This window comes from Micromonospora sp. NPDC047756, from assembly GCF_055587245.1.
This window is the reverse complement of sequence record NZ_JBVJGQ010000004.1, coordinates 676,763-732,881: the sequence shown is the minus strand read 5'-3', so window position 1 is coordinate 732,881 and position 56,119 is coordinate 676,763. Positions and strand designations below refer to the sequence as shown.

The window sequence follows — 56,119 nt, the reverse complement described above, 5'->3', positions numbered from 1 at the left end:
CTTGTGAATATCCGCTACTTCGTCTGTCGTCAGGTCAAATACCGTTCTGGCATGCCGCTTCGGAACGATGAGGCCGGACCCAAGGATTGGCTCGTTTGTCAGGCGTCGACTATAGATCGCGAGCTCGGTCTCTATGTGAAATGCTCCACGTCGGAGATCTTCCAACTGGAAAGAGTCCCTAAGCTCACCCATCTTCTGCAACTCCTACGTTCGGATCAGTAGAGGGAGCGTTGCGGACGCCCCCTCGCTTTGGATATTCCTGGAAATTCGTCCCGTGGGGACCGAACGACCCCAAGCGTTTCCTGCTTTCTTTTGTAACCCGTATCTCGCCATAGGTCTTCCGCTGGTGCGGGTTGTTGAAGTAAGTTCCTGTGATTTGGTTCTCCTCAGTATTGACGACTAGATCCATTACCCCATTGTGGGTGTGCAACGTACGGTATTGTGTGGTGATCGGTTGATTCAAGTAGAGGCTGTAGAGCCTCATCGGGCCACCGGTGCCGTTCCGCACGAATCCAGCCACCAGGCTGTGCGTGACGGCGTTTTGGTCATAGTACCAAACATCGATTGAAGTGAGAGTCTGCCAGATTTCAAGCACCATGTAGTGGTCGAACTGGTGGTTCGTGTAGGTCGATCTAAGGTGACCAGTCCAACGCCCGGAGACGTCTGGAGTGTCGATTCCGAATAGCTTCCTGACGAATCTTGGTCGCCAGAGCCACTTGTTGAACGCCACCACGACCAGAAAAGCGGGTCCGATTGCAAAGCTTGCGGATGCGATGACCTTCGAGGGTGCAATCGACAGGTGCACGCCGCGCGTAAGCTGATAGTGTGCTGCCGCTGCAACCGCATATACTAGGAAATAGACCGTAAACAAGCTGCGCTGCGGAATCAATTCTCCATCCTTCCGCGGCTCAATCATCACGGCGGGCCGCCGCATAGCTGAAGGCTACGGGGCGTCGGGTCCACGAGTCTGACAAGAATCCGACAGTTTATGCCTGTGACTTCTGGTATTGGGTCCGAACGATCCCGGGCGCAGATTCGGCGAACTCCTGCTCATCCCTCCGCCACCGCTCTGTAGTGCCGAAACGCCCGGTCGATCCGCGAGGATCGGCCGGGCGTTTTCGCGTCGGAGCTGCTGCTCGCCGCCGTCGACGAACAGCTCGCCGCCGGTCATGAAGCTGCTCTGGTTGAGGCGAGGAAGAGCGCGGCGTTGGCGATCTCGTCCGGGTGTGCCATGCGCTGCATGGGCACGGTCGAGGTGATGGTCTTCAGCAGCCCGGGGGCCTCGGCGGGGCTGGGTGCGAGGCCGGCGAGCCCGGGGGTCTCGGTCGAGCCGGGCACCAGGGTGTTGACCCGGATCTTCCGGCCGCGTCCAGCCCAGCGCCTCGGCCATGGGGATCAACAAGCCCAGCCTGTACGCCGCCTACGGCGGCAAGGAGGAGCTGTTCCGCAAGGCCGTGGCCCGCTACGCCGAAAGGGACATGGGGTACGCGCGGGACGCCTTCGCCCAACCGACCGCGTACGAGGTGGTCGCCACCCTGCTGCGCGAGAACGCGATCGCCGTGACCCGGACCGATCGACCGGCCGGTTGCCTGTCGATCCAGGGAGGCACCAGTTGCTCCACGGCGAACGCGCCGATCGCCGAATTCCTCGCCGCCAGCCGCCTGGGCGGTGAGGGCGCCCTCGCCGACCGGCTCGCCCGCGCCGTCGCCGACGGTGACCTACCCGCGCAGGCCGACCCGGTCGCGCTCGCCCGCTTCGTCATGATCGTCACCGAGGGGCAGGCGGTGCATGCCTCCGCCGGGGTCAGCCGGGAGGCCCTGCGGCAGGCCGCTGAGATCGCGCTCGCCGGTTTCGCCGCCGCGTCCGGGGCGCGCCCGCCGGAGCAGGCCACCGACCCGGTCTGAGCGACGACTGATCCGTCGAGACACGACGATCCGTTATGGACTGATGTGCCGCGATGGGTCGACCCGGCTCAGCACGGGCCCGTTCCCTCGTTGAAGAGGCGGCGGGCCCAGTCCGCGTACCCGGCGATGGTTTTTCGGACCGTGCGGCCGTCGTGCAGGAACAGGTACGCGCGGTCGCCGCTGCGGGCCAGTAACCCGTCGAGCCGGTGCGTCCCCTGTGGAGCACGTAGTCGGCTGACCTCCGGGTAGCGGTCCCAGACCTCGTTGACGGGCGAGCCCGCCGATATGCCCTCCGGTGTCCGCATCGGGTCGCCGACCCAGAGCAGCACGAGTTTGTCCTCCACGAAGACCGGGCTGACCGTGTCGTGGCCAGCAAGCATTGGCCCGCAGGCGTCCAGGCTGGTACGCAGGATGCCGCGTCGGGTCAGCTCGTCCTCGGTGGTGCCGAACTCGATATTGCTGAGGCCGTTCAGGTCGATGATCTCCACGTTGCCGGCGGGCCGGCCGTTCGGAATCGACCTGGTAGGCGGTACGCCGCTGCCCGCGATCGAGGCAGCCGTCAACAGCGTGGCGATAAACGCAAATTGTCGCAATTTCATGGAATCCCCCAGTCCCCAACGGAACGGGAGCGTTCAGGTTGCTGCCGAACGCCGGATTACTGGTTTTCCCACTGTTCGACCAGCTCGTCCCAGTAGTCGGCGCTGAGTCGACGCCGCCCGTGCGCCAGCCAACCCTCGGTGCTCCGCTCCAGGTGCAACCCCAGTTCGGCGAACGGGTCGATCCAGGTGCCGGGCTCCACGCCGAGCTGACCCAGCGCGCCGTTGATCGGCCACTGTTCACGCGACGTGTCCAACTCGTCGTCGAAGTGCGGCCCCCAGGACAGCGCCCCGCCCAACCACACCGCCGCCGACTGGTAGCCGACCCCGCCACCGAACTCCGCCTCCACATAGGCCACCGGCCCCGACTGTGACCAGCGGCTCAGCACCTCGACCAGCGCCGTCGACAACACCAGGCCGAACGGACGCGCGGCGCTCCGGTCGTCAGTGGCGAAATCCGGCAACGACCCGGTCAGCTCGATCACCAACTGCGGGGTGACCGGCAGCAACGCGAAGTCCTGACGCAGCCCGCCGAGGACCGCGTGATCCAGCTCGGCGGTCTGCTCGCGGAGCAGTTCGACGTCCGCGACCACCGCGCTGAGCTGGTAAGCCATGGAACCTCCGGTCGTCCACAGCCTGTGGATAGAACATGTGTACGACGGGCCTCCCGTCGTCGGTGCCTGGGACGGTACCGGCCGGAGGGTGGACGTGCCGGGCTCTGCTCTATCAGTGGGCATCGGCGAGCAGGGCGACCGTTGTACGGTCCTGGCCATGGTCAGTCAACTGAGCATTCCCGGTGCGCCGTTCCCGCTCGTGCCCTCGTCCGCCGAGCTGTGGAAGGTCGACGAGGCGGCCGGCACCGTGGCGGTCAAGGCGCAACCGCTCACGGACATCTTCATCGACCCCAGCACCGGCGCCGCTGACGCGGCCGAGACCACCACGGTCAGCGCCGAGTCGACGCTCAACGCCGCGACGCTGCTCGGGGACCTGCCGGCGGGGGACTTCCAGTTCAGCGCCCGGGTCAGCGTGGACTTCGCCGCCACCTTCGATGCCGGTGTGCTCCTGCTGTGGCTCGACGAGCGGCGCTGGGCCAAGCTGTGCTTCGAGTTCTCCCCGGCGGGCGAGCCGATGATCGTGTCGGTCATCTGCCGAGGCGTCGCCGACGACGCGAACGCCTTCGTCGTACCCGACCGGTCGGTGTGGCTGCGGGTCTCCCGGGTTGACGGGGTCTACGCGTACCACGCCTCGGTCGACGGCGAGACCTGGCAGCTGATCCGCGTCTTCCTCCTCGACCCCGACGCGTCCCGCGATCGGATCGGCTTCGCGGGCCAGTCCCCGACCGGTGAGGGGTGCAGCGTGACCTTCGACGAGATCACGTTCCGGGCGCAGCGTCTGGGGGATCTCCGCGACGGCTCCTGACCTGTTCGCCGCGGTGGGGCGTGTGACCAGGCGCAGATCAGGTGCGTCGGGTGAGCTGGCTGACGAACGCGCGCCAGGCCGTGGGCGCGAAGGCGAGCGCCGGGCCGGTCGGGTCCTTTGAATCCCGTACGCCGATGACGCCGGGCAGGTTGTCGGCGACCTCGACGCAGGCGCCGCCGTTGCCGCTGCTGCGGCTGCTCTTGCGCCACCGGGCGCCGTTCAGCTCCATGACTCCGCCACTTCCTGGATGAGTTGGACCGACTGCCAGTGGGACAACGCCTCGCCGCGCACGTTCTCCCACGCCGCCATCATGGCAGCGATGTCCTCGGGGTCGCTAGCGACTTGTCCCTGAAGTTGGTTGTCGAGGTAGCCGGCGATCCGGTGGTCGTGGCTGTGCGCGATCACGAAAGGTCCGTTGAGGCCGGCATAGGCACCGACCGTGCTGGGTACCACGTGCACCCGGATGTGCGGCTCGACGCAGGCCGCCGCCACGGCCAGCAGCTGCTCGCGCATCGTCGACCGGCCGCCCACCGGACGGCGGATGACCGCCTCGTCCACCACCGCCGTGAACTGCGGCGGGTCGTCCCGCTTGAGGATGCCCTGCCGGCCGAGCCGGACGGTGAGATGCCGCTCGATCTCGCCCCGGGGGATCAGGCCCGCGCCGCCCAGCATCGCGCGGGCGTACGCCTCGGTCTGGAGCAACCCCGGCAGAACTGTCGACTCGAACCAGCGAAGCGACACCGCCTCGCGCTCGATCTCCTGCCACGGACGAAACCAAATGGGATCACGACGTCTTGAAGTGTCCGGCCAGATGTCCGACACGTCCTTGTGCAACGCCTCCGCTGCCGCCAGCCGGTGGCGTGGATGCGGGATGCGGTCCTCGGTCAACCAGCGCCCCACTGTCTTCGGGTCGACGCCGACGGTCTCGGCGAGGGATTCGGTGGTGTGCCCGGTGTCGCTGAGCGCCACCCTTAGCGCATCGTTCACGGCCCCTCCATCGGATGTCCTAAATATCCGGGCACCATATCGCTACGCGGTGTACCTGTCTGGTAACTCACCCAAAGGTGGTCGATAGAAGACGGCGTGGCCGGTGGAGGTGCAGGAGCCCGGCGGTCTGCGTCAGTCCGGAGGCCGCTCCGACGGGGAGGCGGAGCGGCCTCCGTCCACCGCGAAGGAGATCCGCCCATGCCCCGCCGCCGCCACCGGAACCACCTGCCGACCCGACCGACCTGGCGCTGCGCCGCATGCGGCATCGCCTGGCCCTGCTCAGCGGCGAAGCTGCGGCTGCTGGGCGAGTACCGGCACGACCGGCTCGCGTTGACCGTCTACCTGGCGACGCTTCAAGCAGAGGCCGGCGAACACCTCACCGACGTCGACCCGGCCCGGCTGACCGACCGCTTCCTCTCCTGGGCCCGCGCCCGCGCCTGACCTCGCCCCCGTATCGCGAAGCGAGAAACGCCAGGTTCCGAAGGTCGGAGTAGGACGGCAAGGTGGAGTCGGCTACTGCGTCTCATTGCGCCGATTAGACCGCTGCGGGCTGCTGCCTGATTTGTTGGACGACAACCGGACCGCGCCTCATCTGTCGACCAAGTTGGTCTCTAACCTCTGCTGTCGGAGGTGCGATGTGAAGGTCCAGGAGTGTTCGACGGGCGGGTGCACGAGTCAGGCAGCGTTCACGACCAGAACACGGCCCGCCTGGTGCACGCGGTGCATCGACACCATGCTGCGGATCGGCGGGCTCGAGGCCACCGAACTCTTTACTGGGCCCAACGCCTACCGGCTCACCCGCTGCCTCACCTGCGGCGTAGAGGCCCACTACAAGCTGCATTACACCTTGGACAAGAACGAGGCTGGCGAGAAAACGTGCCGCGCCTGCTTCTGGAGGTCTTGGTCAGGTGAGGCGCGCGGCAGTGACTGGCTGGGGCTTCGAAAGCAGCACTCCCGCCAGGAAATCATTCAGCGCCTTGAAGCTGCCGGCTGGGAGTTCCTGGACACCCTTGCAGAGGTCACTGGGGACGACGATCCCGTGCGGGGCAAGTGCCGCTCGTGTCGCATCATCCGGGTTGCCCGGGTCGCCGACTTCGGATGGGGCTGCCCCTGTTCCGGCAACACGCGCTCCAACCATCCCACCGACAAGCCAGTAGAGCCGAAGACCCTGCTGGCCGGTTCGGACTCCGAGGCGCTGGCCTGGTGGGACCACGACACAAATGACGTGAAATCGCTGGCCACGGCCACGCTGCGGGCCCGACGCACCGCCCATTGGCGCTGTCCCACTTGTGATCTGCGGTTCGAGGAGAAGATCTACGAGATGGCCGCGCACCCCCGCTGCCCGGCGTGCAGGCAGCGGGAGGCCAAAGAGTGGAAGGCGGAATACGAGCGGCTCAAAGTCACGCCCGTCGCCGACGTCGTCGACCTTCTGGCGGCGTGGGCCGACGAAGCGGACCCGCGCGAGGTGATGGTGGCCGGGTCACTCCAGGCCTACCGATTCCGCTGTCCAAACGGTCACCGGCCCCGCCTCGCGCCGCACACCTACCACTCCCGCGGCTGCCCGTCCTGCAAGTCCCAGGCCACTCGCGCCGAGCCTAAGGCGCTCGCCGAAGTCCTCCCCGAGATCGCCGCCCAATGGCACCCCACCCGCAATGGCGAGTACACGCCGGGCAACGTGGTGTGGGACTCGAAGCGGAAGGCGTGGTGGCGTGCGGACTGCTGCGGCCACGAGTGGCAGGAGAGGGTGATAGACCGGGACAAGTACCAGCGACTGCGGTGCCCGGCGTGCCGTACCATCCTCGGATCCCTGGCGTGGCGTGATCCGGGCCTAGCCGCGGAGTGGGGTCCGGGCAACCCGACCACACCTTGGCAGGTGCGGCCACATGGGAGCACCGCGTTCGTCCCAGAGTGGGTCTGCTCGATCAACCCCGACCACATCTGGCAGATGCCACTGTCATCTCGCACGAACGGGGCACAATGTCCCGAATGCCGGCCGACCGGAAAGTCTCAGATCGAACTCGACTACCATTCCGCAGCCAAAGAAGTCTTTGGAGCTGCGCAGTCCGGTGGGATCCTCCGCGACCCTGCCTTCACCGCGCGCAAGACCTGGTCGGCGGACGTCCTCGTGAACACCGCCGCCGGCCGCCTGATCATTGAGTACGACGGCGCCTACTGGCACCGGCCGGAAGCGAAAGTGCTTGTCGATGCCTCCAAGAGTCGTGACTTGCTCGCCGCCGGCTACTACGTGGTCCGGCTCCGTGAGGACGACCTGCCACCACTAGGGGTTTGCCACCCTCGTTACCAGGAGTTCCACGTGTACGGGGCAGCCCCTCGCCCGCGAGAGGTGATGGAGGCAATCCGCGCTTGGCTGACCACGGCCTCCAGTAAATAACGCAACGAATCACCCAGTTTGTCGCTCCGCAGTGAGAAGATCTCACTCAACCAGAGGCCTATGCGTATGCGGAGAGTTTGCTGGCGGCCGCGGAGCAAGTCTGGCTCGTGGGTCGAAGCGGGGGTACTGATACGAGGGTGGCGCAGAGACGACTCAGGGCCGGTCCCCGTGGGGCCGGCCCTGTCGTTGGTGCTGCTCAGCGAGCGGAGGATACGAGATTCGAACTCGTGAGGGTGTAAACCCAACACGCTTTCCAAGCGTGCGCCCTAGGCCTCTAGGCGAATCCTCCGCGAGCCAGGATACAGGCCCGTCCCGGCCGGGCCACCCCACCACCCCCTGAAGATCGACAGGCGGTCGGGTAGGCTGGGCGTCACCTCCCGTGCGGCGGTATCTCGTGAACCTCCCCAGGGCCGGAAGGCAGCAAGGATAAGCGAGCTCTGCCGGGTGCACGGGAGGCCTTTTTGTCTGTGGGCCGGTTGATCCACTCGGCATCCCTGATGTCGCGGTGTCCCGGCCATGCGGACACCGCGGTTTCCAGGAAGCCGAGTCGATCAAGCCCTGGTGGCCCGGTCGATCAAGGCTGAAGGCTCAGGCGCCCCGGGGTGGTGGGTGGTCACCCGCGCCCGACCGGCGCAGAATGGCTCGGTCGAGAGGAGGCGGGACGAGTGACGCTGGCGCTCTACCGCAAGTACCGGCCGCGTACCTTCGCTGAGGTCATCGGTCAGGAGCACGTGACCGAGCCGCTGTCGCAGGCGCTGCGCAGCGGACGGCTCAACCACGCCTACCTCTTCTCCGGCCCCCGTGGCTGCGGCAAGACCACCAGCGCCCGGATCATGGCCCGCTCGCTCAACTGTGAGCAGGGCCCCACGCCCGAGCCGTGCGGCAAGTGTGACTCCTGCCGCTCGCTGGCGGCCGACGGCGCCGGGTCGATCGACGTGATCGAGATCGACGCGGCCAGCCACGGCGGTGTCGACGACGCCCGTGAGCTGCGCGAGCGCGCCTTCTTCGCGCCGGCCAACAGCCGCTTCAAGATCTACATCATCGACGAGGCGCACATGGTCTCGACCCAGGGCTTCAACGCCCTGCTCAAACTGGTCGAGGAGCCCCCGGAGTACGTCAAGTTCATCTTCGCCACCACCGAGCCGGAGAAGGTCCTCGGCACGATCCGGTCGCGGACCCACCACTACCCGTTCCGGCTGTTTCCGCCGAAGGTGGTCCGCCCGTACCTGGAACAGCTCACCCAGGCCGAGGGCGTCGCCGTCGAGCCGGCGGTCTTTCCGCTGGTGGTCCGCGCCGGTGGCGGCAGCATGCGGGACAGCCTCTCCGTGCTCGACCAGCTCATCGCCGGCGCGGGCGCGGAGGGGGTCAGCTACGCCCGAGCCGTCGCGCTGCTCGGGGTCACCGACTCGGCGCTGATCGACGAGATGTGCGACGCGCTGGCCGCCGGTGACGGCGCGGCCGCGTACGCCACCGTCGACCGGGTCGCCGAGGCCGGGCACGACATGCGCCGGTTCGCCTCCGACCTGCTGGAACGGCTGCGCGACCTGATCGTGATCCAGCAGGTGCCGGACGCCGCCGCGAAGGGTCTGATCGACGGCCCGGCCGACCAGATCGAGCGGATGGCAGCCCAGGCTTCGCAGCTCGGCTCGGCCACGCTCTCCCGCTGCGCCGACATCGTGCACAACGGCCTGGTCGAGATGCGCGGCACCACAGCGCCCCGCCTGCTGCTGGAGCTGATCTGCGCCCGGATGCTGCTGCCCGGCGCGGACGACTCCACCGGCGGCCTGCTCCAGCGCCTGGAGCGGATGGAACGCCGGCTCACCCTGGGCGGCGGCGACGCGCCGTCGGCCGCGCCAACCAACCACCCAGGGGTACGCCCACAGCCAGCCACCCCGGTCCCGGCTGCCGCCACCCCAGCACCCGCGAACGCCCCTACCTCGGCACCGCCGTGGGACGTCGACCCAACGGCGTCCCCGGCCCAGGGCGCTCCCGCCCCGGCTGCCCCGGTCACCGAGGCACCCACCCCGACCTCCGGCGCACCGGCCTCGTACGTCTCGCCGGCCGACTCGCCGATCCCGGCGTCCCCCGGCTCGTCAGCCGGTCCGGCAACCGCTGACCAGGCCGTACCCGTCTCACCCGCCGGCCCGGCCCCGCGTCGCGTGGTGCCACCGTCGGCGGTGCTCCCCGACCCGGCCACGCCCGCGCCGCCCCGACCCGGAGCGCCGGCCGCCGCGCTGGACGCGGTAGCGGTCCGTCGCGTCTGGCCCGACGTGGTCGGCAAGGTCAACCGGACCAACAAGCGGATCGCCGCCCTGATGCGCGACGCGGTGGTCCGCGAACTCGACGGCGACATGCTGGTGCTGACGGTGAAGTCCACGGTGCTGGCCAAGATGATGGCCGACCACGCGGCCGTGCTCACCGACGCGCTCTACGAGGAGTTGGGCGGGCGCTGGCAGATCCGGTGCGAGGTGGCCGGCGAGCGCGGTGGCGTGTCGCTGTCCGGCTCGTCACGCGCACCGCAGACCGCCCCGCCCCGCCCCGCCGCGCCCTCGTCCGACGCGCCCGCCGCGACGAACCCGACTGCCGCAGGCCCGACGAGCGCTCCGCCAGCCGGACCGGGCTCGACTGCCGCACCTGGCTCGAACCCCGCGCCCGGCTCGGGCGCCGCACCTGGCTCGAACCCCGCGCCCGGCTCGGGCGCCGCACCTGGCTCGAACCCCGCGCCCGGCTCGGGCGCCGCACCTGGCTCGAACCCCGTGCCTGGCTCGAACGCCGCACCTGGCTCGAATGCGGCGTCAGGGTCGAACACATCTGGCTCGACCGCTGCGCCAGGTTCGAGCGCTGCGCCGGGCTTCGGCGCTGCACCGGGCTCAAACGCCGCGTCCGGCCCGACCACCGGGTCGGGCTCGGACGTATCGCCAGGTGCGAACTCCGCCGTGCCTGGAGGTGGGCGACCCAACGCCCCGACCGCCGCCGGTCCGACGAGCGCCTCCTCGCCGACCGCCGCGAACCCGAGCGGCGCTGCCGGTTCGGCTTCGCGTGCCGATGTCGGAGCGGGTTCCACCGGTCACGGCGCTGGTGGTCACGGTGCAGCGCCGTCCGCCCCGGCGGCGGACGACGACGGCGACTGGCCGGAGGCGGCCCGTCCCGGCGGTGGCGGCCTCGCCGCCGAGGCTACAGATGACGAGGACTGGCCGGAGGCCGCCCGACCTGGCGGCGCGTCGACTGGAAACGAGTCGAGCCCGCACTCCGCGCCGGCGTCGACCGGCGCGAACGGCAGCACCGGGTACGGGAGTGCCGGAAGCGGTAACGCTGGAATAGGCAGCGGCACCAACGGCAGCGGCCCGAACGGCAGCGGCCCGAACGGCAGCGGCACCAACGGCGGTGGTCCGAACGGTGCCGGACCCGGTGGTTCGGGTGGGCCCGGGGCGGCGGCCGGGAGCGGTAACGCGGGTGGGCGGGGTAACCCGACACCGGCGGCCCGGCAGCCGGCGACAGCCGGTGGCGCACCGGTGAGCAGCGCCATCGCCGCGGCTCGCGCGGCGGCGGCGGGGCGCGGTGCGCGTACCGGAGCGGCAGCCCGGCCCGTCGCGGACGCCGAATGGGCCGGCGAGCCGCCCTACGACCCGGACTTCGACGGCCCGGCGCGGGCCGGCGGCCGGCCCGGCGGCGCGGCACCGGCGGCGACCCCGGCCTTCGAGGGGTTCGACCCGGGCGACGAGCCGTTGGACGAGATCATCGACGAGAAGACCGCCCGGGAGTCCAGCGAGGAGCAGGCGGTACGCCTCCTCAGAGAGACCTTCGGCGCCGAAAAAATCAACGAGATCGACGCCCGCTAACCCCCGTGCCGTCGATCTTGCAGTTTCGGTCGTCGTCTTGTGTGGAATGCCCCTTATGTTGGGACAGAAAGTGCAAGATCGCGTGGTTGGGGGGTGTGGGTTTCGGCTAGCAGGACGCCCAGGGCGCAGGCCCAGAGGGGGAACGGGAGTACTGCTACTCGTTCCATGCCGCCTACTCCGAGCCCCAGGCCCTGTTGGGCGGCGAACAGTGTCGTTCCGGCCAGCGCGATGAGCCCGGCGGTGAGGGTGAGTCGTCGCCATGTGCCGAGCGTCGTGCTGCCTGGTGCGAAGCCGGCGAGGAGCAGGCCCATGTTGCCCATTCCCATGATCAGGACTGCGCCGAGGACGTGCGGGTTCTCGGCCACGTCGGCCGGGTAGAGGCCCACGAGGGCGTATCCGCCGGTGGCCAGCAGTAGGAGTGTCTGGGCCGTGCGCACCACCGGGCCGCGGCCGAGAACCCGCCAGGTCAGCAGGAGCCCGCCGGCGAGCAGGACGGCGGTGGCCAGTGTCGCGGTGTTCATCAGTGGGTGCCACGGCGAGCAGACGTAGCGGGGGCGGGTGGTGTCCCAGACGCCGCAGTGGGCGTTGCCGAGGTCGCTGATGTTGTGGATGGCCCAGCTGTAGGTCGGCTCCCGCCACCGTAGACCGGTGATCAGGCTGGCGACGAGGAAGACGGGCGCGGCCGCGAGCCAGCACAGTGCGCCGATCCGGCCGGTGCGGTTGAGGTTCATGCCTTGAGCAGACCAGTGCGACGGGTCTGGGCGCACTACCAGCAGATGGCCGGTTCGGGGTAGGGGTAGCCGTACCCCGAAGCCTCGGCGTGGGCGGACGCACCGGGCGGGGCGAGGTCGGTCCCAGCGGATAGGCTGAGCGGCGGTCGAGCAGACGAGTGCGAGAAGGAGCCATCCCGTGCGCCCAGGTGGACAGCCGAACATGCAGCAGATGCTGAAGCAGGCGCAGAAGATGCAGCAGCAGATCGCCGCCGCCCAGGCCGAGTTGGCCGAGGCCGAGTTGACCGGCACTGCCGGCGGCGGGCTGGTCACCGCGACGGTCTCCGGCTCCGGTGAGCTCAAGGCCATCAAGATTGACCCGAAGGCCGTCGACCCGGACGACGTGGAGACGCTGGAGGATCTGGTCGTCGCGGCCGTGCACAACGCCGCCGAGGCGGCCCGGGAGCTGACCGAGCGCAAGATGGGCCCGGTTGCCGGCGGCATGGGCGGCCTCGGCCTGCCCGGTTTCTGAGCCGGCAGATGTACGAAGGTGCCATCCAGGATCTGATCGACGAGCTGGGTCGGCTGCCGGGCGTGGGTCCGAAGAGCGCTCAGCGGATCGCGTTCCACGTCCTCTCGGCGGATCCGGCCGACGTCAACCGGCTGGCCGGCGCGCTGCGCAAGGTCAAGGAGCTGGTGCGCTTCTGCACTACCTGCTACAACGTGGCCGAGTCCGAGCAGTGCCGGATCTGCCGCGACCAGCGTCGCACCGAAGAGGTGCTGTGCGTGGTGGAGGAGCCCAAGGACGTGGTGGCCATCGAGCGGACGGGTGAGTTCCGCGGTCGCTACCACGTGCTGGGTGGGGCGATCAATCCGCTGGAGGGGATCGGCCCGGACAACCTGCGCATCCGGGAGTTGATGATCCGGCTCGGTGGTGGCGGGGTTCGGGAGCTGATCCTGGCCACGGATCCGAACACCGAGGGCGAGGCGACAGCCACCTACCTGGCGTTGATGGTGAAGCCGATGGGCATCTCGGTGACCCGGCTGGCCAGCGGGCTGCCGGTCGGCGGCGATCTGGAGTACGCCGACGAGATCACCCTCGGCCGGGCCTTCGAGGGGCGCCGCGCGGTCTGATCGCCTGACGTACGGCCGGTGGCCGGCACCCGTGTGGGTGCCGGCCACCGCTGCGTCTCTGCCCGGAAATGATCTGACACCTGTGCCCTCATCGGGGCTGTTCGACGTAACAGTTTGGCATCGCGGGTGCTGATTGATCGGTTTTTGCCGCTGTTTACCTAAGAATCGAATGTCAAGCGGCGGTTGAGGCACGATCCGATACCAACCGTCCACTCAGCGGTTTCCGGGTGGACGCATCGGGAGCTATGGTCACCGCCATCGGTGACCCCTGTCACCACGTTGTCCGTACCCCCAAGGACGAGGTGAAGCACACATGCGTGCACCCAGGCCGAAGGCCGCGATCGCGGCCATCGCGGTCGCGGCCCTCGCGGTAGCAGGCTGCGCCGAGAGCAACCGCGACGACAAATCCGGCGGTAGCAAGAAGGACACCCTCGTCTTCGGCGTCGCCGGAGACCCGAAGGTGCTCGACCCGAGCTTCGCCAGCGACGGTGAGTCGCTGCGCGTCGCGCGTCAGGTCTTCGAGACCCTGGTCCGACCGGAGGAGGGTGGCACCAAGGTCACCCCCGGCCTGGCCGAGTCTTGGACCCCGGACGCCGCCGGCACCACCTGGACCTTCAAGCTCCGCTCGGGCGTGAAGTTCCACGACGGCACCGACTTCAACGCCGAGGCCGTCTGCGCCAACTTCGACCGCTGGTACAACGCCAAGGGCCTCATGCAGAGCCCGGACGTGACCGCGTACTGGCAGGACGTCATGGGCGGCTTCGCCAAGAACGAGAACGCGGATCTCCCGCCGAGCCTCTTCAAGTCCTGCGCCGCCAAGGACGCCACCACTGTTGACCTGGCCTTCACCCGGGTCTCCAGCAAGATCCCGGCCGCGCTGATGCTCCCGTCGTTCTCCATCCACAGCCCGAAGGCGCTGCAGGAGTTCGACGCCAGCAACGTCGCCGGCACCGCCGAGGACATCAAGTACCCGTCGTACGCGACGGAGCACCCGACCGGCACCGGCCCGTTCAAGTTCAAGGCCTGGGACGTCGCGAACAAGACGCTGACCCTGGAGCGCAACGAGGACTACTCGGGCGCCAAGGCCAAGCTGAAGACCCTCATCTTCAAGACGATCTCGGACGAGAACGCCCGCAAGCAGGCGCTGCGCTCCGGTGACATCCAGGGCTACGACCTGGTCGGCCCGGCCGACGTCGAGCCGCTGAAGTCCGAGGGCTTCAACATGCTCACCCGCCCGGCGTTCAACGTGCTCTACCTGGCGATCAACCAGAAGGGCAACCCGAAGCTCGCCGACATCCGCGTCCGGCAGGCCATCGCGTACGCCCTGAACCGTCAGCAGCTGGTCACCTCCAAGCTGCCGCCGGGTGCCAAGGTCGCCGACAACTTCATGCCGGACACCGTCGAGGGCTGGAACGGTGAGGTCACCAAGTACACCTACGACCCGGCCAAGGCGAAGGCGCTGCTGGCCGAGGCCGGCGCGTCGAACCTGACGCTGAAGTTCCACTACCCGACCGAGGTCACCCGGCCGTACATGCCGAACCCGAAGGACATCTTCGAGTTGCTCTCGGCGGACCTGAAGGCCGTTGGCATCACCGTCGAGGCGATCCCGCTGAAGTGGAGCCCGGACTACCTGAACGCCACCACCTCGGGTAGCAAGCACGACATCCACTTCCTGGGCTGGACCGGTGACTACGGCGACGCCTACAACTTCATCGGTACCTTCTTCGACCGGCCGAAGGACGAGTGGGGCTTCAACAACAAGGCCCTGTTCGACCAGTTCAAGGACGCGGACACCACCGCCGACATCGCGGCCCGGACCGAGAAGTACAAGGCCCTGAACAAGTCCATCATGGACTTCCTGCCGGGTGTGCCGATCTCGCACTCGCCGCCGGCGATCGTGTTCGGCAAGGACGTGACCGGCGTCAAGGCGAGCCCGCTCACCGACGAGCGGTTCTCCACCGCCGAGTTCAAGTAAGTCCTGATCTGACGCAGCAAGGAACGCGGGCGGGCGCTGTCGCACAGCGCCCGCCCGCAACCCTCCGCACCCCTTCGAGGCCGCCGTGTTCCGGTTCATCGTCAGGCGCCTGCTTCAGCTGATACCCACGCTGTTCGGGCTCTCCCTCCTGCTCTTCATCTGGCTCCGCCGACTTCCCGGCGGCCCCGAGACCGCCATCCTCGGCGAGCGCGGCACCCCCGAGATGCGGGCCGCGATCCGCCGCAACATGGGGCTCGACGAGCCCATCCTGGTGCAGTACGGCCGTTTCGTACGGCGGATGATCAAGCTCGACCTGGGCACCTCGACCTCCACCAAGCGGGCGGTCACCACGGAGTTCATCGAGCGCTTCCCCGGCACCGTCGAACTGACCATCACCGCGATGATCATCGCGATCGGCGTCGGCATCCCCCTGGGCTACCTGGCCGCCCGCCGTCGCGGCCGTTTCCTGGACCACGCGTCCGTGGGCGGCTCGCTGATCGGCATCTGCATCCCGGTCTTCTTCCTGGGCTACGTGCTCAAGGCGATCTTCTCGGAGAACCTGCACTGGTTCCCGTCCAGCGGCCGGCAGGACCCGACCCTCGGGGCGACCCGGGTCACCAACTTCTTCGTCCTCGACGGGTTGATGACCCGTGAGTGGGACGCCGCCGCCGACGCCCTCTGGCATCTGGTGCTACCGGCCATCGCGCTGGCGAGCATCCCGCTGGCGATCATCGTCCGGATCACCCGGGCGAGCGTGCTGGAGGTGCTCAACGAGGACTTCGTACGCACCGCCGAGGCGAAGGGCCTGACCCAGCAGACGGTCCGTCGCCGGCACGTGCTGCGCAACGCGATGCTGCCGGTGGCCACCTCGATCGGTCTGCTCGCTGGCGGCCTGCTCTCCGGCGCCGTGCTGACCGAGACCGTCTTCGCCTTCAGTGGCATCGGAGCGTTCGTCGCCGAGGCCATCGGCCAACGCGACTATCCGGTGCTGATGGGCTTCATCCTGATCATCGCGGTGGTGTACGTGCTGGTGAACCTCCTGGTCGATCTCTCCTACAGCTTCATCGACCCGAGGGTGAGGGTGCGATGACACTCAGCCCGGGCAAGAAGCGCGAAAAGATCGACCGGCTCTCCGAACTGGCCGCCCGTGACGACGAGCGGGGCGTCAGTCTCTGGCAGGAGGCGTTCCGACGACTGCGCAGCAACCCTGCCGCCATCGTCGGCGCGGTCATCCTGGCGATCTTCGTACTGGTCGCGGTGGTCGGCCCGTTCCTCGTGCCGTACGCGGCGACGGACACGATCGGCATCCGGGAGGGGCTGATCAAGCCGGGTGTCATCCCCGGCCCGAACGGCGACCACTGGTTCGGCTACGACCACCAGGGCCGGGACGAGTTCAGCCGGATGATCGTGGGCGCCCGCCAGACCCTGCTGGTCGGCGTGGTCTCCACCCTGATCGGTCTGGCGGTCGGCGCGCTGATCGGTGGCATCTCCGGTGCCGCGGCCGGCCTCGGTGGCCGGTGGGGGCGGTGGATCGACACCACCCTGATGCGCTTCATCGACATGCTGCTGGCGATGCCGAGCCTGCTGCTGGCGGTGAGCATCGCCGCCCTGCTCGGGGCCAGCCTGACCACCGTCATGATCGCGGTCGGCGTGGTCTCGGTGCCGGTGTTCGCCCGGCTGCTGCGCGGCTCGATGATCTCCCAGGCCAACAGCGACTACGTGCTGGCGGCGACCTCGCTCGGCGTCAAGAAGTCCAAGATCGCCCTGACCCACGTGGTGCCCAACTCGCTCGCCCCGGTGATCGTGCAGGCCACGTTGACCCTGGCCACCGCGATCATCGAGGCCGCTGCGCTCTCCTTCCTCGGTCTCGGCAACCCGGACACCGCCGTACCGGAGTGGGGGGTCATGCTCGCCGACGCGCAGCAGTACCTCGGCATCCGGCCGTCACTGGCGATCTACCCGGCCGTCGCGATCATCATCACCGCGCTCGGCTTCACCCTGCTGGGTGAGGCGATGCGTGAGGCCCTCGACCCGAAGCTGCGGAAGTAGGCCCAGTAATGGCACTGCTCGAAGTTGAAGACCTCTCCGTCACGTTCGCCCGCCGCGGCCAGCGGACCGTGCACGCCGTCGACGGGGTGTCCTTCTCGGTCGACGCCGGTGAGGTCGTCGGCCTGGTCGGCGAGTCCGGCTGCGGCAAGAGCGTCACCTCGCTCGCGATCATGGGCCTGTTGCCCAAGCAGCCCGGCCTGCGGGTCGGCGGCAAGGCCGTCTTCGACGGCACCGACCTGCTTCAGCTCGACGACCGGTCGCGGCGGGACATCCGCGGCCGGGACGTCGCGATGATCTTCCAGGACCCGCTCTCCTCGTTGAACCCGGTGATCCCGATCGGGTTGCAGGTGACCGAGGTGCTCACCCGGCACCGGGGGATGAAGGGCGAGGCCGCGGCGAAGGAGGCGGCGGCGTTGCTGGACCGGGTCGGCATCCCCGACCCGAAACGGCGGCTCAAGGAGTACCCGCACCAGCTCTCCGGTGGGATGCGCCAGCGGGCGCTCATCGCGATGGCGGTGGCCTGCCAGCCTCGGCTGCTGATCGCCGACGAGCCGACCACCGCGTTGGACGTCACCATCCAGGCCCAGATCCTGGAGCTGCTCAAGGAGCTGGTCCGGGACTCCGGCACCGCGCTGCTGATGATCACGCACGATCTGGGCGTGGTGGCCGGCATGTGCGACACCGTCAACGTGCTCTACGGCGGCCGGGTGGTGGAGACGGCCCGCCGTCGTCCGCTGTTCCGTCAGCCGCGTCACCCGTACACGGTGGGTCTGCTCGGCTCGGTGCCGCGCCTGGACGCCGGGCGGGGCGAGAAGCTCAACCCGATTCCCGGTTCGGTCCGCGACCTGCTGCCGTGGCCGGACGGATGCGCCTTCGCCCCGCGCTGCGCCCGCCGGCTCGACGAGTGTGTGGGTGAGCCGCCGGAGCTGGTGCACGCGCACGACGGACGGAGCTACCGGTGCGTCAACCCGGAGCCGCTGCCGGGCACGGTGCCCGCCCCGCGCGAGGAGGAAACAGCGTGAGTGACGACGAGATCCTCGTCGAGGTGCGCGACCTGAAGGTGCACTTCCCGATCAAGCGGGGGGTGCTCTTCGACCGGGTGGTCGGCCAGGTGAAGGCCGTCGACGGGGTCGACCTGAGCATCGCGCGCGGCAAGACGTACGGCCTGGTGGGTGAGTCCGGCTGCGGCAAGTCCACGTTGGGCCGGGCGCTGCTCCAGCTCACCCCGCCGACCGCCGGTGAGGTCAGCTTCGACGGCGTCGAGCTGACCACGCTGCCGTCGGGCAAGCTGCGCAGTATGCGTCGCCGGATGCAGATGATCTTCCAGGACCCGATGTCCAGCCTCGATCCTCGGCAGAACGTCGAGTCGATCCTGACCGAGGGCCTCCAGACCCACGGGATCGGCACCGACCGCACCGACCGTCGACGGATCATCGGCGAGACCCTGGACGCGGTCGGGCTGCCGCGCTGGGCGCTCTCCCGCTACCCGCACGAGTTCTCCGGCGGGCAGCGGCAGCGCATCGGCATCGCCCGCGCGCTGGTGCTCGGGCCGGAGCTGATCGTCGCCGACGAGCCGGTCTCGGCGCTCGACGTGTCGATCCAGGCCCAGGTGGTCAACCTGCTGGACGAACTCCAGGACAGCCTGGGGCTCACCTACCTGGTGATCGCGCACGACCTTGCCGTGGTCCGGCACATCTCCGACACGGTCGGCGTGATGTATCTGGGCGCGCTGGTGGAGGAGGCGCCGAGCGACCGGCTCTACACCGAGCCGCTGCACCCGTACACCCGGGCGCTGATGTCGGCGGTGCCGGTGCCGGACCCGGACGTGGAGGACCGCCGGGAGCGGATCCTGCTCGCCGGTGACCTGCCGTCGCCGGCCAACCCGCCGTCGGGCTGCCGCTTCCACACCCGCTGCCCGTGGGCGCAGCCCACCCGCTGCGCCGACGAGCGACCGGTGCTGCGGGACATCGGCGGCAGCCGGGTGGCCTGCCACTTCGCGGAGCAGATTGCCAGCGGCGAACTGCGCCCGCACGGGGTCAGCGCGCAGATCGTCCGACCCGAGGGCGAGGGGGACGCGCCGGGCGTGGTCTCCGCGCCCACCGAGCCCGGCTCGTACGTCTGAGACTGGACGCGGTGCCGGCCTCCGTCAGCCCTCGGGGCGGTTCAGCAGCCCCACCGCGACGCCGTGCACCGCGTCCAGCCCGGCCGGGTCGGCCAGCGTGACCGACGTGCCGGTCACCGCGTACCACTCGTCCGCGTCCTTGTACTGCACCCGCAGGGTGACCTTGCCGTCCGCGTACTCGGTGCGCAGCGTCAGGTCACCGGTGACGACGCCGACCTCGTCGGTCATCACGCCGCCGGGGCCGGGCACGATGTCGGTGGTGCGGTTCTGCGGGCCGGCAGCCCCGCTCGAATCCGCGACCATGCCGGCGCCCGGCATGGCGGCGGGAGTCTCGGCGGCACCGTCCGCGGTCATACCGGCGGCGGACGGGCCGCTCTCCCCGGCGGCGGTCACGAATCGCTCCCCACTCAACAGCCCTCCAACATGTCGGTCAGGGCGGACTTCTCGGCGCTGGTCACCGTCAGCTTCCAGTAGTGCTTGACCGTCACCCAGTCCTGGGCGTACTTACACCAGTAAGACCGGTTTGCCGGTTTCCACTGCGACGGGTCCTGGTCACCCTTTGCCCGGTTGGACGAGGCGGAAACCGCGAAAAGCTGCGGACGGGTGGTGTCGTTGGCGAAATCGCCGCGCTTGGCGTTGTCCCACTCGTCGGCACCCGAGCGCCACGCGTTGGCCAACGGCACCATGTGGTCGATGTCCACGTCGGAGGGATCCGAGAAGCTGCGGCCGTCGTACACGCTCTCCCAGCGCCCACCGACCACGTTGCAGCCGGAGAGCTTCACGTCCTTGCCGTCGCGCTGGAGGATGCTGTCCCGGATATCGCAGTTCTTGCCGGTGTCCCGCCAGTGCGGGAAACGCTCCCGGCTGTAGCCCTTCATCGAGCCGGCGGTAGCGACGCTGAGCTGACTCAACTGCTCAGCGGCGTTGCCGCCGTCGCTCGACGGCGGCGTGGTCGGTTCATCCGGCGGGACGCAACCACCCACGCCGAGCGCCAGCGCCGCGGTGAGCACGGCCACCGCCGCTCGCGGTCCTGATCTGGTACGCACAGACGACACCTCTCCAGCTTGGGGGCTCCCGGCGATTGCGCACAGTACCCGGGAACGGTTTCGGCGTTTCGTGGCGTCTCCCACATGATGCAAGGCAGATTGGTGGGATGACCGCACCCGTACCGGCGACCGCCCTCCGGATGGGCACGACCGCCGGCCGGGGCACGCTGCTCGCCGCCGTACTCGCCTCTGGAATGGTCTTCCTCGACAGCACCGTCGTCAACGTGGCACTGCCGAAACTCGGGCAGGACCTTGGCGCGAACGTTGCCGATCTCCAATGGACCATCAACGGCTATCTGCTGATGCTGGCGGCGTTCGTGCTGCTCGGCGGCGCGCTGGGCGACCGCTTCGGCCGGCGACGCATCTTCCTCATCGGCGTGTTCTGGTTCACCGCCGCCTCCGTGCTCTGCGGGCTGGCCCAGGACACCGGCATGCTGATCGCCGCCCGGTTCCTCCAGGGCGCCGGTGGCGCGCTGCTCACGCCCGGGTCGCTGTCGGTGCTCCAGGCGAGCTTCCATCCCGACGACCGGGGCCGGGCGATCGGTGCGTGGGCCGGGCTGTCCGGGGTCTCCACCGCGCTGGGGCCGTTCATCGGAGGCTGGCTGATCGACGCGCTCTCCTGGCGCTGGATCTTCTTCCTCAACCTGCCGATCGCCGTGCTCGTGGTGCTGGCCGCCCTGCGCTGGGTGCCGGAGAGCCGGGACGAGAGCGCCTCCCGCACCGAGGGGCCGAATCGGACCCGACGGCGGTTCGACGTTGCCGGAGCCCTGCTCGGAGCGCTCGCGCTCGCCGGCGTCACCTACGCCCTGATCGACGCGCCGGCCCGCGGGTTCGACTCCGCCGAGGTGCTGATCGCCGCCCTGGTCGGGGTGCTCTCCGCAGTGGCCTTCGTCCTGCTGGAACGCCGGCGTGGCGATGCCGCGATGCTGCCCACCGGGCTGTTCGGCAGCCGACTCTTCTCGGTGCTGAACATCTTCACCGTCGTCGTCTACGCGGCGCTCGGCGGCTTCACCTTCTTCTTCGCCGTCTACCTGCAGAACGTGGTCGGCTGGTCAGCCTTCCGCACCGGCATCGCGTTGCTGCCGATGACCCTGCTGCTGCTGGTCGGCTCCGCGCGCGCCGGCGCGCTGTCCGCCCGGATCGGCCCACGGCTGCCGCTGGCCGTGGGCCCGGTGGTCGCCGCGGTCGGCCTGCTGCTGCTGCGCGGCGTCGGGCCGGGCGCGTCGTACTGGCGGGACGTGCTGCCCGGGGTGCTGCTCTTCGGCATCGGGCTGACCCTGGTGGTGGCACCGCTCACCGCGTCGGTGCTGGCCGCCGTGCAGGACCGGTTCTCCGGGGTGGCCAGCGGGTTCAACAACGCCGCGTCGCGCGCCGGCGGCCTGCTCGCGGTGGCGGCGCTGCCGCTGCTGGTCGGGCTCTCCGGCGGCGGGTACGAGCAGAAGGCCGAGCTGACCGACGCGTTCCGAGGCGCGATGGAATGGTGCGCGGGGCTGCTCGTGGCCGGCGCGCTGCTGGCCCTCGTGCTGGTCCACCGGCCGCCCCGGAAGGCCCCGCCGTCCCAGCCCTGCCACTCACTGCCCGCCGCGACACCCCCGAAGTAGGAAGCCACCTCGGGGGTGTCGCGCCCAGGTCAGCGGCGGGCGCGGTTGACGGCGCTGGTGACCGCCTTGATCGACGCGGTGACGATGTTGGCGTCGGTGCCGACACCCCAGACCGTCCGGCCGTCCACCTCACACTCCACGTACGCGGCGGCCTGCGCGTCCCCACCGGAGGAGAGCGCGTGCTCGTGGTAGTCGAGCACCCGTACGCCCACCCCGACCGACTGGAGCGCGTTGACGTACGCGTCGATCGGGCCGTTGCCGACCGCGGCGAGCGACCGCTGCTCGCCGCCCACGCCGACCTGGGCCTCGATCTCGACCTTGCCGTCCACCGTGCCGATCGTGTAGCCGGCCAGCCGGACCGCCGGGTCGGGCTGGTGGTCGAGCAGGTAGTGCGTCGCGAAGATCTCCCACATGGCAGCCGGGTCGACCTCGCCGCCGTCGTGGTCGGTGACCTGCTGCACCACCCCGGAAAACTCGATCTGCAGCCGGCGCGGCAGGTCCAGTTGGTGCTCGCTCTTCATGATGTACGCGACGCCGCCCTTGCCGGACTGCGAGTTGACCCGGATGACCGCCTCGTAGGTGCGGCCCAGGTCCTTCGGGTCGATCGGCAGGTACGGCACCGCCCAGGTGTGCTCGTCCACCGGCACCCCGGCCGCTTTCGCGTCGGCGGCGAGGGCGTCGAAGCCCTTCTTGATCGCGTCCTGGTGGGAACCGGAGAAGGCGGTGTAGACCAGGTCGCCCGCGTACGGGTGGCGCTCGTGCACCGGCAGTTGGTTGCAGTATTCGACCGCGCGCCGGATCTCGTCGATGTTCGAGAAGTCGATCATCGGGTCGATGCCCTGCGAGAAGATGTTGAGCCCCAGGGTCACCAGGTCGACGTTGCCGGTGCGCTCACCGTTGCCGAACAGGCAGCCCTCGATGCGGTCCGCGCCGGCCAGCAGGCCCAGCTCGGCGGCGGCCACACCGGTACCCCGGTCGTTGTGCGGGTGCAGGCTCAACACCACGCTGTCCCGGCGCGGCAGGTGCCGGTGCATCCACTCGATCGAGTCGGCGTACACGTTGGGGGTGGCCATCTCGACGGTGGCCGGCAGGTTGATGATCAGCGGCCGGTCCGGGGTCGGGTCGATCACGTCGATCACCCGGGAGCAGACCTCCAGCGCGTACTCCAGCTCGGTGCCCGTGTACGACTCCGGCGAGTACTCGTAGAAGATCTCCGTGTCCGGGGTGTGGATCTCGGCGTACTTCTGGCAGAGCCGCGCCCCGGTGGTGGCGATGTCGGCGATGCCGTCCTTGTCCAGGCCGAAGACCACCCGCCGCTGCAGGGTGGAGGTCGAGTTGTAGAAGTGCACGATGGCCCGCTTCGCGCCGCGCAGCGACTCGAACGTCCGGTCGATCAGGTGCTCCCGGCACTGCGTGAGCACCTGGATGGTGACGTCGTCCGGGATCATGTCGTCTTCGATGAGCTGCCGGACGAAGTCGAAGTCGGTCTGGCTGGCCGACGGGAAACCGACCTCGATCTCCTTGTAGCCCATCTGGACCAGCAGCTGGAACATCCGGCGCTTGCGCTCGGGCGACATCGGGTCGATCAGTGCCTGGTTGCCGTCGCGGAGATCCACGGCGCACCAGCGGGGGGCGGCCTCGACCGTGCGGGTGGGCCAGGTGCGGTCCGGAAGTTCGACCCGGAACTGCTCCCCGTACGGCTGGTAGCGGTGGTACGGCATCCGGCTCGGGCGTTGCCGGGCGATCGGATCGGTTTCAGCGTCGGTGACAGGTTGAGCCATCTCAGAGTGCTCCCTGGAACATGTGGCGTCAGCAGATCGGAAGGTGTCGGCGAGATGCCGGGCGACGGTGCGCGGCGGTGCCGAGAAGAAGATCGGATGTGCTGGACGGCGCGATGCGACTCCGCGACGAGGTGCCGGCCGTCAGGCCTCGTCGCGGCGGCTAAGGAGGAGCAGCGCCTGCCACATGACCAGGTCACCCTACGTGATGGGTCGAAGGGTGCAAAGGCTGGTCCGGACTATGGGATCGATGTCATCGTCGGCTCCGGGGCCTGGGAACCCAGCCTCGGCGTTCGTTCGGTCCAGGCCACGGCGGGCACGATCGCTACTGCGACCAGCACGAAGATCGCTGCCGTCGGTAACCAACCCCACCCGCCAATGGTCACCCCGAGCGCGGTCAGCCCGGCCGGCGCGATCAGGTACTGCACCTGCACGCCGAGTTCGAGCGCTCCCACGTACGCGCCGCGCTGGTCGGGCGGCGGCAGGGTGGCGGTGAGCCCCCAGGTGCCCGCCGACTCGATCAGCTCGGCCAGGATCAGCAGCAACGCGGCGGCCACCAGCACCACGATGGTGAGCCAGCCCCGGGTGAACCCGGAGATCGGCAGGACCAGGCAGAACAGGGCGATCAGCAGTCCACCCCGACGGGAGGCCCGGGCCGCGCCCGCCGCGGTGTCCGCGCCCCGGCTGACCCGCACCTGGAGCAGCACGATCAGGACCGTGTTGAGCAGGACCAGAGCGGCGATCACCGTCTTCGGGGCGTCGGTGTGGGTGAGGATCCACAGCGGCAGCACCGTCAGGTAGAGCACCCCGTGCGCGGTGAGCAGCCCGGACAGCAGGGACACCGCCATGAACGGCCGGTCCCGGAGCACGGCGAGCCGACCCACCGGCTCCGCCGGCCTGGCCACCTGCGGCAGCCGGGGCAGTCGGCGCACGAAGAGAGCCGTCACGAAGAAGACCGTCGAGATGAACCAGACCATCGCGCGGTACGCCTCGATCGTGTCCACCGCCAGCACCAGGCCGCTGATCACCGCGCCGAGCCCGAAGCCGACGTTCAACGACGAGCGCTGGTACGCCATCGCCGTGACCCGTTCGGCCGGCGGGAGCGCGTTGATCGAGTAGACCTGCCGGGCCACGCCGACAGCGGCGTCCACGGCGGCCAGCGCCACCACCACGGCGAGGAACCCCGCGAAGCCACCCACGAAGGGGTACGTCGCGAACAGCGCCGCGTTCAGCACCGACCCCACCACCCAGACCCGCTGCGGTCCGTACCGGTCGGTGAGCCCGCCCAGCGACACGGTGCCCAGCAGCGTCACCCCCGCCGCGACGGAGAGCCCCAACCCCACCTGGGCGGCGCTCAGCCCGAGCGCCCGGGTGAAGAAGACGGCGCTGCCGGCGTGGAACAGGCCGCTGCCGACGGCGTAGACCATGGCCTGCACGGCCAGGGCGCGGGTCAGCCCGGCCGGCGGTACGACGTCTCGAACGGCGGTGCGGATGGTTTCTCTGGCCCCCATGGTCGGGGAGTGAATCGGGTCCCCACGACCTCGGTCGAATCTTTTAGGCTGGACCGAATCCTGCTCCTGGGGGGCGTGTGTCCGAGTTGCGGTTCAGCCTGGCCGACGTGGCGGGAGTGCGGCTCGCCGTGTCACCGGCCAACGAGACGGTCATGAGCATGTGGGCGCTGGCCAACCCGGTCCGCTACGCGGTGCACCTGCCCTGGATCGACCGGGCCCGGGTGACGTTGCGCCGTCCCGAGGTGGCCGACCGGGTCCGGCCCCTGGTGGGGTTGGTCGTGCCGGGTCGCTGGCTGCCCGACTTCCTCACCCCTGCGGCCCGACCGAACGTGGAGCTGGCCGAGCAGCTCGACCAGATCGCCAAGACGCCGCCGGCCGTGGTGGTCCAGGACCTGCTGGCGACCACCTGGCAGAAACCGCTGAGCCCGTTCGGGCAGGCGCTGCTGGCCGACCCCGGCGGGCTGCTGCCGCAGGTCGTCGACGCGGTGCGGGTCTGGCACGACGAGGCGATCGCCCCGGACTGGCCGCGGATGCGGGCGCTGCTCGACGCCGACGTGGCGTATCGGGCCGCCCAGCTCGCCGAGAGCGGCGCGGGCCGGTTCTTCGAGCAGCTCCACCCGAGCCTGCGCTGGCACGGCGATCGGGTGATCAGCGACGACACGTTCGAGCGGGACTTCGACCTGCGCGGTCGTGGGCTGGCGCTGAACCCGACGGTGTTCACCGAGCAGCACGTGCTGTGGAACCTGCTCGAGGATTCGCTGCCGGCCGGCGCGTACCCGGTCCGTGCCGTCGGGACGCTCTGGGAGACGAGCGCGTCGCCACCGGGCGACCCACTGGCGCGGGTGATCGGGCCGGGCCGGACCACGCTGCTGAACCTGCTCGAGACGGCGCTGACCACCACCGACCTGGCCCGGCTCACCGGGATGTCCGCCGGAAACGTCTCCCAGCACCTGGCCGCCCTGCACGGCGCCGGCCTGGTGTCCCGGTCCCGTGATGGCCGGCACGTGCGCTATCGCAACACCGATGTCGCGGCGGTTCTCCTCCGGGCCAGCCGCGGCGGGTGAGCCCGGTGCCGATCACCGCAGCAGCAGCTCGGCGACCGGGCGGCGACGCCGCAGGCCGGTCTCCCGGGCGTGCAGCTCGGCCGGGAGGTCGAACGGGTTGCCGAGTCGTCCGACGGCGGCGACCACCAACGGGCGGACGCCGCCGGGCAGGTCGAGTTCGGTGGCGAGGCCGACCCGGTCGAACCGGGTGAGTTGGTGTACGTGCAGGCCGAGCGCTGTGGCCTGCACTGTCAGGTGGGCGATCGCCTGCCCCAGGTCGTACGCGGCCTGCTCGGCGTCCAGGCCGGTGTGGGCGCCGACCACCAGGGTCGCGGCGTGCCGGATCCAGATCTGGTCGTCGACCGGGAGGCTGATCAGGATCCGTTTCCAGGTCTCGTCGTCGCGGTGGCCGAGGGCGAACCGCCAGGGCTGCCCGTTCTCCGCCGACGGGGCCCAGCGCGCGGCCTCAAGCAGCGAGGCGGACTCCTCCGGGGTCAGCTCGGCGCCCGGGTCGAAGGCTCGTGGACTCCAGCGATAGGCGAGCAGCGGGGTGAGATCGGCCATACACCGAATCGTCCTGTATGGGTGATTCGCCCCTCAGGACGGGGTGACTGAATGTGGGCAAGAGCACCCGTAACGGGACGAAGATCAGGGCGTTCCCGCGCCCGAACTCTCCGACGGGTCCGGGCTCTCCGACGGGTCCGGAGTCGCAGACGGGTCCGGGGTCGGCGGCGCGGCGGTGTCGAGCGGCTCCCGGTCGATCACCACCGGGCCGGCCAGCTGCACGGTGGCCGGTGCCGGGCCGGGTGCGGCGGCCAGCCTCAACGTCCCGGCCGAGGTCTGGGCGCCGGTGGGCGTGCCGTCCTGGTCGTAGCAGTAGATGCCCACATCCAGCGGGGCGTTCAGCGACGCCGAGGTGGAATCCACCGAGTAGCAGGTGCCGGTGAGGCCGTCGGGGATTTTGGCCGGGGCGACGGCCAGGGGCGCGCGCCGGTCGGTGAGCACGTCCAACCAGTCGGTGAGCAGGTGCTGCACCCGAGGGTCCGACCGGCGGGGAACCGCATCGTCGCGATCACCCAGGCGTACGCAACTCGCCGATTCGGTCCGACCGGCCGACGGCAGGGCGCACTGGAACAGCCCGTCGGCCGTGCTGGCCATCGAGACGTCGGCGGTGCCGCCCAGGGCGCCCCCCGGCACGTCCACCCGCCAGCTGCCGTCGTTCGCGCTGGTGAAGACGATGGTGCGATCCGATTGACCCGGCTGGCTGTAGACGTACTGGGCCACCAGGTGACGGTCCTGAGCCGCCGCGGCCAGCGCGGCCAGCTCGTCCCGTGCGGCCTCCACCTCGACCGGCTCCGGGTCGGCTGGCGGCGGGATCGGAGGCTGCTCGCTGGTGCAGGCGACCAGGAGGGCTGGCAGGGCGAGGACGAGCGGCCCGATCACGCGGCCGGCCGAGCGGATGAGGACGGGCACCGGCCCATTCTGGTGGGTGCGGACGGTCGGCGGGTGCCGGCGCGTACCTGGCCCGTCCCGGCGTGTCGGGGAGGGCGTCCCGGTGTACCCGTCCGACCTGGTGGGACCACCCCGGCCGGTCCCGGCCGGGCCGGATGGTGGGATCACCTGACCCGGCTTCGTTATCCGCCGGATACCCTCATGAGGTCTGACACGCGCCGCCGGCCCCGGTTCCGGCGGCGTCGGCACGCTCAGGGTCGCTGGGAGGGAGTGCACCGTCGTGGCACTCGTGGTGCAGAAGTACGGCGGGTCCTCCGTCGCCAACGCCGAGCGGATCAAGCGGGTGGCCGAGCGCATCGTCGCCGCCCGCAAGGCCGGCGACGACGTGGTGGTGGTGGTCTCCGCGATGGGTGACACCACCGACGAGCTGCTCGACCTGGCCAACCAGGTCAGCCCGCTGCCGCCGGGCCGCGAGCTGGACATGCTGCTCACCGCCGGGGAGCGGATCTCCATGGCCCTACTGGCCATGGCCATCCACAACCTGGGGTACGAAGCCCGCTCGTTCACCGGTTCGCAGGCCGGCGTCATCACCACCTCGGTGCACGGCCGCGCCCGGATCATCGACGTCACCCCCGGGCGGCTCAAGGGAGCGCTCGACGAGGGCTCGGTGGTCATCGTGGCCGGCTTCCAGGGCGTCTCGCAGGACACCAAGGACGTCACCACGCTGGGCCGCGGTGGTTCGGACACCACCGCCGTGGCGCTCGCCGCCGCCCTGCACGCCGATGTCTGCGAGATCTACACCGACGTGGACGGCATCTTCACCGCCGACCCGCGGATCGTGCCCAATGCCCGCCACATCCAGCAGATCACCTACGAGGAGATGCTGGAGCTGGCCGCGTGCGGCGCGAAGGTGCTGCACCTGCGTAGCGTGGAGTACGCCCGGCGGGCGGGGTTGCCGATCCACGTCCGTTCGTCATACTCGACCAACACCGGCACGATGGTCACCGGATCGATGGAGGACCTTTCCGTGGAGCAGGCACTGATCACCGGGGTCGCGCACGACCGCAGCGAGGCCAAGATCACCATCGTCGGGGTGCCCGACGAGCCGGGCGCCGCCGCGCGGATCTTCGACACCGTTGCCGGTGCCGAGATCAACCTCGACATGATCGTGCAGAACGTCTCCACCGAGGGCACCGGCCGGACGGACATCTCGTTCACCCTGCCCAAGGCCGACGGCCCCACCGCGATGGCCGCGCTCAGCAAGATCCAGGAGCCGGTCAAGTTCAAGGGCCTGCTCTACGACGACCACGTCGGCAAGGTCTCGCTGATCGGCGCGGGCATGCGCTCGCACCCCGGGGTCGCGGCCGGCTTCTTCGCCGCCCTCGGCGCGGCCGGGGTCAACATCGAGATGATCTCCACCTCCGAGATCCGGGTCTCCGTGGTCTGCCGGGACACCGACCTCGACGCCGCCGTCCGCGCCATCCACGACGCGTTCGAGCTGGGCGGCGACACCGAAGCCGTGGTCTACGCAGGGACGGGTAGGTAGCGCCGATGACGGCGCTGCCCACCCTCGCCGTGGTCGGAGCGACAGGTGCCGTCGGCACGGTGATGTGTGAGCTGCTCACCGGGCGACGCAACGTGTGGGGCGAGATCCGACTGCTCGCCTCCGAGCGCTCGGTCGGCCGCCGGGTGCGCTGCCGGGGCGAGGAACTCGTCGTCCAGGCGCTGACCCCCGAGGCGTTCGACGGGGTCCAGGTGGCCATGTTCGACGTGCCCGACGAGGTCTCCGCCGAGTGGGCGCCGATCGCCGTCTCCAGGGGCGCGATCGCTGTCGACAACTCCGGCGCGTTCCGGATGGACCGCGACGTCCCGCTGGTCGTTCCGGAGATCAACCCCGAGCAGGTCCGCAACCGGCCCCGGGGCATCATCGCCAACGCCAACTGCACCACCCTCGCGATGATCGTCGCCGTCGCGCCGCTGCACCGCGAGTACGGCCTGCGCGAGCTGGTGCTCGCCTCCTACCAGGCGGTCTCCGGGGCCGGCAAGTCCGGCGTCGACATCCTGCACGACCAGCTCAGCAAGGTCGCCGGCGATCGGGCGCTCGGCTCGCGCACCGGCGACGTACGCCAGGCGGTCGGCGACGACCTGGGCCCGTTCCCGGCACCCATGGCGCTCAACGTGGTCCCGTGGGCCGGCTCCCCGGCGGACAGCGGCTGGTCGTCGGAAGAGATGAAAATCCGCAACGAGTCACGGAAGATTCTCGGTCTCCCCGACCTCAAGGTCTCCGCCACCTGCGTACGGGTGCCGGTGGTCACCGCCCACTCGGTAGCGGTGCACGCGGTCTTCGCCACCGAAGTCGACGCCGAGGGCGCCCGCGAGGCACTGCGCAACGCACCCGGGGTGATCCTGGTCGACGACCCGGCGGCCGGCGAGTTCCCGATGCCGATCGACGCCGTCGGCACCGACCCGTCCTGGGTCGGCCGGATCCGCCGCGCCCTGGACGACCCCCGCGCCCTCGACTTCTTCGTCACCGGCGACAACCTCCGCAAGGGCGCGGCCCTCAATACGGCCCAGATCGCCGAACTCCTGGCCAAAGAACTCCGCACCCCCTAACCCGTTCTCCGCTGGCCTCCTGCGCCGCCCCTGATCTCCCTGCCGCCGCGGTCCCGCCCGGGCCCTGGCCCGCTGCCCCTGCCCTTCCGCGGTCCTGCCCCGCCCCTAGCTCGCTGCCCCTGCCCTGCCGCGGTCCTGCCCCGGCCCTGGCTCGCTGCCCCTGCCCTTGCCTGGGTCTGCCCTGGCCCCTGGCTTCCTGCCGGGCTCCCTGCCCTGCCCCGGGCTCCCTGCCCTGCCCCTGCCGTCGTCCTGCCCTGCTCCTGGCTCCCTGCCGTGCTCCTGGCTCCCTGCCGTGCCCGTGCCCCTGCCGCGGTCCTGCCCCTGATCCCGTCGATCATGGACTTGTGGTGGGGGGCGTTCACCCCTTCCGGGGCTAAAGCGCCCACCCCAAGTGCATGATCGACGCGAATCTCTGGCCTCAAGGGCTCTCCGCTGCGGCGATCTTGCAGTTTCTGTTGCGACATAAAGGATTAGAGCGGCGAAACGGCAACCGAAACTGCAAGATCGCCGGGGTGTGGGCCGCTGGCGCGTGGCGTGTGGCGCCTGATACGTGGTGCGTAAGGCCTGGCGCGTGGCGCGCGTGGTGCGAGGTCGTGGTGCGTGGGCACAAGATCGCGTGGCACAAGATCGCGTGGCACAAGATCGCTTGGCGCGCGGCGCGCGGCGCGCGGCGCGTGGGGCGTGGGGCGTGGCGCAAGATCGCGTGGGGCGTGGGGCGTGGGGCGTGGCGCGTGGCGCAAGATCGCGTGGGGCGTGGGGCGTGGCGCAAGATCGCGTGGGCGCGTGGTGCGTGGATGTTCGGGTGGGGGTTAGGCGGCGGAGAGGAGGACGCCGTCTCGGCCTTGGCGTTTCACCGCGTAGAGGGCCTGGTCGGCTCGTTTCAAGGTGCGGTCGGGGGTTTCGCCGGGACGGGGTAGTGCGACGCCCACGCTGATCGTGCGGCCGATGCGGCGGGCCGCCTCGGTGAGCCGTTCGGCGATCCGGACCGCCTCCTCCGGGCGGCTCACCTCGATCACGGCGACGAACTCGTCGCCGCCGATCCGGTACAACTCGTCGCCGTGCCGCAGCGCCCCCTCCAGCGCGCGAGCCAATCCGACCAGCACCTGGTCGCCGGCCTGGTGGCCGTACGTGTCGTTCACGGTCTTGAAGCCGTCCACGTCGATCGCCAGCAGGGCCGTACGCCCGGGGGTGGCCGCCGCGATCCGCTGCCCGAACGGGCCGGTGTGCCGCAACCCGGTCAGCGGGTCGGAGCTGGCCTGCTCCCGCAACCGGGACAGCGTGCGCAGCCGGTCCACGCTCGTCCAGGCCTGCCCGGCCAGTAACTCCATCAGGCTGACCGTGGTCGGGTCCGGGCGCAACGCGCGTTCGTCGGCGACCAGCAGCACCCCACCGGCGTCCGTGGACCCGACCGGCACGGCGACCAGTGTGCGTACCCCTGCCCGGGTCAGCGGGCGGTAGTCCTCGGTCGGGGGATGCCCGGCCTCGCCCAGCGTGTACCCGGCGCCGTACCGGTGTGCCCGCTCGACCATCCGGTCCAGCGCGGCCGGACCCGCCGCGGCCAACTCGGCGCGGATCCGGGTCTCCAGGTCGCTCGGCGTCGCCGGGGACGGGCCGAGCTGGCCGCCGATCAACAGCAGTGCGGTGGAGAGCGTGGAGACCTCCCGGGCGGCACGGGCCGCAGCCCCCATCACCTCTGCCTCGGTCGGCGCGGAGGAGAGGGCGGACGCGTGCCGGAGCAGCTTCTCGCTGCGGCTCTCCACCGGTGGGCCGCCGAGGGCGGCGATCCGCGCGCCGAGCCCGTCGGCCAGCCGTTGCGCGGTCTCCCGCCACGGCTCCAGGTCGGTCGGCTCGCTCCACTGCAGGTCGAGTACGCCGATCGCCCGGCCCGTCGGGTCCAGCACCGGTACGCACAGCTCAGCGGTCACATCCGGGCGGACCGGCAGGTAGTCCGGGTCGACTGTGACGTCCGGGACGACGGCGGGGGTGCCGGTCGCGTACACCCGGCCGACGATGCCGGTCCGCGCCGGAACGGTGGCGAAAACCTGCCAGGCCCCGGTCGCCGCGACGCAGCGCAGACGGTCGTGGGCCGCCAGGAGTACGGAGATTGTCGCCGGGGTGTGGCGGGACAGCGCGGTGACCGTCCACCGACACGCCTCCGGCGCGCTCGACGCCATCGGCAGGCGGACGGTGACGTCACGGATGACTCGCTGATGATCCACTCGCACGTCGTTCCAGGTAGGGGAGGGGTCCGGCTGACGCCGAACCGCTCGATCAAGCGTACTCACGGTGGCGGGACAGCGACCTTCGTACACATGTGCTATCCACAGGCTGTGGACACGGCCTGTGGACGCCTGCCCCCCGGGAGGCCGCGCCCGGCGATAGCCTGAAGCACCCCGGTGCCGAGGAGGCGAGCCCGTGCTCATCGCCCAGCTCAGTGACCCGCACCTGACCACCGGCCTGCTCGCCGCGGAACCCGCCGCCGGGTTGCACCGGGCGCTCGGCCGGGTGCTGGCGTTGCGGCCCCGACCGGAGTGCGTGGTGATCACCGGAGACCTGGCCGACCACGGCAAACCCGAGGAGTACGCGGCGCTGCGCGAGGTTATCGGCGCATTCCCGCTGCCGGTGCACCTGGCCACGGGTAACCATGACGACCGGGAGTCGCTGCTCGACGCGTTCGGGGGCACGCCGTGGCTCGGGGGCGGCTACTCGGCCTACTACCACGTCGACCACGAAGTGGTGTCCCTCGTGGTGCTCGACTCGCTCGTTCCCGGCAGTGACGGCGGCCAACTCGGCGAGGAGCAGCTCAGCTGGCTCGACGGGGTGCTGGCCGGGCGGCCCGAGGTGCCCGCCGTGCTCTTCCTGCACCACCCACCGGTCGCGGTCGGCATCCCGGCGGCCGACGCCATCCGGCTCGCGGACGGTGACGCCCTCGCCGAGGTCGTCGGCCGGCACCGGCACGTCGTCCGGGTCGCCGCCGGCCACCTGCACCGCCCGGTCACCACGGCGTACGCGGGCACGGTCCTCACCGTGGCCCCCAGCACCTGGAAGCAGAGCACGCTCACCATGAGCGCCGACGAGCAGATCGGTTGGGTCCACGAGCCCACCGCCTTCCTGCTGCACTCGGTCGAGGCTGGCGGCTGCGTGACCCACACGGTGCAGGTCAGCCACTCCACCGGGCAGACCTGCGGCTTCTGAAGGGCTGCGTCGTGCTGGTCTGGTACGTCTCGTACGGCTCGAACATGCACGCCGCCCGGCTGGCCTGGTACATCGGTGGCGGCTGCCCACCCGGCGGAAAGCGGACGTACCCGGGCTGCCGTGACCGGCGTCCACCCAGCCGGTCGACGCCCGTGTCGCTGCCCGGCGGCATCTACTTCGCCGGCGAGTCGGGCGCCTGGACCGGCGGCATGGCCTTCTACGACCCGCACCTGCCGGGTGAGGCCGCGGCCCGCGCCTACCTGGTGACCCTGGAGCAGTTCACCGACATCGCTGCCCAGGAGATGTATCGCCCCCCGGGCGACACGACCGAGCTGATCGCGGCGACCGGCGCGGCCGTCGACGACGCCGTCGCCAACGGACGGGCCACGCTCGGCCCGGGTCGGTACGAGACGATGATCTGCCCGGGCAGCCGCGGCGGTGTTCCGATGCTCACCTTCACCGCCCCCGAGGGAGCGTCGGCCGTGCCGTGCCGCCCTCCCGCGCCGATCTACCTCGCCATGATCAGCCGAGGGCTGCGCGAGTCGCACGGCTGGCCCGCCGAGCGGATCGCCACCTACCTGGCCGCCCGGCCGGGTGTGGCGGGCGCCTGGTCAGCGGACGCCGTCACCGCCCTGGTCGACGGGGCGCTGGCCGACGGCTGACCCGCCGGCTCGCACCTCCGGCCGCTGGCGCGGTCAGCCCAGCAGGAACTCGCGCAGCGCGGGAGCCAGCGTTGCCGGGGGCACGTCGTGGTAGCCGCCGTCGAGGCTCACGGACCGGCCGCCCGGCACCGCCTCGGCCGCCGCCCGACTGGCGTCCCGCAACCACTGTGGACTGCCGGTGCTGTCCACTGCGAGGGTCGGCGCGGTGATGCTCCCCAGCCGGTCGGCGGGGAATCGCCCGCCGGCGGTGACGATCCCGTCGTACACCAGGGTGTGCGCGAGCGCCGTCAACCCACCCCACATCGGTTGCGAGCGCATCCCGCTGATCTGCTCCGCCGGTAGCCCCACCGAGACGCTGAGGAAGGTCTCCACCGCGCGGTCCCGGTCGTCGGCGGCGATCAGCTCGATGAGCTGCGGTGTGACGTCCTTGCCGACGCCCACGTGCGGACCGACCCGGAACGGTGGCTCGAACATGACCAACCCGGTCACCGGTAGGCCCTGTGCGGTCGCGAGGGCGGCCAGGACGGCCCCGGAGGAGATGCCGTGGACGGCGGCGGAACCACCCGCCGCCGCGATCAGGGCGGCCAGGTCGTCGATCTCGCGGCCGACCTCGTACGGCGCGGTGTCACCGCTGTAGCCCCGACCGCGACGGTCATAGCTGAAGACGGTGAAATCCGGCGCCAGCGCGGCACCCAGGTCGCGGGTCGCGCCGCGATCGCTGAACGCGCCTCCGACGAGGACGACCGCCGGCCCGGCGCCGGACCGCTCGAACGCGATGGGCGTGCCGTCGACCGATCGCACCTGCTCCGCCACGGGTGTCGTTCCGCTCACGATGCCGTCCCCCATTCCTCGTAGGCTGCCCCGTCCTTTCTAGACCCTGGCTCCGACGTTGTCCGGCAGACCGCGTTAAACGATGATCGATAACGGCCTCGGCGTACGCGCTGCTCCGATGCGCTGCCCGGGTCGACCACTGGGCGTCCGGATGAGAGGCTGTCGGGGCGGGGGTCACGCTCAACCACCGCCATCCGCGACCCTTTCGACGGCGTCCGTCGGCGGCCCCGGTCGACCCAGAGGCCAGGCACCGTACGCGCCGATTCTCACGAGGAGATCCATGTTCATACCCGGGATGCGTCGGGCCGCTGTCGGCCTGATCGCGCTCGCGGTGGCCGCTTTCGGCGCGGTCGCCACCAGCCCTGAGCAAGCCGACGCGCGGCCGAAGCCGGTCGACGTCACCCTGCTGGCCCTCAACGACTTCCACGGCAACCTCGAACCGCCGAGCGGGTCCAGCGGCACCATCGCCGGACAGACCGCTGGTGGTGTCGAGTTCCTGGCCACCCACCTTGCCGAGCTGCGCGCCGCAGCCAAGAAGAAGAACACCATCACCGTCGCCGCCGGCGACCTGATCGGTGCGTCCCCGCTGCTCTCGGCCGCGTTCCACGACGAGCCGACCATCGAGGCGCTGAGCATGGCCGGGCTGGACTACGCCAGCGTCGGCAACCACGAGTTCGACGAGGGCGCCGCCGAACTCCTGCGGATCCAGAACGGCGGCTGCCACCCGGTGGACGGCTGCATCGACGGCACCCCCTACCGGGGAGCCGGATTCCAGTACCTGTCCGCGAACGCCTTCAAGACCGCCACCGGCAAGCCGCTGATGGCCCCGTACGCGATCCACAAGGTGCAGGGCGTCAAGGTCGGCTTCATCGGCATGACCCTGGAAGGCACCCCGCAGATCGTCAGCCAGCAGGGCGTCGCCGGCCTCAGCTTCGCCGACGAAGCGGACACCGCCAACCGGTACGCCCGCGAGCTGCGCCGCAAGGGCGTACAGGCGATCGTGGTCCTGCTGCACGAGGGTGGCACCCAGGCCGCGACCGGCGGGATCAACGACTGCGTCGGCATGACCGGCCCCATCGTGGACATCACCAACCGGATGGACCCGTCGATCGACGTGGTGGTCAGCGGGCACACCCACCAGGCGTACAACTGCGACATCAACGGCAAGCTGGTCACCAGCGCCAGCTCGTTCGGTCGCCTGGTCACCGACATCGACCTGAAGATCGACCGCCGGAGCGGGGACGTGATCTCCGCCGCCGCGAACAACGTCGTGGTCACCCGCGACGTCGCCAAGGACCCGAGGCAGACCGCGCTGATCAACCGCTACAAGACAGTGCTCGGCCCGGTCGCCGGACGCCAGGTCGGCGTGACCAACGCGGCGATCACCCGCAGCCAGGAAACCCTCTTCGGTACGAGTCTGGGCGAATCGCCACTGGGCAACCTGATCGCCGACGCGCAGCTCGCCGCCACCGACGACGAACAGAACGCCGTCGCCGCCTTCATGAACCCGGGCGGGGTCCGAGCCGACCTCGACGCCGGCCCGGTCACCTACGAGGAGGCGTTCACGGTGCAGCCGTTCGCCAACAACCTGGTGACACTGGACCTCACCGGCGCGCAGCTCTACTGCGTACTGGAGCAGCAGTTCGTCGTCGGTCGGACCCTGTACCCGTCGGCCACCGTCAGCTACGTGGTCGACCCGAACGGCACCACCGGTACGGTCGCCGACCCGTGCGCCGGCACCCGCGTGGTCCGGGGCAGCCTCACCCTCGGCGGCACCACCGTCGACACCGCCGCCACCTACCGGGTGACGGTGAACAACTTCCTGGCCGGCGGAGGCGACGGCTTCAGCGCCCTCACCGGCGGCACGAACCTGGTCACCGGTCAGATCGACCTGGACGCCTTCGTCGACTACCTGACCGCCCAGTCGCCGGTCTCCGCACCGACGCTGGACCGGATCCGCACCACCGCCGAGGACCCCGCCGCCTGACGGACGACTTCCGCGACATCGGGCCCCGGAGCTGATGCTCCGGGGCCCGACCCGTCCCAGCCCTCGCCGGCCGCGCTTGTGCTTGCCCTTTATCGTGCTCGCGTCGCGCTGCTCGCGTCGCGCTGCCCACCCGCGCCGCGCTGCCCGGGCACGCCCCTTTGGGCAAGATCGCCCTCGAACATGGATGTAGTGGCATCGGTCCGGCGGGATACCACTACATCCAGGATCGAGTGCGGTCTTGGTCCGCGACAAGATCATTAGCGGGCTCAATCAGGTAGATCCGCGCAACTTCTCCGATGTTGCTGTCTCCCGCGCGCCCGAGGCACCAACTTCGGGGAAGTTGTGCGGATCTTGGTGCAAGGTGCGGTGCACGGCGGGGCGGAGCGGCGTGCTTGGTGAGGGCGGGGCGGGCAGAGGGGGGTCAGGCGGAGGCGGGCGTGGGGGTGGGGATGGGGGATGTCGGGGTGGGCCTCGCGAGACCGTCCTGCTCCCTGGTGAGCAGGCGACGCAGGGAGAGCGCGACCAGCGAGGCGACCAGGCAGCCGCCGACCACCGTCGCCACCCAGACCATGCCGTTGGCGGCGCCGATGAGTGGGCCGGCGGTCACTGGGCCGATCACACCGCTGATTCCGAAGATCATTGAACTCATCGCGTTGTACCGGCCACGTAGCTCGTCGGTGGCCAGCGCGTTGGTCAGTGCGGGCATCACCGGGGACAGCATCGTCTCGCCGAAGCCGAAGATCGCCGAGCAGAGCACCACGCACACGGCGGCCAGCACGGCGTTCTCGGCACTGACCAGGCCGGCCACGCCGAGGACCAACCAGGCGGCGGCGAACACCGCACCCACCACAGCCAACGCCCGGGTGCGGCTGCGCCCCTCGATCCGACGGATGACCAGCAGTTGCGCGAGCACGATCATCACCGTGTTGGCCGCGAGCGCCCAGGCCACGACCCGGGGGTTCACCTCCGCCACTCGCACCGCGTACGCGGCGAAGCCCACCTCCACCTGCGCGTAGCCGCAGGTGGTGAGGATCAGCCCGAAGATCACCAGCCGTCGGAACGGGTGGTCGCGGAGCACCGTCAGGTAGCCGCCGGGCGACGGTTCGTCGACGCCTCGACGCTTGCCGAGTCGGTGGCCCACCCCGGGCAGGGTGAGCAGGATCAGCGCCGGCATCAGGTAGGTCACCGCGTCCAGCAGGTAGATCGACTGGAAGGTGCCGGGCCGGGCGGTGTCGACGATCGCGCCGGAGGTCATGCCACCGATGCCGATACCGAGGTTGAGCAGGGCGAAGTTCAACCCGAAGACTCGTTGCCGTTCATCGTCGTCGGTCAGCGACGCGAGGATGGTGTTCTGCCCGGACCAGATGGCCGAGCTGCCGATGGCGATCACCGTCATCACCAGCAGGGCCGAGCCGGTCGAGTGGACCAGCGCCAACGAGCCGGTGCCGATCGCCTCGATCAACAGGCAGGGCACCACCACCCAGCGGGCGCCGACCCGGTCGATCAGCGTCCCGCCCAGCGGCGACAGGGCCAGGGTCACCACGCCGTACCAGCCGATGACGAGCCCGGCGCGGGTGTCGGTGAGCCCGCGTACGTCGGTCAGGTAGATGAAAAGGAACGGCAGGGTCAGGCCCCGCCCGATCGCCGACAGCAGTGTGCCGAGGAGGATCCGGCGAGCTTCCGAACGGTGGGGCAGGGCACGACGCAACATGACCGGCATTCTCTTCGGTGGGTCCGACGCCGCGCGAACCGTTTTGGCCACGACTCGCGGTCACCGGGACTGGTCGGTGACCAACCCCACGTTGATCCACTCGCCGCGATCGCGGTCGTTCGGTGTCCGTCGGGTCTGCGATGCTGGCGCGATGACCGGCCCCTGGCGACATCTGCCCGCTACCGCCCGCGCCATCGCGTTGACCGCGACGACGGCCGTCGCCGCCGCCCAGGCACGCGACGGTGAGAGGTACGACGAGGCGGTCGGCGGTCTCGCCGCGGACGAGCGTTCCGGCCTGGTGCTCGGCGCCGTGGTCCGGTTGCTGCTGGAGGAGAGCCATCCGGACGGGTTGACCGGCGACGACATCCGCCAGGTGTTGACCCGCTGCGTGCAGGAGTCGACGCGGTGGCGAACGGAAGTCGACCCGCACGTGGTGCTCGTCCTGCTGGCCGGCGCGTTGGGCGTGTACGACCCCGACAGCGACGAGTCACCGCCGGACGCGTCGACGCTGGCCCGACACGCCCCACTGCTGGTGGCCGACCTGTTGGCGGGGACCAGCGTGCCGTTGGACGACTACCTGGCCGCCGCGTTCGCGGAGATCGAGCGCACCGAACGGCAGGACTGAGCGCACCGAGCGCCTCCACGACAAGGCCCGCGGTGGGGCAGGCACCTGCATGGCCGTCCCGGAGCCGCTGACGGCGCTCCTGGCCACCTCCAGCCCGTCGCGCAGGACGCGCTCGTGGTGGCGGCTGCCGGTGTCACCACGAGCAGGCCAGCCTCGCGCAAGGGCCGTGGACCGGATCTTCTCAGGGTCCGGCAGAACGTAGGAGGGGTGTCCTGCCCTGCCCCAAGGGCAGGACACCTCACACTCGTGTCCTACCGCAGGAGCTTGTGGAGGGTTTTCGCTACGGCCAAGCTGGCCATGGTCATAGTTACAAGACCACTGGCGATGCCGAGCAAGACGCAAGGTCCGGTGCCCAGTGCCGCCTGTGACTGCACGGCGACGCTAACCCCGGCGGCCACACCGGCCAGGAGTCCGACCACGAAGGCGATCACGAGGATCAACAAGTGGCGTTCGGTCAAGAGGTAGCGGTGCCCGTCGAGCGCTATTCGGTGTTCACCACCGATCGGATCCTGTGAAATCCGTGGCTGAGGCACCCCGGCCGAGCGGTCCTGGCTGGCGTTGAGGTCGCGGTTACTTCTGGCGGTGCTGTTGGACACGCGTGTCTCCTTGAGAGTGATTGCTAACGACTTACCTCGGGCATGGCGTCCCACGTGTGACCTCGGACATGTCGCTCCACATCGCGTGTGAGCGTCTGCCGGTTACCGCCAGCAGGACGCGCGACGTGGGGCGTTCTTCTCGGGAAACGATCGACAGTAGGGAGGCGTCACGGTGTTTGAGAGGTTGTCACGTCGATTGAGTAGGCAAGGGCGTAGAGCCGGATATCGGCCTCATGCGCGGTTCCACGGGTCCCGTCGATGGGACTCGCTACCTAATGAGTCGGAAGGCTTCTGAGCTGCGCAAATACCCTTTGCATATCGAGGGGCGCAGATCTCTACTTTACTCAATCCGTGGTTACTCACGAGTAAGTTGCTACGCGCTACTCACGAGAGTAGGTCCCGTCTCGTTGACGGGAGCGAGATGTGAGCCATGAGAGTGAGGCGCGCACCTCGGACAGGACGGCCCTCTGTTACCGCAGGGGGCCGTTCGCTGTCGGTGCAACCCCGCCAGGGGTCCTAGTCACTCAGTTGGTCACCCGGGAAGCACGAGAGGGCACATCCATGGATCGGATGTGCCCTCTTACCTGGTCGGGGTGGCCGGATTCGAACCGACGACCTCTTCGTCCCGAACGAAGCGCGCTACCAAGCTGCGCCACACCCCGAGGCGTGCCGACAAATAGTAGCCCACCCGCCCCGATGGTCAAACTCGGTACCCCTGCCGCTTCGAGCCTGCCCGCAGAGGCCAAGATCCGCACAACTTCCCCGATGTTGCTGCCTCACCACGCGCCGAGGCAGCAACATCCCTGATGGTGCGCGAATCATGAAGCGGCGAAGCGGGCAACCGGGGGAAGCGGCGAAGCGGCGAAGCGGCCGGCAGTGCAGCGGTCAGCGGGGGATGAGGGTGAGGATGCTGGCCTCCGGGGGGCAGGCGAAGCGGATCGGGGCGGTCGGGTGGGTGCCGAGACCGGCGGAGACGTGCAGCCAGGAGTCCGAGCCCGGCCACCGGTGCAGGCCGCGCGCCATGGAGCGGGGCAGGCCGCAGTTGGTCACGAGCGCCCCGTAGCCCGGTACGCAGACCTGACCACCGTGGGTGTGCCCGGCCAGCAGCAGCCCGAAGCCGTCCGCCGCCATCTGGTCGAGCACCCGCGGCTCGGGTGAGTGCGTCACCGCGATGGAGAGGTCCGCCGAGGACGACACCGCGCCGGCGACGGAGGGGTAGTCGTCCCGGTCGATGTGCGGGTCGTCGACGCCGACCAGGTCGAGCTGTCGACCGCCGGCCTTCAGCGTGGTCCGGGCGTTGTTGAGGTCCGCCCAGCCGGCGCCGGTGAAGACCTGACGCAACTCCTCGTACGGCAGCTCGACGCCCTCGGTGTACTCCCGGTCGGGCAGGAAGTAGGTGAACGGGTTCTTCAGCACCGGCCCGGTGTAGTCGTTGGAGCCGAACACGAACGCGCCCGGGTAGTCCAGCAGTGGTTGCAGGGCCCGCAGCACCCCGGGCACCGCGCCAGGGTTGGCCATGTTGTCGCCGGTGACCACCACCAGGTCGGGGTCGAGGGCGGCCAGCGATGCCACCCAGCGCTGCTTGCGCGCCTGGTCGGGCATCATGTGCAGGTCGGACAGGTGCAGCACGCGCAGCGGCTCCGCGTCGGCCGGGAGCACCGGCACGTCGTACCGCCGCAGGGTGAACATGTTGCGCTCGACGAGCGACGCGTACGCGAGGGTGGCCGCGCCGATCGTGGCGGTTCCGGCGGCGAGCCGGAATAGTGTGCGCTTTCGCATGGCGTTCAGGGTAGTTTGACCGTCCATGAGCACGCTGAAGGACCGCCTCACTGCCGACATGCGTACCGCGCTCAAGGCGCGCGACGAGCTGACCACCTCCACGCTGCGGATGGCCCTGGCCGCCGTCGGCACCGCCGAGGTCGCCGGCAAGGCCAAGCGCGAGCTCACCGATGACGAGGTGCTCGCGGTGCTGACCAAGGAAGCCAAGAAGCGTCGGGAGGCGGCCACCGCCTTCGCCGACGCCGGGCGCGCCGAGCAGGCCGCGAAGGAGAGCGCCGAGGGTGAGGTGTTGGACCGCTACCTGCCCAAGCAGCTCTCCGACGCCGAGCTGACCGAGCTGGTGTCGGGGGCGCTCGCCGCGGGCGGCTTCACCGGCAAGTCGCAGATGGGCCCGGCGATGAAGGCGGCCCAGGCCGCGGTGGCCGGCCAGGCCGAGGGTGGCCGGGTGGCCGCCGAGGTACGCCGACAGCTCGGTCTCGGGGCATAGTCGCCAATCGGCGCGGCCTGAGGAACGATTCTTGCTCTCTGATCGCCGCCTGACAGGGTTAACCCTGGCCCCTTCGCCCATGGCGGCAGTAATTGCTGGTCAACTACCGCTACCGTAATTGCTAGCTCCTTGCGAGAAGGGCAGTCGCCCTGTCGGTATCTGCGTCTCGCATCCACGGCACAACAATTATGGGAACGATCTTCAGTGAAGGTGGCAGTTGTCGTCGTTGCGACAGCGGGAGGCCACGAGTCGCCCCGGGCGGAAATGGTGTCCGTTGCAGCTTGACGCCTAAGGTCTTCTTCGTGCTTCTGGGCTGTAAATGCGTTGCTGTTGGCACTGGACTGAAGGCTGATTTGCGTTGGAGAAGATGGGTCTCCGCAGCGGGGAGCGTCACCTGAAGCGGAGATGATGCACGTGTCACGCTGCGGCCTGTTGCCGATCTGGTTGACAGCTACCTTCTTCTCGACCGGCAATAGTGTGCAGGGGATGTTGACCCCCAGCGTCGACCAGGGCCGGCACAAGCTTCGCAGGCCAGTGTGCCAGCCCTGGTCTCGCCACCCGTCAACAGTCAGGACTGTCCATGATCCTGATGCTCGTCACTTGACCGGCCCAGGTGGGAATGCTGACCGCATAATCGTTCGGACGGATGCAATCCGTGAGGCCGTTGGAGAATTTCAGGAGAGCGCCGTCGTCGTTGCGAGAGTTGTAAACAGCGAAAGCGCCAAGTCCTCCGGAACCCAACGTCTGGTAACCGCTAGTAATGTCCTTGTATGCGGCCGTCCACGTCCTTGCATTCCATTTGGCCTCGGTCTTGTAGAAGCAGACCTGCGGATAGCCGCATCCATAGCCCGTTGCAGCGCTGGCCGGTGATCCGGTCGCAGTCGTAACAAAAATCGCAGCCGCCGCACTTGCTGTCACCGTGCCAATAATGCGCCTGAATCGCATGACTCCCCGTCTGGCCGATCGATTAACTGCTTAGACCTTATCGGCCACGCTGAACTGTTGGCAAGGGTGGGAAGCGTCAGGGATCGATGCGGTTATTCCGCTGCGCTTGGCAAATCAAGGCTTCCCGTGCTCGACGGAGGTGCTCGTGGCTGGTATCGCCCAGGGTGTTGCGCAGTTTGCCGAGGTGGGAGGCGCTGTCGATCAGTGCGCGGATGGCGTGAGGTTGCCGAGCCGGCCGCGGAGGAGAGCACCGAGGGCGAGGTGTTGGACCGCGCGGTCTCTGACCGTCAGGTTCAGAGTGGCGGCACGACCTGGCGCAGCCGCCGCTGGTCCGGACAGACGAAACGGGCGGGCACCCGAGGAGGGTGCCCGCCCGTTTCGTCCTACCCGTCGGTTCAGCCGCCGGGGCGACCACCGGGTCGTCCCCCGGGCGGGCCACCGGGCTGACCGCCCGGATTGCCATCGGTGTTACTCGGCGTGCCGCCACCGCTGCTGACCTCGATGGTGACCACGCCACCCTTGATCGTGCGTCCGTCCGGGCTGGTGCCGGCCGCGTCGCCCGCCTTGCAGGAGGACGGCACCTTCGTGCTGGAGACGACCGGCTCGAAGCCGGCACCCTTGAGCCGGGACTTCGCGGTGTCCACCGAGACGCACTTCACGTCGGGGATGCTGCGCTGGTCACCAAGGGAGATCTTCTGACCCGGCGCCTCAAAGTCGATCTTCGGCTTGCCCTTCATGGCGTCCCGCAGCGTCTCCCAGACCGGCGGGTTGATGCCGTCCTGCTCCTTGTGCTTCATCTTCACGTTGGTCTGCGGCCAGTCCGGGTCGGCCATGATGCCGGCGACGGAGTACTGCTTGGTCATTGCGACCAGCGCGGCGGTCTTCTCGGAGTCGGTGGTGCCGGACTTGCCGGCCACCGGGTAACCGACGTCGCCGCGCACGTTGCCGGCGGTCGCCCCCGCGCACCGGGAAGACGACGACTTGTCACCGACCGGGCACCGGGCCGCGTCCACGGCGGCGCGGGCCACCTCGGTGCTGAACCGCTTCTCGCAGCGCGGGTTGGCGATGTCCAGCTTGTTGCCCTCCGGGTCGCGGATCTCCTGCACCGGGATCGGCTCGCAGTACTTGCCGTCCGCGGCCAGGGTGGCGTAGGCGTTGGCCAGGTCCAGCGGGGTGGTCTGCGAGACGCCCAGGGTGAACGCGCCCCACTGGTGCGCGCCCTTCTCCAGCGTCAGATCTTCCTCGGAGCGGAAGTTGATGCCCAACCGCTTGGCGGCCTTGACCACGTTCTCGGCACCGACCTGCTGTTGCAGCGGCACGAAGTAGGTGTTCACCGACCGGCCGAACGCGGTCCACATGTTGTTAGGGCCGGCCATGCTCTCGGTCGAGTTGGTGGGGCAGTAGAAACTGGTCCCCGGGCAGGCTGCCGGACCGGGGCGGATGATGTATTCCGACTTGAACTGCTTGGGTGCGTTGATCGAGTAGCTGAGCGGGATGCCCTTCTCCAGGGCCGCGACGATGGTGAATATCTTGAACGTCGACCCGGCCTGGTAGCCGGTGATGCCGTCACCACCGGTGAGCAGCGGGTTGACCGTCGCCGGGTAGTTGCCCCGAATCTTCTTCTTGCTCTTCGCCGGATCGCTGGAGATCTTGTTCTTCGGGTTCTTCGGGTCGTCGAGCTTGAACTGCCGGTTGACCGCGAGCGCCCGTACCCGGCCGGTGCCCGGCTCGACGACCGCGACCATCGCGGCTTCCTTGCTGTTGATGCTCTTGGCCTTACGGACCGCCTTGTCCGCGGCGCGCTGCGCCTTGACGTCGATCGAGGTCACGACGGTGTAGCCACCGCTCTTGAGCCGGCGCTCCCGGTCGTACCTGGTCGAGCCGAACGTCTCCTGATCCATCCACCAGCGGTAGAAGTAGTCGCAGAAGAAGCCCCACTCGTTGACGTTGGCGGCGACGCAGCCGTTGGGGGTGCGCTTGTCCTTCACCACCAGCTTGGTCGCCTTGGCGGCGTCCGCCTCCTGCTGGGTGATGGCCTTGATGTCGACCATGTTCTGGATGACGTAGTTGCGACGGTCCAGCGCGAGCGGGAAGCCGAGTTCGGTGGTCGGGTCGTTCGTCGTGGGTGCCTTGACCATGCCGGCCAGCAACGCCGATTCCTCGATCTTCAGCTTGCTCGGCGGCTTACCGAAGTAGACCTGGCTCGCGGCGTAGATGCCGTACGCGCCGTTGCCGAACGAGGCGAGGTTGAGATAGCGGGTGAGGATCTCGTCCTTGGAGAATTCCTTGTCGACCTGGAGGGCCAACCGCATCTCGCGCAGCTTGCGGGCGCTGGTGTCCTCGGTCGCCGCGACGACGTCCGCCGGGTGGGTGGCCGAGTAGGCGATGGCCAGCCGGACGTACTGCATGGTCAGCGTCGAGGCGCCCTGCCGGCCGGAGCCTTCGCTCTGGTTGTTGACGAACGCACGGGCGACACCGTTGATGTCGACGCCGTTGTGCTTGTAGAAGTCATGGTCCTCGGCCGCGATGATGGCCTTCTGCATGAACGGCGAGATGTCGGCGAGCTTGACGTCTCGCCGGTTCTCGTCGTACATCGTCGCGAGCGGTGTCTTGCCGTCCGATGCCAGCAGGTAGCTGATCTGTGGCGCGCGGGCCACCGTCAGCTCCGTGGGCAGGGCACCGAACGTCTCGGCTCCGGCCTTCGCGGCCAGGCCGGACATCGCTACCGCGGGGAAGGCCGCCGCAGCGACCACCACGCCGGCCAGCAGGCCACACACGAGTAGCGATGCGGCGTTGGTCAGCACATTGTGGTCACGTTTCCGCATCCAGGTCACCTCGACAGGGTACGCGAGTAGGGAACGAGGGGCGCTGGGGCGTTCTTTCCCCATTTCCTGCGCGCGCTGCCCTCGTTGTGCTAAACGCACGACCCCCGTTACTTGGTTGCGTGTGACCTGGCGTGAGTCTCCTCCGATCCAGTGAGGCGGCGCAGCGTTATCGCTGACCTCGGCGGGGTAACCGGCGGTCGAAGGCCCGGGAAGCCGGGACTGTCCGAAATGATGGATTTCGCCGACAACGTTGCGTAATCAGTCGACTACAGAGCATGATGGGGGCGGCGACAGCGCCAGATGTCGTCCGCGCCGCCTTGGGGAAGGCAGGCCGGGCGATCGGGGGGAATTGCCGGCTGACGTGCATCGACGAGGTCGGTAGGTACTGCAAGGGGGGACGTGTACACATGGGCATGATCACTGACTGGCCGTCACTGGCGGCATGTCAGAACGGGGACCCGGACGCGTTGTTCGTACAGGGCGCCGAACAGAACGTGGCGAAGCGGATCTGCCGGAGCTGCCCTGTTCGGTACGAGTGCCTGGCCGACGCGCTGGACAACCGGATCGAGTTCGGTGTGTGGGGCGGCATGACCGAACGCGAACGGCGGGCGCTGCTGCGTCGTCACCCCCAGGTGACGAGCTGGCGCAAGATGTTCGAGGCCGCGATGAAGAAGAACAGCAAGGACAAGACCGGCAAGGACAAGATTCTCGTCAGCGCGGCCAACTGACGCCGGTCACGACCGGCTGATCGCCGCGCCGATCGTCCGTAGCCCGTCGACGTCGTGCACGTCGGCGGGCTGCGCCGTGACCGAAACCGCCGGCACGGCCGGGAAGGCCTCCGTGAAGCGCGCGGCGACCTGCCGCTCGCGTACCGCCTGGCGAGCCAACGCCGCGTGCGCCCGCAACACGTCGGCGGTGGCCTCATGCCCACCCAGCTGGGTCAGCCGCTCGGCGGCGGCCTGGCTCTGCTCGGCGTCCAGCTCCGGGACCGCGGGGCTGTGCACCCGGTTGAGCACCAGACCAGCCAGCGGCATTCGCTCGTCGCGCAGCCGGCCCGCGAAGTAGGCGGCCTCCCGGACCGCGTCCGGCTCCGGGGTCGCGACCAGCAGAAAGGCCGTCTCCCGCGCCTGCAGGATGCGGTACGTCTGCTCGGCGCGCTGCCGGAATCCGCCGAACATCGAATCCAGTGCCGCCACGAAGCCGGACAGGTCGGTGAGCAGCTGCGCGCCGAGCACCTTCTGGACGACCTTCGAGAATATCCCGAACGAAGCCGTGACCAGGCTGAACATGCTCCGTCCACCACTGCGCGCCGGAGCCAGCAGCAGTCGCAGCATCCGGCCGTCGAGGAAACGGGAGAGTCGAGCCGGCGCGTCCAGGAAGTCCAGTGCCGAGCGGGACGGTGGGGTGTCCACCACGATCAGGTCCCACTCGCCCCGGGCGTGCAACTGACCCAGCTTCTCCATCGCCATGTATTCCTGCGTGCCGGCGAAGGTCGAACTCATCGCCTGGTAGAACGGGTTCGCGAAGATTTCCGCGGCCTTCGTCGGGTCGGTGTGCTGCAACACCACGTCGTCGAAGGTGCGCTTCATGTCCAGCATCATGGCGTGCAACTCGCCGCCGCTGCTCTCGACGTCGATGCCCTTGACCTGGCGAGGGGTGTTGTCCAGCTCGGTCAGGCCCAGCGACTGGGCCAGCCGGCGGGCCGGGTCGATGGTGAGCACCACAGTGCGCCGGCCGTGGTGCTCGGCGGCCCGCAGCGCCAGCGCCGCGGCCGTGGTCGTCTTTCCCACTCCGCCCGCACCGCAGCACACGACGATCCGCACGCCTGGGTCGGCGAGGATCTGGTCGACGTCCAGCTGCGGCGCCGCGTCTTCGGAAGGCACCAATCGAGCGTATCGGGCCGGCGGGTCCGCGCGCCCGTGCTGCGCTCAGGTGTGAGTCATTCGGCGCGGACGAGAGCCCGGGCCAGCGTGGCGAGCCCCGCCCGATCCACCCCGTCGGGCAGCAACGGCAGCTCGATCATCGGCAGCCCCAGCTCCACCAGGTCGGCGCGGAGCGAATCTTCCAGTTCGCGCCGGATGAGCTGGTCGCGCGCCTCATCGTGCAACCCGGCCACGATGTCCCGATCGGCCGGCAGCCCGGCGGCGACCAGCCCGCGCTTCAACTCGGCGGCGGTGACCGCCGCTCCGGTGGGCAGCGGCGGTCGGACTCCGTTGACGAGCACGTTCCCGACGCCGAAGCCGAGGGCGGTCAGGTCGGCGATCGCGTCGACCGTCTCCTGGATCGGCATCTCCTCCAGCAGCGTGACCACGTGCACCGCTGTCATCGGGGACCGCAGCAACGCGGCGACTCCCTCGCTCTGGGTCTTGATCGGGCCCACCTTGGCCAGCCGGGCCGTCTCCGCCGTCACGTTGAGGAACCGGCCGATCCGCCCGGTCGGCGGCGCGTCCAGCACCACCGCGTCGTACGCGCGTCGCTGCCCGGTCGTGCGGGTGGTGGCCTCCTTCACCTTGCCGGTGAGGAGGACGTCACGCAGGCCGGGCGCGATGGTGGTGGCGAAGTCGATGGCGCCGAGCTTGCGCAGTGCCCGGCCCGCCGCGCCCAGCTTGTAGAACATGTCCAGGTACTCGAGCAACGCCTCCTCGGCGTCGACGGCGAGCGCGCGCACCTCACCGCCGTCCGGCGCGTCGGCGAGGTGGCGTTCCTCGTAGGGCAGCGGCTCGATGCCGAACAGTTGGGCGATGCCCTGCCGCCCCTCGACCTCGACCAGCAGGGTGCGCCGGCCGCCGGCGGCGAGCGCCATGGCCAGCGCCGCCGCCACGCTGGTCTTGCCGGTGCCGCCCTTGCCGGTCACCACGTGGAGACGGGCGGGCCACCCGGTACCGGCCGGGTCGATCGGACGCTCAGCTGCACACACCCGTCGAGCCTATCCAGGCTGGGCGGTCAGGCGACCTCGCAGACCCACCAACCCGTCTTCTGCACCACGGTGAAGCGCAACTCCTGGTCGGCCACCTTCTCGTCGGCGGTGGTCATGGTGAGCCGGGTGGAGACGGTGGCCCGTTCCCCGGTCTGGTTGTCCACCTTCGGGGTGGTCCACCGGAAGCGCGGGTTCTGGTACGTGGAGGCGTACTTCTCCACCTCGGCCACCTTCGCGGCGATCTTGTCGTCGTCGCGGGCAGCGGCGCAGACGCGCCCGGCCGCCTTCGTCGCGTCGCGATCCTTGTAGACCGCGGTGAGGAATTCGTCGACGGCGACCGCCGGCTCCTTGGCGCCCTCGCCGGTCTCGGCATCGCGCAGGGTCAGGAAGGCCACCACGCCACCCCCCACGCAGAGCACCATGATCACGGCCAGGGCGATCGCCGCGATCAGTAGACCGCGCTTCTTCTTCGGCGCGGCCGTGCCCTGGTAGGGCGGATAGGCCGGCGGGGCCGGGGGGATCGACGAGGAGTTCGGGGCACCCGGCTGCGTCGGCGCGGCCGCCGAGGAGGGGCCACCCGGCTGCCCGCCGCCACCCGGCTGCCCGCCGCCACCCGGTTGCCCGGGGAAGGCCGGCTGGCTCGGGCCACCGGGCTGCCCGGGGAAGGCCGGCTGGCTCGGGCCGCCGAGCTGCCCGGGGAGGGTCGGCTGGCCGCTGGGCTGCCCAGGGAAGGTCGGTTGGCCGCTGGGCTGTCCGGGGAAGGCCGGTGAGGTGGGGGCGGCGGGGAGTGCCGGTTGGGCGGGGGAGGCGGGGAGGGCGAGTTGCCCGGGGGGCGGAGCGGGGGTCGGCTGGCTGGGGATGGTCGGCGCGCCGGGCTGACCGGCGGGATCCGGGTGGGCCGGCGGGTGAGCGGGTGTGCCGGCCTGGTCGCCGCTGGGCGGGTGGGTCATGTCGTTCCCCCAGGGGTACGGCGCCCGCCGCCACCCCTGGCGCCGAGCGTGATCGAGCGGGCGGCCGGGCGCTGCGCGACCGTCCGACCGGAAGGGTAGCGGTCGATGACCGGATCGGTGTCGCCCCTGCCTGTCGAGCGGGCCGGTGATCCGGTGAGCGGTACCCGCGCCGGTTTCGGTGTCGGGCCTCCGACCTGCGGTGTGTCGCATATGTGACTGTTGATGACCTCTTGTGCGCGTCCTGCTGGCGGGACCGCAGCCACAGACCTACCTTCGTCCCCGTGCGGGGGGCCGGAACGGACGAATGGGTCCGGGCCGGAAGCATGGTCCGAGAGGTACGACCGGAGGCAGTGCATGCGCGACGCGGACAACATCCCTCGCACCCAGTTCCCGACGAACGACCGGCCCCGCCGGCCCGGGTCCGTGGTCGAGGCCGGCGGGCAGGTCTCCAGCCAGCCGATCAACGAACGGTCGTACCGCCGGATGCCGGAGCAGGCGGAGACGGCCCGGGTGCCGAGCCAGCCCGCCGAGCGGACCCGCGAGGACGACGAGTCGGGCTTCGTCATCCACCTGCCGATCCGGGTGCCGAATCTGGCGGCGGCGACAGTGCTGGCCGGCCGGGTCGCGGTGTCCCTGGGCTTCCTGCCCGAGTTGGACGCCGGCGAGACAACCGTCTCCAACGCCGATGATCAGAACAACCGGCACCGGGTCTTCTGTGACCTGCTGCTGCCCGACCGGTCCCGCTGCCCCCAGGGGTACGAGCACGAAGGGTGCTGCGGGGAGCTGCCGGCCGCGCCGGAGCAGCGTCCCGTACCTCGTCCGGCCAGCGGACCGTAGGCTGTCCCTCGAACAATTCCGCACCGAGAGGGAGCCCTTCAGCGATGCAGAAGTGGGAATATTCCACGGTCCCGCTGCTGGTCCACGCGACCAAGCAGATCCTCGACAACTGGGGCGAGGACGGGTGGGAGCTCGTCGCCGTGGTCCCCGGCCCGAACCCGGACCAGCTGGTCGCCTACCTGAAGCGGCCCAAGGCGTGAGCAACGGTCCGCACGCGAAGCTCGCCGAGCTGGGCCTCGAACTGCCCGAGGTCGTGCCGCCGGTAGCCAGTTACGTCCCGGCCGTGCAGTCCGGGCAGCACGTGTACGTTTCCGGCCAGTTGCCGATGGCCGAGGGCAAGTTGCTGGCGACCGGCAAGGTCGGCGCCGGGATCTCCGCCGAGCAGGCGAAGGATCTGGCCCAGCGGTGCGGGCTGAACGCGCTGGCCGCTGTCGACTCGCTGGTCGGCCTGGAAAACGTGGTCAAGGTGGTCAAGGTGACCGGTTTCGTGGCCTCCGCGCCCGGCTTCACCGGTCAGCCCGCTGTGATCAACGGTGCGTCGGACCTCTTCGGCACCGTCTTCGGGGAGGCCGGCCGGCACGCACGCAGCGCCGTGGGCGTGGCCGAACTGCCCCTGGACGCCCCGGTGGAGATCGAGCTGATCGTCGAGGTCGCCTGACCCAACCGCGATCTTGCACTTGCTGTCGCGACGAAAGCCGTGAAAAGGCATGAATCAGCAGCAGCAAGTGCAAGATCGCGGGGTGTGGTGGGCGGGGTCGTACGATCGCAGCCATGAGCGGGCACGTGACGGGGGCGGTGGCGGCGCTTGCCGACGAGTTGCCCCGCTGGGTTTCACTGCTGCGTGCGCCGAACCCGGGGCCGATGACCCTCGACGGCACCAACACCTGGGTGCTGCGCGCCCCGGCGGCCGATTCCGGCATCGTGGTCGACCCGGGGCCGGCGGACGAGGGGCACCTGACCCGGATCGCCGAGCACGGCCCGGTCGGGCTGATCCTGATCACCCACGGCCACCCCGACCACACCGAGGGCGCGGCCCGGCTGAGTGAGCTGCTCGGCGGCGTGCACGTGCTTGCCGTCGACCCGGCGCACACCATCGGCGGTGAGCCGCTGACCGAGCCGGGCGAGCAACTCGGCGGCTTCGGCCTGGAGATCCGCCCACTGCACACGCCGGGGCACACCGCCGACTCGGTCTGCTTCCTGGTCGAGCACGGCGACGAGCGGGTGGTGCTCACCGGTGACACCATCCTCGGTCGGGGCACCACCGTGGTCGCCCATCCCGACGGTCACCTCGGGGACTATCTGAGCAGCCTGGAGCTGCTGTCCGCGTACCGGGGGATTGCGGCGCTGCCCGGACACGGCCCGGCGCTGGCCGACTGCGCCGCCGCCGCCGACTTCTACCTCGCCCACCGCCGGGCCCGGCTCGACCAGGTCCGGGCGGCGGTCGCCGCCGGCGCCCACACCCCCGCCGACGTGGTGGCGACGGTCTACGCGGACGTGGACCGCTCGCTCTGGTGGGCAGCCGTTTGGTCGGTCCGGGCCCAGTTGGAGTATCTGGGCGTCGACACCGGGGAATCCGCGCCCGGGGTCAGTGGGTTGGAGCACATGTGACCTGCCCCGTGTGTGGAACCGTTGCCGTTCCCGGCGCGCGGTTCTGCCACAACTGTGGCGCCGCGCTGCCGGCCGCCGCCACGTTGCCGGCGGCCGAGCGCCGGGTGGTGACGGTGCTCTTCGGTGACCTCTCCGAGTTCACCTCCTGGTCGGAGGATCTCGACCCGGAACGCGTCGGTGCCGTCACCGACCGGGTTCTGGCCGCCCTCGCCGGTGCCGTGAAAACCTTCGGCGGGCACGTCGACAAGCTGACCGGTGACGGCATCATGGCGGTCTTCGGTGCCCCGGTGGCGCACGAGGACGACGCCGAACGTGCCGTCCGGGCCGCCCTGTCCATGCAACGGGCCGTCCGCCGGGTGCTCGACGACGAGCGGGGCGGCGGCGCGCCGCTCGGGCTGCGGGTCGGGTTGAACACCGGCGACGTCATCGCGGGCATCCAGGCCGCGATCGAGTACACGGTCATCGGCGACACCGTGAACACCGCGGCCCGGCTCGCCGACGCCGCCGCCGTCGGAGCCGTCTACGCCGGTGGACGCACCGCTGCGGCCACGCGGCACGTCTCCTCCTGGCGGGCGCTGCGCCCACTGCGGCTCAAGGGCAAGCGTGAGCCGGTCGAGGCGTACGAGCTGCTGGGTCTGCTGGACGCGCCGGGCACCCGCTCGGGGCTGGGCGACGAGGCGCCGTACGTCGGCCGGGAGACGGAGATCGGCCGGGTCGCCGGCCGGCTCGCCGAGGTGATCGACCAGGGCGACCCGCGGGTGCTGCTGATGACCGCCGAGGCGGGCATCGGCAAGTCCCGGTTCGCCGCCGAGGTGGAACGCCTCGCCGCCGGTTACGACGTCGGTGCCGGCCGGTACGCGGCGCACACCGGGGCCCGGGTGCTCTCGGTGCGTTGTGCCGCGTTCGGGGAACGGCGACGGCTCGCGCCCCTGGCCGATCTGGTGCGGGCCGCCGTCGGTCTGCCCAGCGACGCGTCCACCGCGTTGACCCGCCCGGCGGTCGAGGAGCGGCTGCGCCGGCTCGGGCAGCGACTCGCCCGCTCCGGCGCGGAGACACCGCCGATCGCCACGGAGCAACTGCTGGCCCTGCTCGGCTACGCCGAACTCCCGGCGCACACCGGCGGCGACAGCGGCGAATGGGGCGGCTCGGGCACTCCGGCCGCGGACGCCGAGGTGGTGCCGAACGCGGTCGCCGACCTGCTCAGTGGGCTCGCCTCCGAGGCCCCGCTGGTGATCGTGGTGGACGATCTGCACGATGCCACCGCCGAGACGATCAGTGTCCTCGGGTTGACCCTGTCCAAGCTCACCGGCCCGGTGCTGGTGCTGCTGCTCGGCCGCCCCGAGCTGGTGCGTACCGCTGGGGCGCTGACCCGGGTCGCGGACGCCGAGGTGCACTCGCTGCCGCCGCTGCGCGGTGCCGACGCGGCCCGGCTGCTCACGAGTTACCTCAGCGGCGGCAAGCTGCCGCAGGCCGACACCGATCGGTTGCTCGCCACCGCGCAGGGCAATCCGTTCTACCTGGCTGAGCTGGTCACCCTGCTCATCGAACGGGGCGCGCTGACCACGGAATCGGTTCGTGCCGCCGCTGATCGGCCCGGCTCCGGCGAGCGGGACCAGAGTGGGGCGAACGGCTGGCGGCTGGTGCCGGGGTCGCTGGGCAGCCGGCTGCTCTCCCGGGACCTCGCCGCCGTGCTCGCGGCCCGGATCGACGCGTTGCCGCCGGACGCCCGGTCGGTGCTGCGCGACGCGGCGGTCACCGGTGACACGGTGCCGACCGGCGCGCTGGAGGCGATGCGGGAGCAGCGCGGTGGCCGTGACGGCAGGCCGTCGGCCGTGGTCGCCGTCGAACTCGACCGGGCGGTCGAGGAGTTGCTGCAACGCCGCATGCTGCACCGTTCGCGTACCGGCTACTCGTTCGCGACGCCGCTCATGCGGGAGGCCGCGTACGCCGGGGTGAGCAAGGCCGAGTTGGCCGAGCGGCACGCCGCGCTGGCCCGCTGGGCTGCGCCGCCGGACGAGGCCACGGCCAGCACCGTGGGCGGGTTCACCGACGAGGCCCGGGACGACTTCGTGGCGATGCACGTCGAGCGGGCCGCCACGCTCGCCGACGCGGTCAAGCTGCGCCCGGACGCGCCGGCCCGTGCGGTGGTCCCGCTCGGCGTGGCCGCGCTCGGGCGGGCCGCCCGCCGGTCGCTCTCCGCCGGTGAGCCGGCCATGGCCGTCGAGTACGCCGAGCGCGCCACCGAACTGGCCCGCGACGGGGTTCCGGCAGCCGACCGGGTGGTGCACGCGCGGGCGTTGCTCCAGGTCGGCCGGGTCTCCGACGCGTTGGCGTACGCCGAGAAGATCGCCGCGAACGCGGGGGACGAGGTCACCCGGGTCGGTGCTCTCCTGCTGGCGGGGCAGGCCCAGGAGACCCTCGGCGATCAGGGCCGGGCGGTGACCGCCTGGCAGGAGGCGTTGCAGGTGGCCACCGAGGGGCGGCTTCCCGCGCAGCGTGCCACGGCGATGCGCCGCCTCGGCATGGCCGACTTCGTGGCCGGGCGGCTGAGTCAGGCGAGTAGCCGGTTGGCGGCCGCGTACCAGGTCAGCCTCGGTGCCCAGGACCGACGCGGGCAGGCGTGGTCCCTGCAGAACCTGGCCTGGGTGACCACCACCCGGGGTGACTTCGCCGGGACCGACGCGGTGCTCGGCCGGGCGGCCCGACTCTTCGCCGAGCTGAAGGACCCGTACGGGCGTGCCTGGCTGCGCGGCACCACGGCGTTCGCCCGGCTGCTGGCTGGCCGACTGCGCGAGGCGTGCCGGATGGCGCAGGTGTTCCTGCCGTTCGGCGAGCGGGTCGGCGAGGCGTGGGCGGTGGGCACGTTGCGGGCGGTGGCGGCGTTCGCCACCGCCGAGCTGGGGGACCTGGCCGAGGCGGACCGGGAGGCCCGGCGGGCGTACCGGGAGTTCGCCGCCGCGTCCGACGACTGGGGGCGCGGTTTCGCCCTGGTGGTGCGGGCGGTGGTGGCGCGCGGCCTGGGCGAGCCGGAGCACGCGGCGGACCTGCTCACCGACGCCCTGGCGTACGCGGAGCGCACCTCGCACCCGCTGCTCACCGGCATGGCCGGCACGCTGCGCGGCTTCGTCGCGTTGGACATGGGGGACTGCGAGACGGCCGAGCGGGTGGCCCGCGCGGTGCTGACCGCCGTGGAGCCGCACAACCCGCAGGCCCCGGCGCAGGTGGCGCCCCGGGTGTTGCTGGCGACGGCCCGTCTCGCCGCTGGCGACTCGGCGACCGCGGTCGGGCTGCTCGCCCCGGTGGCCACGGCCGCCGCGAACGCACCCTCGCTGCTCTTCTCCCGCCGTCAGACGATGGCCCAGTACGCTGCGGCGCTGCTCGCTCACGGCCAGCGGGAGCAGGCGTTGGACTGGGCTCGTCGGGCGGTCACCGCGCCGGCCGAGGACGTGCGTAGCCAGGTGATCGCGGCGAGTGTGCTGGCCGAGGCGTTGGCTGCCTGCGGTCGTCCGGCGGAGGCGCTGTCCTGCGCGCAGGAGGCGGTCCGCCTGGCGTACGCCACCGAGCAGCGCAGCGAACGAGCCGCCGCCGACGCCCTGCAAACCCGCCTGTCCGCCCTGGTCTGACCCCGCCCACTGCTGTTGATCAAGAGGTTTCGGTCAGCTTCCGGGCTGCCGGTGACTCAAAGCTCTTGATCAACGCGACCCCGAGGGCTGCCGGGTTCTGCCGGTTCCGGGGATGTGGTGGTCGGGGGGAGCGGCTAGCGTGTCACCACCGCGTACGGGTCCACAGTGGTGACCGTCGCCGTGCCTGGGGAGGCCCTTCATGAAGCTGCCGCGATCCATCGCGGGCTGGACCATCGCGGTCTTCGGCGTGTTGGCGCTGGTGATGGGCGCGGTCGGGCTGCTCTGGCCGGAGGCGCAGCTGCGCATGCTCGGGTTCGAGGTGCCGGCGACGCGGGCCGTCGGTGATCACACCGGGACGTTCCTGCTGGCG

51 protein-coding genes, 2 tRNA genes, 1 other RNA gene and 1 pseudogene (2 of these 55 cut by a window edge) are annotated in these 56,119 nt (G+C 70.2%); 29 read left to right on the top strand and 26 right to left on the bottom strand.

All coding sequences use genetic code 11. From position 1 onward, the window contains the following. The 3 genes from ACZ6NZ_RS16595 to ACZ6NZ_RS16585 form a co-directional block, all read right to left on the bottom strand. Window positions 1-192, bottom strand: partial view of an HIT family protein gene (locus ACZ6NZ_RS16595; protein WP_465858845.1) — the 5' portion only. It extends 213 nt beyond the left edge of the window; 192 of the gene's 405 nt are visible here — the first part of the coding sequence; the start codon lies at window positions 190-192; its stop codon lies off the left edge, out of view. Then, on the bottom strand, window positions 185-934 hold the full coding sequence (locus tag ACZ6NZ_RS16590) for a Cap15 family cyclic dinucleotide receptor domain-containing protein (RefSeq protein WP_465858844.1): 750 nt from the start codon (window positions 932-934) through the stop codon (window positions 185-187). The genes ACZ6NZ_RS16595 and ACZ6NZ_RS16590 overlap by 8 nt, the downstream gene beginning before the upstream one ends. Before the next feature lie 233 nt (window positions 935-1,167). Beyond that, entirely contained in the window at window positions 1,168-1,338 is a 171-nt protein-coding gene (locus ACZ6NZ_RS16585) for an SDR family oxidoreductase (RefSeq protein ID WP_465858843.1), read from the bottom strand. Between the two features lie 50 nt (window positions 1,339-1,388). On the opposite strand from ACZ6NZ_RS16585, the gene ACZ6NZ_RS16580 reads away from it, so the two are divergent. Next, a complete protein-coding gene (locus ACZ6NZ_RS16580; RefSeq protein WP_465858842.1) occupies window positions 1,389-1,904 on the top strand; it encodes a TetR/AcrR family transcriptional regulator in 516 nt (171 codons plus the stop codon). A 68-nt stretch (window positions 1,905-1,972) separates the two neighbouring features. On the opposite strand, the gene ACZ6NZ_RS16575 is transcribed toward ACZ6NZ_RS16580, so the two are convergent. Continuing rightward, window positions 1,973-2,467: a hypothetical protein gene (locus ACZ6NZ_RS16575; RefSeq protein WP_465858841.1), complete on the bottom strand. Its 495-nt coding sequence runs from the start codon at window positions 2,465-2,467 to the stop codon at window positions 1,973-1,975. Between the two features lie 92 nt (window positions 2,468-2,559). After that, the gene (locus ACZ6NZ_RS16570) at window positions 2,560-3,114 is read right to left on the bottom strand and encodes a hypothetical protein (protein WP_465858840.1); all 555 of its coding nucleotides are present in this window, start codon (window positions 3,112-3,114) and stop codon (window positions 2,560-2,562) included. A gap of 157 nt (window positions 3,115-3,271) precedes the next feature. Between ACZ6NZ_RS16570 and ACZ6NZ_RS16565 the strand changes: the two genes are divergently transcribed. After that, on the top strand, window positions 3,272-3,919 hold the full coding sequence (locus tag ACZ6NZ_RS16565) for a DUF1349 domain-containing protein (protein ID WP_465858839.1): 648 nt from the start codon (window positions 3,272-3,274) through the stop codon (window positions 3,917-3,919). A gap of 37 nt (window positions 3,920-3,956) precedes the next feature. Here the strand turns inward: ACZ6NZ_RS16565 and ACZ6NZ_RS16560 are convergent, their stop codons facing one another. Further along, window positions 3,957-4,148, bottom strand: a complete 192-nt coding sequence (locus ACZ6NZ_RS16560; protein ID WP_393219173.1) for a DUF397 domain-containing protein — start codon at window positions 4,146-4,148, stop codon at window positions 3,957-3,959. After that, a complete protein-coding gene (locus ACZ6NZ_RS16555; protein ID WP_465858838.1) occupies window positions 4,139-4,906 on the bottom strand; it encodes a helix-turn-helix domain-containing protein in 768 nt (255 codons plus the stop codon). Before ACZ6NZ_RS16555 ends, ACZ6NZ_RS16560 begins: the two co-directional genes overlap by 10 nt. 198 nt (window positions 4,907-5,104) lie before the next feature. Between ACZ6NZ_RS16555 and ACZ6NZ_RS16550 the strand changes: the two genes are divergently transcribed. Then, a complete protein-coding gene (locus tag ACZ6NZ_RS16550) occupies window positions 5,105-5,347 on the top strand; it encodes a flavin reductase (protein WP_465858837.1) in 243 nt (80 codons plus the stop codon). A gap of 292 nt (window positions 5,348-5,639) precedes the next feature. Further along, window positions 5,640-7,298, top strand: a complete 1,659-nt coding sequence (locus tag ACZ6NZ_RS16545; RefSeq protein ID WP_465858836.1) for a zinc-ribbon domain-containing protein — start codon at window positions 5,640-5,642, stop codon at window positions 7,296-7,298. A gap of 204 nt (window positions 7,299-7,502) precedes the next feature. Here ACZ6NZ_RS16545 and ACZ6NZ_RS16540 read toward each other — a convergent pair. Further along, a tRNA-Ser gene (locus ACZ6NZ_RS16540) sits at window positions 7,503-7,587 on the bottom strand. Between the two features lie 82 nt (window positions 7,588-7,669). Here ACZ6NZ_RS16540 and ffs point away from each other — a divergent pair. Then, an RNA gene (gene ffs, locus ACZ6NZ_RS16535) (signal recognition particle sRNA small type) lies at window positions 7,670-7,759 on the top strand. A 204-nt stretch (window positions 7,760-7,963) separates the two neighbouring features. Continuing rightward, entirely contained in the window at window positions 7,964-11,137 is a 3,174-nt protein-coding gene (locus tag ACZ6NZ_RS16530) for a DNA polymerase III subunit gamma and tau (RefSeq protein ID WP_465858835.1), read from the top strand. Between the two features lie 53 nt (window positions 11,138-11,190). Here the strand turns inward: ACZ6NZ_RS16530 and ACZ6NZ_RS16525 are convergent, their stop codons facing one another. Further along, entirely contained in the window at window positions 11,191-11,868 is a 678-nt protein-coding gene (locus ACZ6NZ_RS16525; protein WP_465858834.1) for a DUF998 domain-containing protein, read from the bottom strand. A 202-nt stretch (window positions 11,869-12,070) separates the two neighbouring features. On the opposite strand from ACZ6NZ_RS16525, the gene ACZ6NZ_RS16520 reads away from it, so the two are divergent. The 7 genes from ACZ6NZ_RS16520 (at window position 12,071) to ACZ6NZ_RS16490 (ending at window position 19,127) form a co-directional block, all read left to right on the top strand. Next, window positions 12,071-12,379, top strand: a complete 309-nt coding sequence (locus ACZ6NZ_RS16520; RefSeq protein ID WP_007466279.1) for a YbaB/EbfC family nucleoid-associated protein — start codon at window positions 12,071-12,073, stop codon at window positions 12,377-12,379. An 8-nt stretch (window positions 12,380-12,387) separates the two neighbouring features. Beyond that, window positions 12,388-12,981: a recombination mediator RecR gene (recR, locus tag ACZ6NZ_RS16515; protein WP_210780747.1), complete on the top strand. Its 594-nt coding sequence runs from the start codon at window positions 12,388-12,390 to the stop codon at window positions 12,979-12,981. 313 nt (window positions 12,982-13,294) lie between these two features. Further along, window positions 13,295-14,956, top strand: a complete 1,662-nt coding sequence (locus ACZ6NZ_RS16510; protein ID WP_465858833.1) for an ABC transporter substrate-binding protein — start codon at window positions 13,295-13,297, stop codon at window positions 14,954-14,956. An 85-nt stretch (window positions 14,957-15,041) separates the two neighbouring features. Continuing rightward, the gene (locus tag ACZ6NZ_RS16505) at window positions 15,042-16,046 is read left to right on the top strand and encodes an ABC transporter permease (RefSeq protein ID WP_366612330.1); all 1,005 of its coding nucleotides are present in this window, start codon (window positions 15,042-15,044) and stop codon (window positions 16,044-16,046) included. Beyond that, window positions 16,043-17,005: an ABC transporter permease gene (locus ACZ6NZ_RS16500; RefSeq protein ID WP_366612328.1), complete on the top strand. Its 963-nt coding sequence runs from the start codon at window positions 16,043-16,045 to the stop codon at window positions 17,003-17,005. Before ACZ6NZ_RS16505 ends, ACZ6NZ_RS16500 begins: the two co-directional genes overlap by 4 nt. A gap of 8 nt (window positions 17,006-17,013) precedes the next feature. Further along, window positions 17,014-18,027 (top strand): ABC transporter ATP-binding protein, encoded by a 1,014-nt coding sequence (locus ACZ6NZ_RS16495; RefSeq protein ID WP_465858832.1) that lies wholly within the window; start codon window positions 17,014-17,016, stop codon window positions 18,025-18,027. Further along, complete coding sequence (locus ACZ6NZ_RS16490) at window positions 18,024-19,127, top strand: ABC transporter ATP-binding protein (RefSeq protein ID WP_465858831.1); 1,104 nt, start codon at window positions 18,024-18,026, stop codon at window positions 19,125-19,127. Before ACZ6NZ_RS16495 ends, ACZ6NZ_RS16490 begins: the two co-directional genes overlap by 4 nt. A gap of 24 nt (window positions 19,128-19,151) precedes the next feature. Here the strand turns inward: ACZ6NZ_RS16490 and ACZ6NZ_RS16485 are convergent, their stop codons facing one another. Together ACZ6NZ_RS16485 and ACZ6NZ_RS16480 are read right to left on the bottom strand one after the other, a co-directional pair. Next, window positions 19,152-19,541, bottom strand: coding sequence for a hypothetical protein (locus ACZ6NZ_RS16485; protein ID WP_465858887.1), 390 nt, complete (start codon window positions 19,539-19,541; stop codon window positions 19,152-19,154). Further along, window positions 19,535-20,173 (bottom strand): HNH endonuclease family protein, encoded by a 639-nt coding sequence (locus ACZ6NZ_RS16480; protein WP_465858830.1) that lies wholly within the window; start codon window positions 20,171-20,173, stop codon window positions 19,535-19,537. The genes ACZ6NZ_RS16485 and ACZ6NZ_RS16480 overlap by 7 nt, the downstream gene beginning before the upstream one ends. Window positions 20,174-20,280: 107 nt before the next feature. Here ACZ6NZ_RS16480 and ACZ6NZ_RS16475 point away from each other — a divergent pair, with 107 nt between their 5' ends. Then, entirely contained in the window at window positions 20,281-21,774 is a 1,494-nt protein-coding gene (locus tag ACZ6NZ_RS16475) for an MFS transporter (RefSeq protein ID WP_465858829.1), read from the top strand. Window positions 21,775-21,803: 29 nt separating this feature from the next. Here ACZ6NZ_RS16475 and leuA read toward each other — a convergent pair whose 3' ends face one another. Both leuA and ACZ6NZ_RS16465 read right to left on the bottom strand, forming a co-directional pair. Next, window positions 21,804-23,555 (bottom strand): 2-isopropylmalate synthase, encoded by a 1,752-nt coding sequence (leuA, locus tag ACZ6NZ_RS16470; RefSeq protein ID WP_366612318.1) that lies wholly within the window; start codon window positions 23,553-23,555, stop codon window positions 21,804-21,806. Window positions 23,556-23,791: 236 nt separating this feature from the next. Further along, window positions 23,792-25,063 (bottom strand): MFS transporter, encoded by a 1,272-nt coding sequence (locus tag ACZ6NZ_RS16465; RefSeq protein ID WP_465858828.1) that lies wholly within the window; start codon window positions 25,061-25,063, stop codon window positions 23,792-23,794. A 77-nt stretch (window positions 25,064-25,140) separates the two neighbouring features. Between ACZ6NZ_RS16465 and ACZ6NZ_RS16460 the strand changes: the two genes are divergently transcribed. Further along, window positions 25,141-26,127, top strand: coding sequence for an ArsR/SmtB family transcription factor (locus ACZ6NZ_RS16460; RefSeq protein WP_465858827.1), 987 nt, complete (start codon window positions 25,141-25,143; stop codon window positions 26,125-26,127). A gap of 12 nt (window positions 26,128-26,139) precedes the next feature. Here ACZ6NZ_RS16460 and ACZ6NZ_RS16455 read toward each other — a convergent pair whose 3' ends face one another. Together ACZ6NZ_RS16455 and ACZ6NZ_RS16450 are read right to left on the bottom strand one after the other, a co-directional pair. Next, window positions 26,140-26,670: a nitroreductase family protein gene (locus ACZ6NZ_RS16455; protein WP_366612313.1), complete on the bottom strand. Its 531-nt coding sequence runs from the start codon at window positions 26,668-26,670 to the stop codon at window positions 26,140-26,142. Window positions 26,671-26,754: 84 nt separating this feature from the next. Then, entirely contained in the window at window positions 26,755-27,579 is an 825-nt protein-coding gene (locus ACZ6NZ_RS16450; RefSeq protein WP_465858826.1) for a hypothetical protein, read from the bottom strand. Window positions 27,580-27,838: 259 nt separating this feature from the next. On the opposite strand from ACZ6NZ_RS16450, the gene ACZ6NZ_RS16445 reads away from it, so the two are divergent. Beyond that, window positions 27,839-29,104 (top strand): aspartate kinase, encoded by a 1,266-nt coding sequence (locus ACZ6NZ_RS16445; RefSeq protein ID WP_366612311.1) that lies wholly within the window; start codon window positions 27,839-27,841, stop codon window positions 29,102-29,104. 5 nt (window positions 29,105-29,109) lie between these two features. Continuing rightward, window positions 29,110-30,171, top strand: a complete 1,062-nt coding sequence (locus ACZ6NZ_RS16440) for an aspartate-semialdehyde dehydrogenase (RefSeq protein ID WP_366612310.1) — start codon at window positions 29,110-29,112, stop codon at window positions 30,169-30,171. Window positions 30,172-30,980: 809 nt separating this feature from the next. On the opposite strand, the gene ACZ6NZ_RS16435 is transcribed toward ACZ6NZ_RS16440, so the two are convergent. Further along, a complete protein-coding gene (locus ACZ6NZ_RS16435; protein ID WP_465858825.1) occupies window positions 30,981-32,390 on the bottom strand; it encodes a GGDEF domain-containing protein in 1,410 nt (469 codons plus the stop codon). Between the two features lie 196 nt (window positions 32,391-32,586). Between ACZ6NZ_RS16435 and ACZ6NZ_RS16430 the strand changes: the two genes are divergently transcribed. Together ACZ6NZ_RS16430 and ACZ6NZ_RS16425 are read left to right on the top strand one after the other, a co-directional pair. Beyond that, entirely contained in the window at window positions 32,587-33,366 is a 780-nt protein-coding gene (locus ACZ6NZ_RS16430) for a phosphodiesterase (protein ID WP_465858824.1), read from the top strand. A gap of 11 nt (window positions 33,367-33,377) precedes the next feature. Next, the gene (locus tag ACZ6NZ_RS16425; RefSeq protein WP_465858823.1) at window positions 33,378-34,028 is read left to right on the top strand and encodes a histone deacetylase; all 651 of its coding nucleotides are present in this window, start codon (window positions 33,378-33,380) and stop codon (window positions 34,026-34,028) included. Window positions 34,029-34,061: 33 nt separating this feature from the next. On the opposite strand, the gene ACZ6NZ_RS16420 is transcribed toward ACZ6NZ_RS16425, so the two are convergent. Continuing rightward, the gene (locus ACZ6NZ_RS16420) at window positions 34,062-34,859 is read right to left on the bottom strand and encodes an alpha/beta fold hydrolase (RefSeq protein ID WP_465858822.1); all 798 of its coding nucleotides are present in this window, start codon (window positions 34,857-34,859) and stop codon (window positions 34,062-34,064) included. A gap of 280 nt (window positions 34,860-35,139) precedes the next feature. Between ACZ6NZ_RS16420 and ACZ6NZ_RS16415 the strand changes: the two genes are divergently transcribed. Then, on the top strand, window positions 35,140-36,846 hold the full coding sequence (locus ACZ6NZ_RS16415) for a bifunctional metallophosphatase/5'-nucleotidase (RefSeq protein WP_465858821.1): 1,707 nt from the start codon (window positions 35,140-35,142) through the stop codon (window positions 36,844-36,846). A 421-nt stretch (window positions 36,847-37,267) separates the two neighbouring features. On the opposite strand, the gene ACZ6NZ_RS16410 is transcribed toward ACZ6NZ_RS16415, so the two are convergent. Further along, window positions 37,268-38,557: an MFS transporter gene (locus tag ACZ6NZ_RS16410; RefSeq protein WP_465858820.1), complete on the bottom strand. Its 1,290-nt coding sequence runs from the start codon at window positions 38,555-38,557 to the stop codon at window positions 37,268-37,270. 151 nt (window positions 38,558-38,708) lie between these two features. Here ACZ6NZ_RS16410 and ACZ6NZ_RS16405 point away from each other — a divergent pair, with 151 nt between their 5' ends. Continuing rightward, the gene (locus ACZ6NZ_RS16405; protein WP_465858819.1) at window positions 38,709-39,182 is read left to right on the top strand and encodes a hypothetical protein; all 474 of its coding nucleotides are present in this window, start codon (window positions 38,709-38,711) and stop codon (window positions 39,180-39,182) included. A gap of 251 nt (window positions 39,183-39,433) precedes the next feature. On the opposite strand, the gene ACZ6NZ_RS16400 is transcribed toward ACZ6NZ_RS16405, so the two are convergent. The 3 genes from ACZ6NZ_RS16400 to ACZ6NZ_RS16390 all read right to left on the bottom strand — a co-directional run bounded on the left by ACZ6NZ_RS16400 (window position 39,434) and on the right by ACZ6NZ_RS16390 (window position 41,557). Beyond that, window positions 39,434-39,778, bottom strand: a complete 345-nt coding sequence (locus ACZ6NZ_RS16400; protein WP_465858818.1) for a hypothetical protein — start codon at window positions 39,776-39,778, stop codon at window positions 39,434-39,436. 585 nt (window positions 39,779-40,363) lie between these two features. Continuing rightward, window positions 40,364-40,440 (bottom strand) — tRNA-Pro (locus tag ACZ6NZ_RS16395). Window positions 40,441-40,663: 223 nt separating this feature from the next. Beyond that, entirely contained in the window at window positions 40,664-41,557 is an 894-nt protein-coding gene (locus ACZ6NZ_RS16390) for a metallophosphoesterase (RefSeq protein ID WP_465858817.1), read from the bottom strand. A gap of 25 nt (window positions 41,558-41,582) precedes the next feature. Between ACZ6NZ_RS16390 and ACZ6NZ_RS16385 the strand changes: the two genes are divergently transcribed. Beyond that, complete coding sequence (locus tag ACZ6NZ_RS16385; RefSeq protein ID WP_465858816.1) at window positions 41,583-42,044, top strand: GatB/YqeY domain-containing protein; 462 nt, start codon at window positions 41,583-41,585, stop codon at window positions 42,042-42,044. A gap of 561 nt (window positions 42,045-42,605) precedes the next feature. Here ACZ6NZ_RS16385 and ACZ6NZ_RS16380 read toward each other — a convergent pair. Next, window positions 42,606-42,962, bottom strand: coding sequence for a hypothetical protein (locus tag ACZ6NZ_RS16380; protein WP_465858815.1), 357 nt, complete (start codon window positions 42,960-42,962; stop codon window positions 42,606-42,608). Between the two features lie 422 nt (window positions 42,963-43,384). Beyond that, complete coding sequence (locus tag ACZ6NZ_RS16375; protein ID WP_465858814.1) at window positions 43,385-45,814, bottom strand: penicillin-binding protein; 2,430 nt, start codon at window positions 45,812-45,814, stop codon at window positions 43,385-43,387. 407 nt (window positions 45,815-46,221) lie between these two features. On the opposite strand from ACZ6NZ_RS16375, the gene ACZ6NZ_RS16370 reads away from it, so the two are divergent. Further along, window positions 46,222-46,542: a WhiB family transcriptional regulator gene (locus ACZ6NZ_RS16370; protein ID WP_210780772.1), complete on the top strand. Its 321-nt coding sequence runs from the start codon at window positions 46,222-46,224 to the stop codon at window positions 46,540-46,542. A gap of 6 nt (window positions 46,543-46,548) precedes the next feature. On the opposite strand, the gene bagB is transcribed toward ACZ6NZ_RS16370, so the two are convergent. The 3 genes and pseudogenes from bagB to ACZ6NZ_RS16355 all read right to left on the bottom strand — a co-directional run. Next, entirely contained in the window at window positions 46,549-47,700 is a 1,152-nt protein-coding gene (gene bagB, locus ACZ6NZ_RS16365; protein WP_465858813.1) for an ATPase BagB, read from the bottom strand. A 53-nt stretch (window positions 47,701-47,753) separates the two neighbouring features. Continuing rightward, window positions 47,754-48,731 (bottom strand): ATPase BagA, encoded by a 978-nt coding sequence (bagA, locus tag ACZ6NZ_RS16360; protein ID WP_366612287.1) that lies wholly within the window; start codon window positions 48,729-48,731, stop codon window positions 47,754-47,756. Between the two features lie 26 nt (window positions 48,732-48,757). After that, window positions 48,758-49,333, bottom strand: a pseudogene (locus ACZ6NZ_RS16355) (Rv0361 family membrane protein); the annotation flags it as partial. 702 nt (window positions 49,334-50,035) lie between these two features. Between ACZ6NZ_RS16355 and ACZ6NZ_RS16350 the strand changes: the two are divergent. The 6 genes from ACZ6NZ_RS16350 to ACZ6NZ_RS16325 form a co-directional block, all read left to right on the top strand. Beyond that, window positions 50,036-50,518 carry a hypothetical protein gene (locus ACZ6NZ_RS16350; RefSeq protein WP_465858812.1) on the top strand — a complete coding sequence of 161 codons (483 nt, stop codon included), beginning with the start codon at window positions 50,036-50,038 and terminating at the stop codon, window positions 50,516-50,518. A gap of 44 nt (window positions 50,519-50,562) precedes the next feature. Next, the gene (locus ACZ6NZ_RS16345; RefSeq protein WP_007466198.1) at window positions 50,563-50,718 is read left to right on the top strand and encodes a DUF4177 domain-containing protein; all 156 of its coding nucleotides are present in this window, start codon (window positions 50,563-50,565) and stop codon (window positions 50,716-50,718) included. Further along, window positions 50,715-51,176 (top strand): RidA family protein, encoded by a 462-nt coding sequence (locus ACZ6NZ_RS16340; RefSeq protein WP_355006000.1) that lies wholly within the window; start codon window positions 50,715-50,717, stop codon window positions 51,174-51,176. Before ACZ6NZ_RS16345 ends, ACZ6NZ_RS16340 begins: the two co-directional genes overlap by 4 nt. A 113-nt stretch (window positions 51,177-51,289) precedes the next feature. Further along, the gene (locus ACZ6NZ_RS16335; RefSeq protein ID WP_465858811.1) at window positions 51,290-52,126 is read left to right on the top strand and encodes an MBL fold metallo-hydrolase; all 837 of its coding nucleotides are present in this window, start codon (window positions 51,290-51,292) and stop codon (window positions 52,124-52,126) included. After that, window positions 52,123-55,749, top strand: a complete 3,627-nt coding sequence (locus ACZ6NZ_RS16330) for an adenylate/guanylate cyclase domain-containing protein (RefSeq protein ID WP_465858810.1) — start codon at window positions 52,123-52,125, stop codon at window positions 55,747-55,749. The genes ACZ6NZ_RS16335 and ACZ6NZ_RS16330 overlap by 4 nt, the downstream gene beginning before the upstream one ends. A 199-nt stretch (window positions 55,750-55,948) precedes the next feature. Beyond that, on the top strand, window positions 55,949-56,119 hold the start of the coding sequence (locus tag ACZ6NZ_RS16325) for a hypothetical protein (protein ID WP_465858809.1). The gene runs 333 nt beyond the window's last position; only the first 171 of its 504 coding nucleotides appear in the window; it begins with the start codon at window positions 55,949-55,951; its stop codon lies off the right edge, out of view.

Coding starts and splice junctions, on each gene's coding strand:
- ACZ6NZ_RS16590 (WP_465858844.1), bottom strand. CDS start 934: ATGCGGCGGCCCGCCGTGATGATTGAGCCGCGGAAGGATGGAGAATTG.
- ACZ6NZ_RS16580 (WP_465858842.1), top strand. CDS start 1,389: ATGGGGATCAACAAGCCCAGCCTGTACGCCGCCTACGGCGGCAAGGAG.
- ACZ6NZ_RS16570 (WP_465858840.1), bottom strand. CDS start 3,114: ATGGCTTACCAGCTCAGCGCGGTGGTCGCGGACGTCGAACTGCTCCGC.
- ACZ6NZ_RS16565 (WP_465858839.1), top strand. CDS start 3,272: ATGGTCAGTCAACTGAGCATTCCCGGTGCGCCGTTCCCGCTCGTGCCC.
- ACZ6NZ_RS16560 (WP_393219173.1), bottom strand. CDS start 4,148: ATGGAGCTGAACGGCGCCCGGTGGCGCAAGAGCAGCCGCAGCAGCGGC.
- ACZ6NZ_RS16550 (WP_465858837.1), top strand. CDS start 5,105: ATGCCCCGCCGCCGCCACCGGAACCACCTGCCGACCCGACCGACCTGG.
- ACZ6NZ_RS16545 (WP_465858836.1), top strand. CDS start 5,640: ATGCTGCGGATCGGCGGGCTCGAGGCCACCGAACTCTTTACTGGGCCC.
- ACZ6NZ_RS16525 (WP_465858834.1), bottom strand. CDS start 11,868: ATGAACCTCAACCGCACCGGCCGGATCGGCGCACTGTGCTGGCTCGCG.
- ACZ6NZ_RS16520 (WP_007466279.1), top strand. CDS start 12,071: ATGCAGCAGATGCTGAAGCAGGCGCAGAAGATGCAGCAGCAGATCGCC.
- recR (WP_210780747.1), top strand. CDS start 12,388: ATGTACGAAGGTGCCATCCAGGATCTGATCGACGAGCTGGGTCGGCTG.
- ACZ6NZ_RS16510 (WP_465858833.1), top strand. CDS start 13,295: ATGCGTGCACCCAGGCCGAAGGCCGCGATCGCGGCCATCGCGGTCGCG.
- ACZ6NZ_RS16500 (WP_366612328.1), top strand. CDS start 16,043: ATGACACTCAGCCCGGGCAAGAAGCGCGAAAAGATCGACCGGCTCTCC.
- ACZ6NZ_RS16495 (WP_465858832.1), top strand. CDS start 17,014: ATGGCACTGCTCGAAGTTGAAGACCTCTCCGTCACGTTCGCCCGCCGC.
- ACZ6NZ_RS16475 (WP_465858829.1), top strand. CDS start 20,281: ATGACCGCACCCGTACCGGCGACCGCCCTCCGGATGGGCACGACCGCC.
- leuA (WP_366612318.1), bottom strand. CDS start 23,555: ATGGCTCAACCTGTCACCGACGCTGAAACCGATCCGATCGCCCGGCAA.
- ACZ6NZ_RS16465 (WP_465858828.1), bottom strand. CDS start 25,063: ATGGGGGCCAGAGAAACCATCCGCACCGCCGTTCGAGACGTCGTACCG.
- ACZ6NZ_RS16455 (WP_366612313.1), bottom strand. CDS start 26,670: ATGGCCGATCTCACCCCGCTGCTCGCCTATCGCTGGAGTCCACGAGCC.
- ACZ6NZ_RS16440 (WP_366612310.1), top strand. CDS start 29,110: ATGACGGCGCTGCCCACCCTCGCCGTGGTCGGAGCGACAGGTGCCGTC.
- ACZ6NZ_RS16415 (WP_465858821.1), top strand. CDS start 35,140: ATGTTCATACCCGGGATGCGTCGGGCCGCTGTCGGCCTGATCGCGCTC.
- ACZ6NZ_RS16410 (WP_465858820.1), bottom strand. CDS start 38,557: ATGTTGCGTCGTGCCCTGCCCCACCGTTCGGAAGCTCGCCGGATCCTC.
- ACZ6NZ_RS16405 (WP_465858819.1), top strand. CDS start 38,709: ATGACCGGCCCCTGGCGACATCTGCCCGCTACCGCCCGCGCCATCGCG.
- ACZ6NZ_RS16390 (WP_465858817.1), bottom strand. CDS start 41,557: ATGCGAAAGCGCACACTATTCCGGCTCGCCGCCGGAACCGCCACGATC.
- ACZ6NZ_RS16385 (WP_465858816.1), top strand. CDS start 41,583: ATGAGCACGCTGAAGGACCGCCTCACTGCCGACATGCGTACCGCGCTC.
- ACZ6NZ_RS16375 (WP_465858814.1), bottom strand. CDS start 45,814: ATGCGGAAACGTGACCACAATGTGCTGACCAACGCCGCATCGCTACTC.
- ACZ6NZ_RS16370 (WP_210780772.1), top strand. CDS start 46,222: ATGGGCATGATCACTGACTGGCCGTCACTGGCGGCATGTCAGAACGGG.
- ACZ6NZ_RS16350 (WP_465858812.1), top strand. CDS start 50,036: ATGCGCGACGCGGACAACATCCCTCGCACCCAGTTCCCGACGAACGAC.
- ACZ6NZ_RS16345 (WP_007466198.1), top strand. CDS start 50,563: ATGCAGAAGTGGGAATATTCCACGGTCCCGCTGCTGGTCCACGCGACC.
- ACZ6NZ_RS16335 (WP_465858811.1), top strand. CDS start 51,290: ATGAGCGGGCACGTGACGGGGGCGGTGGCGGCGCTTGCCGACGAGTTG.